The sequence below is a fragment of the Mycobacterium sp. E2238 genome, from assembly GCF_001672665.1.
In the GTDB taxonomy this organism is placed as follows: domain Bacteria; phylum Actinomycetota; class Actinomycetes; order Mycobacteriales; family Mycobacteriaceae; genus Mycobacterium.
Genome location: NZ_LZKF01000151.1, coordinates 1 through 57,671 on the forward strand (window position 1 = coordinate 1; position 57,671 = coordinate 57,671).

The window sequence follows — 57,671 nt, forward strand, 5'->3', positions numbered from 1 at the left end:
GCATGTAGCCCAAACCCCAGCCGTGATCGGCGACCCGTGGCCCGAGCACCAAGTCGGTCTCCAGGCCACCCTGGCACGAACGGGCAAGTGTCGGCCCTGGGATTGGCGACGTTCTACAACGCGCTCGCCCAGGAGAAGGTGCTCAGCCGCGAGCACATGGAGCTGGTGCGGCAGTGCCAGGGTGGCCTGGAGACCGACTTGGTGCTCGGGCCACGGGTCGCCGATCACGGCTGGGGTTTGGGCTACATGCTCAACCAGCGGTGCGTGAACGGGCCCAACCCGCGGATCTTCGGCCACGGCGGCCTCGGGGGGTCGTTCGGGTTCGTCGATCTCGAACACCGGATCGGCTACGCGTACGTGGCGAACCGGTTCGACGCCACCAAGGCCAACGCGGACCCGCGCAGCCTGGCGCTGAGCAACGAGGTCTACGCGGCGCTCGGCGTCATCTAGGTTCCGGCGAACCGCGGCCCGTCATTTCTGGCAGGTAGGGCACCAGAACACGTTTCGCCCCTCGAGCACGGCCGTGCGGATCGAATCTCCACAGACCCGGCAGGCCTCGCCGGCGCGCCGGTAGACATACGTCCGGGGCCGCCCGGCCCGGTACGACGGCGGCCCGTGGTCGTGTTCGGGCCGCACCACGATGATCTTGCCCCGGCGCAAGCCGACCTTCATCAGCGCCACCAGATCGGTCCACGCCGCGGCGAACTCCGCCTCGCCGATGTCGCGGCCGGCACGGAACGGGTCGATGTGGTGGCGGTAGAGCAGTTCGTTGCGATAGACGTTGCCGACGCCGGCGACGATGGTCTGGTCCATCAGCAGTGCACCAATGGGCCTGCGGGACTTGGTGATTCGATTCCACGCCCAGGACGGATCGGCGTCGTTGCGCAGCGGGTCGGGACCGAGCTTGGCCAGCACGTCGGAAACCTGGCCCTCGTCGATCACCTCGCAGACCGTCGGCCCGCGTAAGTCGGTTCCGTAGTCGGCGCCGACCATTCGCATCCGCACCTGCCCGACCGGTTCGGGAAGGACCGCTCCGTCGCGCGGCCATTCGGTGAAGGCGCCGTAGAGGCCCAGGTGCACGTGCACGATCGGACCGCCTTGATGGGGCCCGTAGTGGTGGAACAGGTGTTTGCCCCAGACGCTGGTGCGGCGCAACACGCGCCCGTCCACCACGGCCGCATCGACGAAGCGGCCCTGCGGGCTCGACACCGCCACCGGCGCCCCACCGAAGCGGCGCTGATGCAGCCGGGCCAGGCGGTGCAGGGTATGCCCTTCGGGCATGCGCGCCTCAGCCCTGCGCGCCGGGCACCGGCGGCGCCTGGTGAGTGCGCTCGTACTCGGCGAGGATGTCGATACGTCGTTGGTGGCGTTCGGCTTTGGACCATTGCGCACTCAGGAAGGCATCCACGATGGCCAACGCCTCGGGGACCGTGTGCATGCGACCGCCGATCCCGATCAATTGCGCGTTGTTGTGCTCGCGGGCCAGGGTCGCCGTCTCGACGCTCCACCCCAGCGCGCAGCGGGCTCCCGGCACCTTGTTGGCCGCGATCTGTTCGCCGTTGCCCGAACCGCCCAGCACGATGCCCAGGCTGCCGGGGTCGGCCACCGTGCGTGTCGCGGCCGCGATGCAGAACGCCGGGTAATCGTCCTCGGCGTCATACGCGAAGGCGCCACAATCGATCGGCTCGTGCCCGGACGCTTTGAGGTGCTCGATGATCTGCTGCTTGAGCTCGAATCCGGCGTGGTCAGAGCCGAGGTAGACGCGCATGCCCGCAATCCTTACACGGGCCGCCTATCAGTCGAATTCGGGCTTCTCGGTGCGGGTCCGCTTGAGCTCGAAGAAGTGCGGGTAGGACGCGAAGGTCACCGACGCATCCCATAGCTTGCCGGCCTCCTCGCCGCGGGGGATCTTCGAAAGCACCGGCCCGAAGAACGCCACCCCGTTGACGTGAATGGTCGGCGTGCCGACGTCGTCGCCGACGGCGTCCATGCCGGCGTGGTGGCTCTTGCGCAGGGCGTCGTCGTACGCCTCGCTGTTCGCGGCCTCCGCGAGCTCCGCGGGCAGACCGGCGTCGGCGAGCGACAACTTGATGACTTCCTCGAGGTTCTTGTTGTCCTCGTTGTGAATCCGGGTGCCCATGGCGGTGTACAGCGGGTCGAGCACGCCCTCGCCGTGGGCCTGCTCGGCGGCGATCGCCACGCGCACCGGACCCCAGGCGTGCTTCATCATTTCGCGGTATTTGTCGGGAAGGCCTTCGCGGTTCTCGTTGAGGATCGCCAGGCTCATGACGTGAAAGTGCACCTCGATGTCGCGGACCTTTTCCACCTCGAGGATCCAACGCGAAGTGATCCAGCACCACGGGCACAGCGGGTCGAACCAGAAATCGGCTTGGTCTTTCTCGGCAGCCTTCTCAGCCATAGCGCAGTCCTCTCGTCGGTCGGTACACCGTTCAGCACAACCGTAGGCGCCGCGCCCCTGTTCCCGCACCGGCCGAGATGCGCGGCGGGCACGTAAGTTGGACGCGTGGCTCTTCCTAATCTCACCCGGGACCAGGCCGTCGAACGCGCCGCCCTGATCACCGTCGACAGCTACCAGATCGACCTCGATGTCACCGATGGTTCCGGCGCACCCGGCGAACGGACGTTCCGCTCCACCACCACGGTGGTGTTCGACGCGCTTCCCGGTGCCGACTCGTACATCGACCTCGCCGCCGAGACGGTGCGCAGCGCCAGCCTCAACGGCCATGACCTGGATGTATCCGGCTACGACGAATCGACGGGCATCGCGTTGCGCGGTCTGGAGAAACGCAACGTCCTCGTGGTCGACGCGGACTGCCGCTACTCCAACACCGGCGAGGGGTTGCATCGCTTCGTCGATCCGGTCGACAACGAGACCTACCTTTACTCGCAATTCGAAACCGCCGACGCCAAGCGCATGTTCGCCTGCTTCGACCAACCCGACCTCAAGGCGACGTTCGACCTGCGGGTGACGGCACCCAAACACTGGAAGGTGGTTTCCAACGGCGCGACGGTGTCCATCGAAGACGGCGTGCACGTCTTCGCCACCACTCCGCGGATGAGCACCTACCTGGTGGCCCTCGTCGCCGGCCCGTACGCCGAGTGGAAGGACACCTACGCCGACGAACACGGCGAGATCCCGCTGGGCATCTTCTGCCGGGAATCGTTGGCGCGCCACATGGATGCCGAGCGGCTGTTCACCCAGACCAAGCAGGGATTCGCCTTCTACCACAAGAACTTTGGGCTGCCGTATGCGTTCGGCAAATACGATCAGCTGTTTGTGCCCGAATTCAACGCCGGCGCAATGGAAAACGCGGGCGCGGTGACCTTCCTGGAGGACTACGTCTTTCGCAGCAAGGTCACCCGGGCCTCTTACGAGCGGCGCGCCGAAACCGTGCTGCACGAGATGGCGCACATGTGGTTCGGTGACCTCGTCACCATGACCTGGTGGGACGACCTGTGGCTCAACGAGTCGTTCGCGACGTTCGCGTCGGTGCTGTGCCAGGCGGAGGCCACCGAATTCACCGAGGCCTGGACGACGTTCGCGACGGTCGAGAAGTCTTGGGCGTACCGCCAAGACCAGCTGCCGTCCACCCATCCGATAGCCGCGGATATCCCCGACCTGGCCGCCGTCGAGGTGAACTTCGACGGCATCACCTACGCCAAGGGCGCGTCCGTCCTCAAACAGCTCGTCGCCTACGTCGGGCTGGAGTACTTCCTGGCGGGGCTGCGCGACTACTTCCGCACCCACGCGTTCGGCAACGCCACTTTCGACGACCTGGTGGCCGCGCTGGAGAAGGCGTCCGGCCGGGACCTGTCCGACTGGGGCCGGCAGTGGTTGAAGACGACCGGGTTGAACACGCTGCGGCCGGATTTCGACGTCGACGCGGACGGCCGGTTCACCCGGTTCGCGGTGACACAGAGTGGCGCCGCCCCGGGCGCCCGTGAAACCCGAGTGCACCGGCTGGCGATCGGGATCTACGACGACGATGGCGCCGGCAAGCTGCTGCGGGTCCGGCGCGAAGAACTCGACGTCGAGGGTCCTGTCACCGAAGTGCCTGCCCTCGTTGGCGTTTCGCGTGGCCAGCTGGTGCTGGTCAACGACGACGATCTGACGTATTGCTCACTGCGACTGGACGGCGAGTCGCTGCGGACGGCGCTGCGGCGGATCGCCGACATCGCCGAGCCACTCCCGCGCTCCCTGGTGTGGTCGGCGGCGTGGGAGATGACACGCGAGGCCGAACTGCGCGCCCGCGACTTCGTGGCGCTGGTTTCGGGCGGCGTGCAGGCCGAAACGGAGGTCGGTGTGGCGCAGCGGCTGCTGCTGCAGGCGCAGACGGCGCTGGCTTCCTACGCCGAGCCGAACTGGGCGCGCGAGCACGGGTGGCCGGAGTTCGCCGATCGGCTGCTGGAGCTGGCGCGCGCCGCCAACCCCGGCTCCGATCACCAGCTCGCCTTCGTCAACACCCTGTGTTCGTCGGTGCTGTCCACCCGGCACGTCGTGGCGCTGGCGGACCTGCTCGACCACGACCCGGCCGAGTTGGGGCTGGCCGGCCTCGAGATCGACACCGACCTGCGGTGGCGCATCGTGACCGCGCTCGCCAGCGCCGGGGAAATCGACGCGGATGGGCCCGCCACGCCCTTCATCGACGCGGAGGTCCAGCGCGATCCGACCGCCGCCGGCAAGCGGAACGGCGCCCAGGCGGCGACGGCGCGGCCGCAGCCACAGGTCAAGGAGGACGCCTGGACCACGGTGATCGAGGACGACACCCTGGCCAACATCACCGCCCGCAGCATCATCGCGGGCTTCGCCCCGGCCGGGCAGCACGACTTGCTCACGCCGTTCACCGACCGCTACTTCGAGGCGATACCGGGCGTGTGGGCGCGGCGTTCCAGCGAAGTCGCGCAAACGGTGGTGATCGGCCTGTACCCGCACTGGAACATCAGCGAGGCCGGCATCGCGGCCGCCGACAAGTTCCTGTCCGCCCCCGAGGTGCCGCCGGCGTTGCGGCGGCTGGTGCTCGAGGGCCAGGCCGGGGTGAAGCGGGCCTTGCGGGCACGCAAGTTCGACGCGACCGACTAGGCCGACGGTGACGACCCGCCGCGCCCGGCTACGCCGCTAGGCCGGGGAGATCCCCGAGCTGAGGACGCGGATCGCGCTGACCAGTCCGTCCACCAGATCGCCCCGCTCGAACGCCGACGACGCGGCGGCGACGCCCAGTGGCGCGGACGACTCGGCGCCGCGACCGCGGACCTGGGAGCCGTAGACCACCTCGATGACCTTCTGGTCGGGCGAGACCGCCAGCAGCACCGCGTTGTCCGGGGTGGGCACCTTCGCCAGGATCTCGCGAGCCCGCGCGGCGGTGTCACTGCCCAGGTCACCGAGGTAAATGGCGAACCGTGCCTTCGATGCCCGGGATCCGAACTTCAGCGCGTCGTCGATGGCGACGAGGTCCTTGATCGGGAATGGAAAATGAACCGAGAGCTCGCCGGGCTCGGTGACCCCGGAGAGCCGCCCGCTGGTGGTGATCACCCAGCCGTTGGGCAGCTCGGCGGGCTCCCTCGTCGCCACATCACCATGTGCCACTGGCGCCACCTCCAACTGAGAATTCGTGTCCGCCGTGCCCGCCGTGGGTGTGGCCGACGTCTTCGTCCGTGGCCGCCCAGAGGATCGGCGGATGCGTCCACTTCTCCGGCAGCTTGTAGGTCGCCGGGTGCGGTCCCTTGTGCGACCAGATCAGCACCGCCAGCACGGCCACCAGCAACAACGGTATCCCGATGAAGTACGCGTGAATCTCCAGCATGCTCACGACGAAAACCGTATCCCACTGGGTGTTCTCGCGGCACACCCGGACACGAGATTGGTCAGGCCGCGCCTTCGCCGAGGTAGCGCGCCCAGGCCGGGTCGAGCTCCTTGACCGTCGAGAGCAGTCGCCAGTGCTGCCCCGTCGGCGGCAGCGGCGTCCGGCGCAGCACCCAGCCGAGTTCGGTGAGCAACTTGTCGCCCTTGCGGTGGTTGCACGTCGAGCAGCAGGCGACGCAGTTCTCCCAGGAGTGGTCGCCGCCGCGGCTGCGCGGCACCACGTGGTCGACGGTGTCGGCCTTGGCCCCGCAATAGGCGCAGGAGAATCGGTCCCGGTGCATCAGCGCCGCCCGGGTCATCGGGACGCGGGCCCGGTACGGGACGCGGACATAGGTCCGCAGCTGAATCACCGAGGGCACCATGATCGAGCTGGTGGCCGAGTGGATCACCGGTCCGGCCGGGTCGTGGTGGACCACGTCGGCCTTCCCGCAGATGACCATCACGATGGCCCGCCGCATCGGCAGCGCGGTCAGCGGCTCGTAGGTCGAATTCAGCAGCAGCACCCGCCGGCGACTCCACAGGGACGCAGTGTCTTGGCGGGTGGGGGGATGGGTGTCGACGCTATGCAGGCATGACGCGGTCGGGGGCCCGGTTAACCCTGCCGCGGCACCGGAACTGCGGTGGCTGCGGCGTCTCTTGCCCTGCGCCATAGATCCTCCGCGGATAGTCCACCATGATTCGCCGCCAATCGCACCCCTATTGCAGGTGAACGGCATGTCGTCCGGGTGAACAGCGGCTGTGCCCTCGGCCCGGCGCGGGCCGCCGCCGCCGCGATGGACCACAATGGAGGCGATGGATTCCGAGCCACAGTCCTTCTATGACGCCGTCGGCGGTGCCGAAACCTTTCACGCGATCGTGTCCCGCTTTTATGCCCAGGTCGCCGAGGACGAAATCCTGCGCCAGCTGTACCCCGAAGACGACTTGGCGGGCGCCGAGGAACGGTTGCGCATGTTCCTCGAGCAGTACTGGGGCGGCCCGCGCACCTACTCCGACCGGCGGGGTCATCCCCGGCTGCGGATGCGCCACGTCCCGTTCCGCATCACCCCCATCGAGCGCGACGCCTGGCTGCGCTGCATGCACATCGCCGTCGCCTCGATCGACTCGGAGACCCTCGACGACGAGCACCGGCGTCAGTTGCTCGATTACCTTGAGATGGCCGCCCACTCGCTGGTCAATGCGGCGTTGTGATGTCGGCCCACGAAACTGAGCGGGGTGGGATGAGCTCCTCCAAGCCGTGGTGGTCAAACGCGGTCTTCTATCAGGTGTATCCGCGGTCGTTCGCCGACAGCAACGGCGACGGCGTCGGCGATCTGGACGGCCTGACGGCCCGGCTGGACCACCTGGAACGGCTCGGCGTCGACGCGATCTGGCTCAACCCGGTCACCGTCTCGCCGATGGCCGACCACGGCTACGACGTGGCGGATCCCCGGGACATCGACCCGCTGTTCGGCGGGATGGCGGCGTTCGAGCGGCTGGTGGCCGCCGCACACGAACGGGGCATCAAGATCACCATGGACGTGGTGCCCAACCACAGCAGTTCGGCGCACCCCTGGTTCCAGGCCGCGCTGGCGGCCGGTCCGGGCACGGAGGCACGGGAGCGCTATTTCTTCCGCGACGGGCGCGGCGCGCACGGCGAGCTGCCGCCGAACAACTGGAAGTCGGTGTTCGGTGGGCCCGCCTGGACCAGGGTGGTCGAACCGGACGGCAATCCCGGCCAGTGGTACCTGCACCTCTTCGACGCCGAACAGCCGGACCTGAACTGGGAGCAACCGGACATCTTCGACGACTTCGAGAAGACGCTGCGGTTCTGGCTGGAACGCGGCGTCGACGGATTCCGCATCGACGTGGCCCACGGCATGGCGAAACCGCCGGGCCTGCCCGACGCGCGGGGCGACAGCAGGGTGTTGCACCACAACGACGACGACCCGCGCTTCAATCACCCGAGCGTGCACGAGATCCACCGGGGCATCCGCTCGGTCGTGGACGACTATCCCGGGGCGGTGACCGTCGGCGAGGTGTGGGTGACCGACAACATGCGGTGGGCGGAGTATCTTCGGCCCGACGAACTTCACCTCGGCTTCAATTTCCGGTTGGCGCAGATCGACTTCGACGCTACCGAGATTCACGACGCGATCGAGAACTCGTTGGCGGCCACGGCAATTGAGAACGCCACCCCCACGTGGACATTGTCCAACCACGACGTGGGCCGCGAGGTCACCCGCTACGGCGACGGTGAGATCGGGTTGCGCAGGGCGCGGGCGATGGCGATGGTGATGCTCGCGTTACCGGGGGCGGTGTTCGTCTACAACGGCGAGGAACTCGGGCTGCCGGACGTGGAGCTGCCCGACGAGGTGCTGCAGGACCCGACGTGGGAACGCTCGGGGCATACCGAGCGAGGCCGGGACAAGTGCCGGGTCCCGATCCCGTGGTCGGGCGACGCTCCCCCGTTCGGGTTCTCCTCATCGCCCGCCACGTGGCTACCGATGCCGCACGACTGGGCGGCACTGACCGTCGAGAGGCAGCTCGCGGACCCCGAGTCGACCTTCGCGTTTTTCCAGCGCGTCATCAAGGTGCGCAAGGAGCGCCCCGAATTCGACGGCGAGGACATCGATTGGTTGGACGCGCCACGTCATGCGCTGATCTTCCGGCGCCGCGGCGGCGGGGCGGTGTGCGTGGTGAACGCCGGCCGCTGGCCGATCCCCCTGCCGCCCGGAGAGCTGATCGTCGCCAGCGTCCCGCTGGTCGACGGCAAACTCGCGCCCGACGCCGCAGCCTGGCTGGCCTGACCGGCAGGCCCCAAAGGCGGGCCGGAGCAGTCGGTTTCGCGTTGCGGTTTTCACACTGCCCGAGTGTCGCCTAGGGCGAAGATACCCTATGGGGGTACTGTCGTGCGATGACCGAGATCGAACCGGCTTTGGGCCCTAGGCCGATGCCGGGCGGGCCCACCGGAGAAAGGCGGGTTGGTGGATAACACGTTGCGATGGGTGGTGACGGCAATGTTCGCCGTCAGCTTTGCTGCCTACGCGTATTTCCTTGTCGCTCAACGCCGCTGCTGGACGGGCATGGTCAGCCAGCTGCTACACCTGGCGATGTCGGCCGTGATGATCTTGATGGCCTGGGGCGTGGGAATGAATCTGCCGACCGTCGCGGCGGCCATGTGCTTCCTGCTGGGCGGGGCCTGGTTTGCCGGCATTGCCGGCCATGCGCCCCGGGCCGCCGATGGTCGGCTGACGAACTATTACTACGCCGCGATGATGGTGGCGATGGCGTGGATGTACGGGGCGATGAACGGCAGCCTGCCGGGTCGGTCCGGCCATTCCGCCGGCGCGATGGACATGACCGCGCACGAGGTCGCGTCGGGGCAGCAGCAGCACGCCGGACACCACATGCCCGAGGCCGCCCCGGACTGGGTCACGGTCGTGAACTGGACCGCGGCCCTCGGGTTCGCCGCGGTGGCGATCTATTGGGCGTACCGCTGGATGGCGCGGCGCTGGACGAACCTGATGCCGCGCGCCGTTCGGCTCACCCACGCGCAAATCGTGACTCAAGCGGTCACCGCCGCGGGCACGGCGCTGATGTTCGCTGACATCGTGTGAGCGGATTCCACGGTCGGCTGGTCCCGTTCGGCCAACCTCGCGACTCAGCGTTTGGCTCGTCGCTCCTCTATACCTAGTACATGGCGACCTACGCGTGGACAGTGATCGGAGCCGGACCCGCCGGAATTGCCGCGGTCGGAAGGCTGCTCGATCAGGGCGTACCGCCTGACAAGATCGCCTGGGTCGATCCGGCCTTCGCCGCTGGAGACCTGGGCGGTAAGTGGCGGTCGGTGTCCAGCAACACCATTGCCGGGACGTTCATGAGTTTCCTGAATGGCTCTGGGGCCTTTCGGTTCTCCCAAGCCCCGCCATTGCCCCTGGCCGAGGTGGACCCCGAGGAGACGTGCGCCCTTGCCCTGGTCGCAGACCCATTGGTATGGGTCACCGCGCAACTGCGCGAACGGGTGCACACGTTCGAGACGACGGCCACCACCCTGTCCCTGCAGCGACGGCGCTGGCGGATCGAAACGCAGGATCCGGAACTGACCTCGGACAACGTGATCCTCGCGATCGGCGCGGCCCCCAAGAGGCTGGACTATCCCCTCGACGAGATTCCGGTCGAGGTCGCCCTCGATGCCGACAAGCTCGCCCAGGTGCCGCTGCAGGGCGCGACGGTTGGCGTCTTCGGCTCGTCGCACTCGTCGATGATCGCGTTACCGCACCTGCTGCGGCTCCCGGTCGGCAGGGTGATCAATTTCTACCGCAGCCCGCTCAAATATGCTGTCTACCTGGATGATTGGATCCTATTCGATGACACCGGCCTAAAAGGCCGTGCCGCCGAGTGGGCGCGCGAGAACATCGACGGGGTGTATCCGGAGCGGTTGGAGAGGTGCTGGGTTTCGAGCCCGGAATTCGAAGAGAAGCTCGCCGAGTGCGACCGTGTCGTCTACACGGTCGGTTTCGAGCCGCGGAAGCTGCCCGAGACGCCCCAGTGGGGCCCGCTGCAATACAACCGGGTGAACGGAATCCTTGCCCCCGGCCTGTTCGGGCTGGGCATCGCCTTCCCGGAGTACGCCGAAGATCCGTACGGCTTCGGGCAATACCGCGTAGGCCTCAAGAAGTTCATGGACTACCTGGACTCGGTGCTTCCGTTGTGGATGGTCTACAGCACGTGACGACTCATCCCAATGCCGGGGTTCGACTCAAGATGATTCGGAACGGGACGCGAGTCAGCGCAGCAGCAGCGCAGGGTCGCCGCGGCGTCGGTACACAGAGCCGAACCGGGCGTCGATGCGCAACCAGGTCGGCAGGATCCGCACCCTGATCATTTCGTCGGCGCCGACGGCATCCGGTGACTGCGGCAGGAAACCCATTGCGGTCAAGGCGAACACACACCGCATGGGCAGCCCCACACTCGCGTCGGATGAGCTCACCTGGATGACCTCCTGGTCGAGCAGCGATACGGGGGGGCCGTGTGAACTGCCGTGCTCCTTGGCAAGTCGTGCGCCGCGCTGCGCCAGGTCGAGCATCACCCGCGCGGGTATGTCCTCGAGATGGGTGAAGCCGGCGTCCGGCGGCAACGCCCCCCGCCACGCGGAGTCCATCGCGAAGCCCGGATCGACGTAACCCGAGTCCCCCATCGCGGCCAGGCCGCGCGCCAGCGCGTCCGCGCCCACCGACAGATCCTCGGGCCGCACTTCGCCAGCGACCACCCGGCTGGCCAGGACGTCGAAACCCGTTGCCACCCAAGCTGTCAGCTGCCCGGCCGATCGAGTGCGAAGGCGAATGACCGCCGCGTCGTCGAGTCGCAGCGCGTAATCCACGAAGGCACTCAGGTCCCTGCGCTGGGCGGCCCGGTCCGGTGGCCCCAGCCAGAGCCCGCGGTCAGCTAACGAATCCACCGTTGCAGGTACTCCCGATGGTGTGGAGAGAGCCGCACCAGGCGCTCCTCCTCGATATGAACGGCGGCCAGTTGCGATTCGGCGATGACGGCCGGCTTGGACTCGGGATCGGCGTTGACCGAGCGCACTTCGTAGCCCAGCGTGAAGTCGACAGCCCGCAGCCGCTTGGTCCACATCGTCACCTGCAGCGGCGAATCGACCAGCTTCAGCTGACCTTTGTAGGTCACCTTGACTTCGGCGATCAGCAACCCGATGGTCAAGATGTCGACCTCGAACGCTTCGCGCAGGAACTGGACCCGCGCTTCTTCCAGAATCGTGACCATGGTGGCGTGGTTGACGTGCTGATACATGTCGATGTCCGACCAGCGGACCGGTACGGGGGCTACGAAGCCGACGCTCAACTCGAGGATCCTCTTCCACTGGTGCGGGTCATGCGCCGAATCTGGCGCGCCGCCACCGACAGCGTCGCGAGATCCTTTTCTCCACTTTCCTGAATTTCGATGAGGGTGCGGCGGGCCCGCTCCACCCGCGATGCGGACAGGTGTTCCCACTCGGCGATCTTCTCCTCGCCGCTTTCGTTCGGCTCCCCCACGGCGAGCACATCGAAGCACAACGAACGCAGCGAGGCGTAGATGTCGTCGCGAATCGCCAAGCGCGCCAGGGAATGCCAGCGGTCGTTGCGGGGCAGTTCGGATACCGCCGTCAGCAATCCGTCGGTGCCCAGCCGGTCCATCAGGGCGAAGTAGGTGTCGGCGACCTCGGCGGCGTCGATGTCGTTGATGTCGCCGATGTCGATGATGTCCAGCAGGCTGAAGCGGTACAGCCCGGCGGCGATCATGTACGCCAGGTCGTCGGGCGCACCCTGCGAAGAGAATTCGGCGGCCTCCTTCTCCACGATCGCCTTGTCGTCGCCGCGCAGCCACTCCGACATCCGGGGGGTCAGGTCTTTGACCTTCGCGGCGAACCGGTTGATCTCGGCACCGACGGCGAGCGGCTGCGGACGGTAGTTGAGCAGCCAGCGGCCGGCGCGGTCGATCAGCCGTCGGGTGTCCAGTGTGAGCCGATCGGACAGCGCGACCGGCAGATTCGCCGCGCGGATCCGCCGCCAAATCTCCCCCACGCCGAAGATGGCGTCGGTAGCGACGTAAGTCCGCACCGCATCGACGGGCCCGACCCCGACATCCTCGGTGATCCGGAACGCGTAGCTGATGCCGGCGGTGTCGACCAGGTCGTTGATCAGCATGGTGGTGACGATCTCCCGGCGCAGCTGGTGGGTGCGGATCTCCGGGCCGAACCGCTCCCGCAACGGCGTCGGAAAGTATTGCGGCAACCGGGATGCGAACACATCCTGCTCGGTCAGTTCGGTGTTCAGCATCTCCTCTTTGAGCCCGAGTTTGACGTGCGCCATCAAGGTGCACAGCTCGGGTGACGTCAAGCCGATGCCCGCCTCACATCGCCGGTCGATCTCCTTCTCCGACGGGAGGGCTTCCAATTCGCGGTTGAGCCCCCGCTCGTCGACGAGGTATTGAATCTGCCTGCCGTGCACCGGCAGCAGGCTGGCCGCGTTGGCGCGGCTCGTGCCGATCAAGTCGTTCTGATCCTCGTTGTCGGTGAGCACCAGTCGCGCGACCTCGTCGGTCATCGACTCCAGCAACTCTTTTCGCTCCTCGGGGTCGACCCTGCCGGCGGTGACCAGCGAGTCGATCAGGATCTTGATGTTCACCTCGTGGTCCGAACAGTCCACGCCGGCGGAGTTGTCCATCGCGTCGGTGTTGATGCGCCCGCCCGACAGATCGAATTCGACCCGGCCCAGGGCTGTCACCCCCAGGTTTCCGCCCTCGCCGATCACCTTGGCGCGCACCTGACTTGCGTTGACCCGGACGGGATCGTTGGCGCGATCGCCGACGTCGGCGTCGGACTCGGACTCGGCCTTGATGTAGGTGCCGATGCCGCCGTTGAACAACAGATCGACCGGCGCCTGCAAAATCGCCTTGATCAGGTTGGGCGGGGTCATCTCCGTGATCTCGCTGTCGATGCCCAGCGCGTCGCGCACCTGCGGGCTAACGGGGATGGATTTGTGCTCGCGGCTGTACACCCCGCCGCCCTCGCTGATCAACGACTTGTCGTAGTCCTCCCAGCTGGACCGCGGCAGGTCGAACATCCGCCGGCGTTCCTCCCACGACGCCGCGGGGGCGGGGTCGGGGTCGAGGAAGACGTGCCGGTGATCGAAGGCGGCGATCAACCTGATGTGCTTGGACAGCAGCATGCCGTTGCCGAATACGTCGCCGCTCATATCGCCGATGCCCACCACCGTGAAGTCCTCGGCCTGGGTGTCGACGCCCATCTCCCGAAAGTGTCGCTTGACGGCCTCCCAAGCGCCCCGGGCCGTGATGCCCATCGCCTTGTGGTCGTAGCCCACCGATCCGCCGGACGCGAAGGCGTCACCCAACCAGAAGCCGTAGGACTTCGCGACGTCGTTGGCGATGTCGGAGAAGGTGGCGGTGCCCTTGTCCGCGGCCACCACCAGGTAGGCGTCGTCACCGTCGCGTCGTATCACCTCCGGCGGCGGGCTGACCTTTCTCGTTGCGTGATCGACGTTGTCGGTGACGTCGAGCAAGCCGGAGATGAACAGCTGATAGCAGGCGACGCCCTCGGCGCGGGTGGCATCGCGGTCCTCCGCCTGATCGCCGGTCGCCAACGGCGGCCGCTTGACGACGAAGCCGCCCTTGGCGCCGACTGGCACGATGACTGCATTCTTCACCGCCTGCGCCTTTACCAGGCCGAGGATCTCGGTGCGGAAATCGTCGCGACGGTCCGACCAGCGCAGCCCGCCGCGCGCCACCGGCCCGAACCGCAGGTGCACACCCTCGACGCGGGGCGAATAGACGAAGATCTCGTACTTGGGCCGCGGGAGCGGCAGTTCGTCGATCAGCTGCGCATTGAGCTTGAGCGCCAGAACGTTTCGGGCGCGGGCCGAACCCTCGCGCGTCACAAAGTAATTGGTGCGCAGCGTCGCCTGAACCAGCGATGCGAACGCCCGCAGGATGCGGTCGGTGTCCAGGCTCATCAGCGCGTCGATGTCGGCGGCTACCGCGGCCGCCGCCGCTTGTGCGTCACGGTTGGTGGATGCGCCCGACGGCCGGGGATCGAAGAGCGCCTCGAACAGGGCGACCAGCGATCGCGCGGTGGACGGGTGCTCGTTCAGTACCGACTCGATGTAGGACTGGCTGTACGGAAAGCCCGCCTGCCGTAGGTACTTCGCGTATGCACGGAGCAGCACGACCTGCTGCCAGGTCAGCCGGGCGCGCATCACCAGCTCGTTGAACCGGTCGATCTCGACGCGGCCTTGCCAGATCGCGGTGACCGCGTCGGCGAACCGCTGGGCGGTCGCGTCGCGGTCCGCCGTGGTCGTCGCCGGCGCGATCGTGGGGTGCGTGGAGATCTTGAACTGATAGATCCACACCGGCAGCCCGTCCGGGCGGGTGACGGTGAACGGTCGCTCCTCGAGCACCACCACACCCATGCTCTGCAACATGGGCAGGAGCTGGCTCAGCGAGGCGGTGCGTCCGCCCAGAAACCAGGTCAGCTGCGCGGCCCCGTCCTCACCGCGCTCGGAGAACACCAGCTTGACCGAATTATCCTGCAGCCCTTCGATGATGCCGATGTGCTCGATGGCATCGGCCGGGGTGACCGCTTGCTTGTAGACCTCGGAGAAAGCGGTGCCATAGTGCTCGGCGTCGGCCTGTTCGACGGAGCCTTCCGCGGCCGCCCCGATCAACCGGTCGCTCCAGGTGCGCGCGGCTTCGCTCAGCAACCCCTGGATGCGGACCCGGTTGTCTTCGGAAACATCCACAGGCGCCGCATCTTCCGGCAACCGGACCATGAAATGCATCAGGGCCCAAGGTGATTCGCTGACACGCGCGGTGAATTCAAGCCGCGTGCCACCGAACTCGCGGACCAGTATGTCCTCGATTTGCAGCCGCACCTGGGTGGTGTAACGGTCGCGGGGCAGATAGACCAGGCACGAGACGAAGTATTGGAGCCGATCGGCGCGCAGGAACAACAACGCCCGCCGTTGGGATCCCAGATCCACCACCGCTTTGGCCATCGTCAAGAGCCGTTCGGCGCTCAACGTGAACAGCTCCGAGCGCGGAACGGTTTGAATGACGTCGAGCAGCAGCTGGCCGGGGTGGATTGGGTCGCTGTCGGCCAGGGCCAGCGCGTCGCGCACCCGGGTCGAGATCGTCGGGATTTCCAGAACATCCGCGTTCATGGCCGCGACCGTGAAGAGCCCGACGAAGCGATGCTCGACAACGCCGCCGTCGTCGCCGATATTTTCCCGGACCGCGACGGCGTACGGGTAGGCGCCGTAACGCAGGTAGCTGCCGACGACCGATTGAGCCAACACCAGCAATTTGTCGTCATCCGTCAGCCGTGGGCGGGAGCCGGTGCGGGCGCGCAGGACGCCCAGCCCGGGCGACCCGTCGCCGGAGACGAGACGGTCATGCACGCGGCACCGCTGGTAGCCGAGCAGCAGGAAGTTCCCGTTGCCCAGCCAGCGCAGCAGCGCCGCGACGTCGGCGCGGTCGGGGGCCGAGAAGTGGCCGTGGGCGTTGGTTTCCACTTCCGCGGCCAGGCCGCTCAGGGCGGCGATCAATTCACCCGCGTCACTGGCGACCTGTTGCACGTCGGACAGCACCTTGGGCAACAGCCGTTCGACTTCGGCGAGGCCCTTGCTGTCGACCGAGGGCAGCAGTTGCACGTGTATCCATGCCTCGCCCACGTATGGCGGGGCCCCGGGCGGTTTCGATTCGACGCTGACCAGGTCGCCGGCGGGGTCGCGGTGCACCTCGAACACCGGGGTCATGATGGCCGCGTAGGGCACACCGAGGCGGTGCAGCAGCACAGTGACGGAATCCAACAACATGCCGCCGTGGTCGGTGACGACTTGCAGGGCGGGCCCGAAGCCGGCCGGGTCGTCCGAGGGGTAGACCGCGACCCGGCTTTGGCCGGCGGGACGGTGCTGACCGAGCCGATAGTGCGCGCCGAGCATGGCGGGGGTCACGATGGCGGTCGGGACCGTCAGGTCGATAGGGCCGGATTCCGCTCCGGGTTCATCGCCATGCGGGCCGCGATAGCTCTCGATATAGGCCTTCGCGATCCAGTCGGGAATGTCCTGCTGCTGGGTGAAGGCGGTCCACGGCTTGAGGGTCTGCTTGGGCCCGGGATCGATCGTCATGCCGATGGCTCCCAACTGGTGACGAACGCCGCTGTGTTCAACCGCCCACTCTCCCCCCGCAAGCGGGGTGCACCCGCCGCGGCCGTCTGGGCCGCATCGTCGGGGTGCTGCGCAGCTGACACTAGTCGCGCGTGAGCTTCCGGTGGGTCACTCTGTGCGGCCGGGCCGCGTCAACACCGAGCCGTTCGACCTTGTTCTCCTCGTACGCGCCGAAGTTGCCCTCGAACCAGAACCACTTTGCCTCGTTGTCCTCGTCGCCCTCCCAGGCCAGGATGTGCGTGCAGGTGCGGTCCAGGAACCAGCGATCGTGCGAAATGACCACCGCGCAGCCCGGGAATTTCTCCAGCGCATTCTCCAGCGAACCCAGCGTCTCGACGTCGAGGTCGTTGGTGGGCTCGTCGAGGAGAAGCAGATTGCCGCCTTCCTTGAGCGTGAGCGCCAGGTTCAGCCGGTTCCGCTCGCCACCGGACAGCACGCCGGCCGGCTTCTGCTGGTCGGGACCCTTGAACCCGAACGCCGAGACATAGGCGCGCGACGGGATCTCGTTCTGGCCGACCTCGATGTAGTCGAGGCCATCCGAAACGACTTCCCACACGGTCTTCTTGGGATCGATGCCGGCGCGGGACTGGTCCACATAGCTGAGCTTGACCGTTTCTCCGACCTTGACCGTCCCGCTGTCTGGCTGTTCCAGCCCGACGATGGTCTTGAACAGCGTCGTCTTGCCCACCCCGTTGGGGCCGATCACGCCGACGATGCCGTTGCGGGGCAGCGTGAAGGACAGGTCCTTGATCAGGGTCCGCCCGTCGTAGCCCTTGTCGAGGTGGTCGACCTCGACGACCACGTTGCCCAGTCGCGGCCCGACGGGAATCTGGATTTCCTCGAAGTCCAGCTTGCGCGTCTTCTCCGCCTCGGCGGCCATCTCCTCGTAGCGCTGCAGACGGGCCTTGTTCTTCGCTTGTCGCGCCTTGGCCCCCTGCCGCACCCAGGCCAGCTCCTCGGTCAGCCGCTTGTGCAGCTTGGCGTCCTTGCGGCCCTGCACCGCCAACCGCTCGGCCTTCTTCTCCAGATATGTCGAGTAGTTGCCTTCGTAGGGATACGCACGGCCCCGGTCGAGCTCGAGAATCCACTCGGCGACGTTGTCCAGGAAGTACCGGTCGTGGGTCACCGCCAACACCGCACCCGGATAGGCGGCCAGGTGTTGTTCGAGCCACTGCACGCTTTCGGCGTCCAGGTGGTTGGTCGGCTCGTCGAGCAGCAGCAGGTCGGGCTTGGACAACAGCAGCTTGCACAGCGCCACGCGGCGCCGCTCACCGCCGGACAGATTCGTCACCGGCTCGTCCGGCGGCGGGCAGCGCAGGGCGTCCATGGCCTGCTCGAGCTGCGAGTCGAGGTCCCAGGCGTCGGCGTGGTCGAGGTCCTCCTGCAGCCGGCCCATTTCCTCCATCAACTCGTCGGAGTAGTCGGTGGCCATCAATTCGGCGACCTCGTTGAAGCGGTCCAGCTTGACCTTGATCTCGCCGAGCCCCTCTTCGACGTTGCCGCGCACCGTCTTCTCTTCGTTCAGCGGCGGCTCCTGCTGCAGGATGCCGACGGTGGCCCCGGTGGCCAGGAAGGCCTCGCCGTTGTTCGGCTTGTCCAGCCCGGCCATGATCCGCAAGACGCTCGACTTGCCGGCGCCGTTGGGGCCAACGACGCCGATCTTGGCGCCCGGGTAGAAGCTCAACGTGACGTCGTCCAGGATCACCTTGTCGCCGTGCGCCTTGCGGACCTTTTTCATCGTGTAGATGAACTCAGCCATGCCGCTGTCGTGCCTTTCTGGTCTGCAGAGTGATCTCGCGGACCATCCTAGGCACCGGCCGGCAACTGCCGGCCCGCCCCCAAGCCGACCGTCAAGCCGGAACGGAGAGCCGGGCGCGGTCTGCGGCGGTGTCTCCGGAGTCGGCCGGGTCGTCGCCGGCCTTCAGGTCCTCGTCACCACCAACGTCGGCGGCGGTCGCCGAAGTTCCATTGGCGGGCGCCTGCTCCGGATTGGGACCGGTGTAGCCCGGCTTCTCGATGCGCACAATCGCGCGGGATACGTCGGGTCCGACGGAGGTCGCACGCATCTCCAGCGACGAGCGGCGGTTGCCGTCGCGGTCGTCGTACTCGCTGGTGTAGACGTGGCCCACCACGATCACCGGTGCACCCTTGCCCAACGCGGCACCCACCCCCGTGACCAACTTGCCCCAGCAGTTGACGTTGATGAACAGCGAGTTGCCCGGCTCCCAGCCGCCGTCGGCCGTGCGCCGCCGGGAATTGCTGGCGACGCGAAACTTGATGACCTCCTGGGAGCCGACCTGTCGACGTTCGGGGTTGTTGACGATGTGCCCGACAACGGTAAGCGGGGTTTCGAACATTGCAATGATCCCTTCTCGGTGTGCTGTTTGGGCGGTGAACGCGGCACCGCCCGTCCTGGCCGCCATTGAGCCCGGTGCCACCGACGGCCCGGCGGGCGAAGGGTCCCGGATCCGGCGGTGCCTCGACGGCCTGTGGAAGGAATCGCGACTGTGGATCAGTCCGCCGGCTGGTGCGGACGGTTCGGTGTGTCGCGCCGCGCCAGCTCGGCCAGCATCGCGTTGTAAGCGACCAGCTCGGCGTCGTCATCGCGGTCTGCGGCGCGGTCCAACCGCCGGGCGGTGCGGTCGTCGCTGCGCGCCCACTGCACCAGCAGCGCCAGCATCACGATCACCAGCGGCAACTCCCCCGCCGCCCAGGCGATGCCGCCACCCAACCGCTGGTCACCGAGCAGGTCGGTGTGCCAGGTCAAGCCGAGCGAACGGTAGTAGTCGGCGCCCAGCACCCTGCGCGTGCCCATCAGCACCACCCCGAAGAACGCGTGCAGCGGCAGCGACGCGAACACCACACCCACCTTGGCCAGCGGCGGGATCGGGCGCGGCGTGGGGTCGACCCCGATGACGATCCAGTAGAAGAGGTAGCCGCTGAGCAGGAAGTGCAGGTTCATCGCCAGGTGCCCCGCGTGACTGCCCACGGCGATGTCGAACAGGTTCGACAGGTACAGCCCGTAAAAGCCGGCGACGAAGAGCACGGTGGCCACGACCGGGTTGGTGAGGAACCGCGACAGCCGGCTGTGCAGCGCGGCGAGCAACCATTCCCGCAAGCCGGGCGGGTCGTCCCGGCCCGCCGCGGGCAACGCCCGCAGGGCCAGGCTCACCGGGGCGCCCAGCACCAGCAGGATCGGCACCAGCATCGACAGGCCCATGTGGGCGACCATGTGCACGCTGAACATCGCCGGCATGTAGCGACCGACCCCCGACGAGGTGACGAACAGCAACGTCAGGCAGCCGAGCAGCCAGGCCACGGTCCGGCCTGGCGGCCAGGCGTCGCCTCGCCGACGCAGGCGGACCACGGCGGCCACATAGAGGGCGGCGAAGACGATGGCGGCGCTGCCGAAGATCAGGTCGAAGCGCCAGTCGAACAGGATCCGGGCCGGGGTGGGCGGACCGTTGAAGTCGTAGCCGATCTCGGCCTCGGGAATCGAGGGCAGCCGGCTCGGCGGTGGTGGCGGCGGGGTGCGGCCCAGGCCGACGGCGATGCCGAAGGTGAGGCCGAAGACCGCGGCCTCGGCGAGCGCCAGCCGCAGCAGGGCGCGGCGCGCCTCGGGCCGAGGCGGTTCCGCCTGCAAACCGGCGACCGACGAGCGCCGCTGGCGCCAGCCGATTACCCCCAGCACGCATAACGCGGCGAACTTGCCGACCACCAATCGGCCGTAATCGGTGGTCAGCAGGTCACCCAGCGGGACGCGCACCGCGGCGTTCACCAGACCGCTGAGCGCCATCGCGACCCAGCACCACAGCGCGATTGCGGAGAACCGCCGCGCCGCCAGGGCGACGTGCCCGCCGCCGCGCAGCCCGTAGGCGGTCAACGCCAGGAGTCCGCCGGCCCACAGGCCGGCGGCCACGAGGTGGATCAGCAGGCTGTTGGTCGCCAGGTCGTGCGAACCGCCCGCCGACGAATGGCCGGTCAGCCCGAGCGGGATGAGCGTCAGCAGCGATCCGGCGAACAGTAGCGGCGTCCACGACCAGCGCAGCACCGAGAGGCTGGCCAGCATCACCAGCGCGGCCAGCGCCGCGGTCCAGCGCCACGCGGAGGCGGTGGTGACCAGGCCGGCGATCGACCAGATCCGCACCGGGTTCAAAAGCGCGACCAGCGGGCGGCCCGATACGTCGGAAACGGTCAGCGGAACCAGCAGCGCCGCACACGCCGCCCAGACGCCCGACGCGACGGTCCCCAGGCGCAGCGCCCGGTACCCGTCGGCGTCCAGGACGCCGCTGCGTTGCGGCGGCACCAGGAACGCCGCGAACAGGAACGAACCCACGGCCAGCACCGCGGCGATCTCCCCCGCCGCCCGGACGAACGGGAGCCCCAGCGTGGTTGCCGGGCCCGGGTTCGGCAAACCCGTGGCGGTCAGCGCATCGGCCAGCGACAGCGCCCCGATACCGGCCGCCGTGCAGCCCGCCAGCAGCGCGACACCGATCAGCAGCGGCCACACCCGCGCGCGGGGTGGCGTCAGCGACCGATCGACCGTCATACAGCCAGGGTATGAGCCCCTACCGGGAACTACCGAGCCAGGCGCTCCCGACGCGCTTTGACCTCGCGGGCGACGAACTGGTCGCGCGCTATCCGCCCGACATAATTCGAATCCCGCAGGATGTCCCGCAGTTCGCCCCGAAACGCGGCCCGACGCTCGGCGAGGTCCGGCGCGGGCGCGATCAGATCCTGGTCGACGACGACCTGATAGGCCGTGGCGAACAACAGCGTCGACACCGATTCGCTGCTGCGGACCCGGGTTTGCGCCACGTATTGGCGGCCCACGCCGAGCGCCGACTCGGTCAGCTTCTTCTGGCCGACGTCGGCCGGCGCATCCCGCAACACGTCGGCGACGATCTCGTAGGCCTCGAAGAACACCCGCAGCATCGCGTCCGCCATCAGCGGACGCTTGGCGAACAGCAGCGCGTCGATCTCCTCCCCCCCGGCGCTGACGTGGTCTTCCCAATCGTCATGCCAGGCCATCTCTTCGGCGATGTTGTCCCGAAACGCCGCCGAGTCCGCGAAGTAGAAGTCGAACTTGAGCAGGTCGCGCAACCGCATGGCCTGGTCCCAGAAGGCACGCATGCGGTCGCCCTCGGCGTGCCGGGCATGCGCCAGCGCCAATTCGACGATCGAGGTCTCCAGGAAGGCATGGATCAGCGAGTTGCGGTAGAACGCTGCCGCGTGCTGCTCGTCGGGGGCGATGTGCCACACCGGTTCCCGGCCACCGTCGACCCGGGTGATCGGGTGCCCGTTGGACAATGCGTCGACCGCCGCCCGCACACCGTCGCGCGAGCGCAGCCGCAGCGCGCTCGTCGACATCGGGTTCTGTTTGCGTTCCAGGTAATCGAGCGAGTCCTGCAGCGTGTGGTGCAACTGATCGAGCGTCAACGCCGCGCCGCGAGTGGTGAGCAGCAGCGCGCACACCAGGCCGGTCGCCGTCACCGGCGTCGCCTGCAATATCCGCCACGCGACCTCGAACGACATCTTCTGCAGCGCAAGCCGTTTGGCGTCTTGGTCGTGTGACAGCGCGCCGTGCGCCGGGCCAAGGTATTGGCGCATCGAAACGGCTTCCGGGAAGCGGACGTAGATCTTGCCGTAGTTGCGTTCGCCCTGCGCCCTGATGAAGTTGTACAGCCAGCCAACGCCTTCGGGCGTCTTCTCCCCGCCGCGGGCGTAGGCCGCGTACTCGGCGGTCTCGTGCAACTGGTCGAAACTGATGGACACCGGCTGCAGCAGGATGTCTTCACTGCGGCCGTCCAGGTAGGCGTCGGCGACGTAGGCCAGCAAGCCGAGTTTTGGTGGCAACATCTTGCCGGTGCGCGAGCGGGTGCCCTCGATGGACCAACTCAAGTTGAACCGCTTTTCGACGATGTACCCGACGTATTCGCGCAAAACGTATTTGTAGAGCGGGTTTTCACCGATGTTGCGGCGGATGAAGATGACGCCGGACCGGCGCAGCAGTGGGCCCATCGCGCCGAACGACAGGTTGATGCCGGCGAACACATGCACCGGCGGCAGCCGGTTCTCCTGCATCGCCACCGGCACCACCGCGCCGTCGATGTAGGAGCGATGCGAGAAGAGCAGCACCGCCGGGTGGGCCTCCAGGGCGGCGCGCATCGCCGCGACCTGATATCCGTCGTAGTCGATCTCCGGATCGAACCCGCGGCTGAGCATCCTGCCGAGGACGGAAACCAGGTCGACGGACACCCGGCTCCAGCCGGTGGAGAGCTCGTCGAGCATCTCGCCCGCTTCGTCGACGGTCGCGCCGGGGATCTTCTTCAGCCCGGCACGAAACCGGCTGGACTCCAGGATCTCCGGCTTCACCAGGCGCGGAGACTTGTACTGCGGACCCAGGATTCGATACTCGAAGCGTTCCAGCGCCAGCAGCGCGCGTCGGATGACGAATCGGGCGAAGTCGCTTTCGTTCTCACCGACGGTGATGTTGCGCCATTGCTCTCGCAGTTCGGAGACTTTCGCGGGTTCGCCGGCCACCACCCGCGCCCGCTGGGGAGCGTTGCGCATGATGTGCAGTTGCTGACGTTCGTTGGGGTGGTAGGGATCTCGCCCGGGCAGCAGGCCGGCCAGCTTGGCGATTCTGCCGCGGTCCGGTGGCGGCAGCCAGAACACCCGCACCGGCACGATGGAGCGACCGTCGGCCTCGAGCTGTTCGATCAGCGCGGTCAGCTTGTCGGGAGGCGCGGTGGGCGGCGGCAGCTCCAGCACGTCGAATCTCGCCCCGGGCATGGCGGCGCGCTGTTGGGCCATCCAGGCCGTCACCAGGTCCCGCTCGACGGGCGAGGCCATGGACGCCAACACCAGCGAGTCTTGGCCGGTGAGGACCGCGGTGGTATCCGCGGCCGTTTCGGTCACGGCCGCCCTTCGGGCGCGGATTCCGGCGGCTCCGCGCTGGAGGTGGGCCCGTGCGCCTCACCGTCTTTGAGGGCGGCCTGCGACCCGTGGGGATTCGCCTTGGCGGGCTTGGCTTTCGACGCGGCCTTCTTCGCCGGTGCCTTCGAAACGGCCTTAGCCGCAGTCTTTTTCGCGGGCGCCTTGGCCTTTGTCGCCGCCTTCTTCTCGGCATACAGGTCTACCTGGGGCAGCTCGTCGACCGGCCAGCTGGCCAGCGTGTCCAGATACAGCTGACGGACCTCGGCGATGCGCTCCGGCAGGTTCTCGACGGTCCAATCCTGCACCGAGATCGGCGGAAAGACGGCGACATCCACGGTACCGGGATTGACGACGGTCGAATTGCGGGCGGCGACGAGTTCCGCGTTACGGATCACGATCGGGACGATCGGGATCCCGGCCGCCATCGCCAGGCGGAACGGCCCCTTCTTGAAGGGCCCGACTTCGGTGGTGTCGACGCGGGTGCCTTCCGGCGCGATCACGATGGACAGTCCCCTGCGCGCCCGGTCTTCGATCTCGTGCATCGTCTCCACCGCGGCGACCGGGTCGTCGCGGTCGATGAACACGCCGTCGAGCAGCCTGCCGAGCGTGCCCATGATCGGGTCTTTCTTCAGCTCCTTCTTCCCCACGCCGATCCAGTTGTCGCGCACCAGCGCTCCGGCGATGACCGGGTCAACTTGGTTGCGGTGATTGAAGATAAACACCGCCGGCCGCTGCGCGGTCAGGTTCTCCTGACCGATGACGTTGAGCTGCACCCCGGCGATGGCCAGCGACAGCTGGGAGAAGGTCGAGGTGAAGAAGTTGACCCCGCGCCGCCGGTTGCGGGTCAACACGCCGATGCCCACGGCGCCCGCGGCGACGGGGAACATCGAGCCGAAGCCGGCGAGGGTGCGGATCTGCCGGCGCAGGCCCACCGGACCGCGGCTGCTGAACCGCAGGATCGGCCAGCCGCGGCGTTTCGCCACGGCGGCCATCTTCCCCTCGGGATTGGTTGGGCGGGGGTTGCCGACCAGGTACATGAGGGCGACGTCCTCGTCCCCGTCGGCGTAGAAGTAGCTGTCCTTCAGATCGATGCCGTTCTCGGCGGCAAACCGTTGCACCGCAGCGGCTTTGCCGGGCCCCCACAGGATCGGCTTCTGCACACCGCCGGTGAGTATCCCGTCTTCGGTGGTTTCGAACTTGTTGGTGAGCATGTTCGAGATGCCCAGGAACCGCGCCACCGGGTTGACCTGAATGGTCAGCGCCGACGAGCTGAGCACCACGGTGTGCCCGCGAGCCACGTGCGCCCGGACCAGCTCGCGCATCTCCGGGTAGATCCGCGACTCGATCCGCTGCACGAACAGCCGCTCGCCGATCTCTTCCAGGTCGTCCAGCAGGCGGCCGGCCAACGCGGCGGCGGCCTTGCCGATGAGGTCCTCGAACTCGATGCGCCCGAGCGTGTGGCTCAGCCCGGCCTGGACCATGCCGAGTAGCTCACCGACCCCCATGTCACGGCGCAGCAGCCGCTCCTGGGTGAGAATCACCGCCGTGAAGCCGGCCACCAGCGTCCCGTCGAGGTCGAAGAACGCCCCGATCTTCGGACCCGGTGGGCTGGCCATGATTTCGGCGACCGAGCCCGGCAACCGCATGTCCGTCCCGGGCGTCCCGCGCTCGTCGCCCTGGTCTCTGGTGGCGCTCATGAACCCGACGCCGTCCGTGCCGAAGTCGCCGGTTCGGTGAACGAGGCCGGCACCGCGTGGGGTGCCCCCTCACCGGCCAGCGCCAGAATTTCGTCGAAGCCTTCCAACAGGCATTGAGCGAACAGTGGCTCGTTGCGCACCGAGGCCCTGTCGTAGCGCACGGTGATGGTGCACCACCCGCCCCGAGAGATCAGCACCACCATCATCGCTACCCCCGGTAGTGGACCGATCCCATACTGCCGCAACACCTTTGCACCGGCGATGTAGGTGTCTCCCGGGTACACCGGGACGTTGCTGGCCTGCACGTCGGAGCCGATCACCGAGCCGGTGATGCCTTCGAGCACCGCGGTCGGCAGGACGCTGAGCAGTGGCGCGACGGAACCGATGATGTTCATCGCGGGCTCGTCGCGGCGCTGCGTCATCTGCGCACGGATCTTCTTCATCCGCGAAACCGGGTCGACGGTGCCCACCGGCGCGGCCAGGTTGACCCCGGTGAACCTGTTGCCGCCGGCCGTGTCGGCCTCGGCCCGCAGGCTAACCGGGACCGCCATCGGCAGCGTGCTGATCGGCACACCGAGCGCCTCGTGATAGCGCCGCAGGGCTCCGCACAGGCCGGCGAGGTAGGCGTCGTTGATCGATCCCCCGCCCGCCTTGGCCGCCCGGTGCAGGTCGGAGAGCGGGATGTCGATCGCCTCGGTGCGGGTCGCCAGGCTGCGCCGCCGCAGCAGCGGCGACGGCTCGGCCGACCGGTTGAGCACCCGCATCCCCGACATGGCATAGCCCACGATCCCGGACACGGTGGAACCCGGCTCCAGGACCGCCCGTCCGGCCGCCGACACCGCCCCCGACACCGCGCTCACGACACCGCCGACCACGGCGGTGGGCAAGTGGTTAATGCCTTGCCGCATCAGGTCATTGGGGGTCAGATCCTGCGGGATGGGCAGCGGGGGCGTCGGCTTGGCAGGCGGGTCGCGCTCCAGGTCATAGATTTCCGCAAACATCTGCACACCGCCGACGCCGTCGGTGACCGCGTGGCTGACGTGCAACAGCGTGGCGGCTTTCCCGTCGGCCAGACCCTCCACCAGGGTGGCCGTCCACAGCGGACGGGAGATGTCCATGGGCGACTGCAGGATCACCTCGGCGAGGTTGAACACGTCGCGCAGTGTCCCGGGCTCGGCCACCCGCATCCGGCGCACGTGGAATTCGAGGTTGAAATCGGGGTCCACCACCCAGCGCGGCGACGCGGTCGGCAGGGTCGGCACGACAACCTTCTGACGCAACCGCAACACCCGTCGGGATGCGTTCTCGAATCGGGTCAGGAACTTGTCCCAGTCCGGTGTGGTGTCGAGAAGTTCCAGCGCCATGATGCCCGACCGAGTCCGGGGATTCGCTTCACCACGATGCATCAGATAGTCGACCGGTCCGAGTTGGTCGGACAATTTCACGACCCCATCGGACTCAGTCATGGTCCTCCGCCCGACGCGCCAGCCCTGTCACCGTCGATCAAGCCTCCTGCCTCGGCCCCGCCATCCCCATAGCCAACACAACGCTAGTCGGGTTGCCGCGCTGGTGAAAGGAGTGGTCGGGCGCCGGTGACGTGGGGCCCGGGCTCAGCTGGCCGGTATGGCCGCCAGCTGGTCCAAGTCCAGCAGGGAGCTGACGCGCCGGCCGTAGATGACACCCAAGAAATCGGCGACGGCGTCCGCGGCCAGCCGCGAGCGGACCGTCGAGAGGATGTCGAACGCGTGGTGGGCATTGGCGAGCTCCGCGTGGGCCACCGTGGCGCCGGCGGCGCGCAACGCCGCGCAGAAACCCCGGGCCTGGCCACTGGGGACCAACTCGTCCTTCTCGCCGTGCAACACGAAGAAGGGCGGCGCGTCGCCGTGAACGTAGTTGACCGGTGACGCCGCCCTGAACCGCTCGGGGTCGTCGGTGTAGCGGGCCTTCATCACGAACTGCTCCAGGAACGGCAGCATCAAGTCGTGCATGTTCTCGAAGTCGGTGAAGTCGTACACGCCGTAATAGGGCGCGACGGCCTGAACCGTCGTGTCGGCGCCTTCGAATCCGGGTTGGAACGCCGGGTCGTTCGGGGTAAGCGCGGCCAGCGAGGCCAGGTGTCCGCCGGCCGAGCCGCCGGTGATCGCGATGAAGTCGGGATCACCCCCGTAGTCGGCGATGTTTTGGCGGACCCACGCGATCGCCCTCTTCACGTCGATGAGGTGCGCGGGAAACGTCGAACGCGGGCTCTTGCAGTAGTTGATCGAGACGCAGATCCAGCCGAGTTCGGCCATGCGGCTCATCAGCGTGTAGGCCTGCACTCGTTTGTCGCCGACGGTCCACGCCCCGCCCGGGACCTGGATCAGCACCGGCGCCCGCCGCCCCGGCGCCAGGTCATGGCGGCGCCAGATGTCGAGCAGGTTGTCGCGACCAGCCGGACCGTAGGGGATGTTCGACGTCTGCGCCGCGTACCGGCGATGCGGCCCGGGCCTGTTCAACACGCCGCTGCGCGGCGCGCAGACTGGCTTGATGCCGGCCGGGTGGCATACCTGCTCGCGGAAGTCCGGACCGAACGACTCCTCGAGCGCGCCGGTCAGCGCCCTATCCGCCCGCTGGGCCGCCCAGGATGTGCCGACGCGGCCGATGGACGGGTGCGCGACCCGCGACAACGCGTGCCCGGTCACGACGTGCGGTGGAAACTCCGTGGAAAGCCAGCCCACGAGGCAGCCCAGCGCGAACGGCGAACCGCGCAGCAACAGCGTGCCGGCCCGATAGGCATCCATCGCATCGGCCGCCAGGCGTGCTGCCTGGGTACCAGCCCATGAGCACCGCGAAGTCAGGTGCATGGTCACGCTCATAGCAACGCCACCCCTCGACGATCTGCACACGCCTCGTTGCGGTAAACGGCCGATTACCGGCCGGTGTTGTACGTGTGTCGAGGGTCCCAACCATAGCCGATAACCGTGGCGCGGGAACGCTTTTCGCGCGCGTCGCGGCGGCGAGTCGTATCCCGACACGCCGTTGGAATAGACTGACCTGCACATTGCCTCCGTAGCTCAGGTGGATAGAGCAAGGGCCTTCTAATCCCTAGGTCGCACGTTCGAGTCGTGCCGGGGGCACCCGCAGCGTGTATTACCTCGGCTGGTGCCTGACGCCTACTTCGGCGGATACCTGACCTCGCACCCGCCGACTACTTGACCATCGTGAACTGGCAGACGTTGGTGTAGCCGTCGCGGAACAGGTCAGAGCACCCCCGCAGGTAGTGCATGTAGATGTCGTAGGTCTCCTGCCCCTTCAACGAGATCGCCTCGTCTTTGTGCGCCTCGAGAGCGTCCGCCCAGGTCGTCAACGTAGGGACGTAGTTCTTCCCGATGAAGTGATGGCGCTCGATGTTGAATCCCGCCTCCGTCGCATACCGGTCGATCTGGTGCACCTGGGGCAGCCTCCCGCCCGGGAAGATTTCCTTGAGGATGAAGCTGATGAACCGCAGCAGGGTCATCGTCGTCTTCAAGCCGAGCGCGTTGACCTCCTCGGTGGTGGGCACCACGATCGAATGCAGCAGCATCCGGCCGTCGTCGGGCAGCAGGTCGTAAAACTTCTTGAAGAAGACGGCGTAACGCTCGTATCCGGCATCGCCCGCTCCGTCGGCGAAATGCTCGAACGCGCCCAGCGACACGATCCGGTCAATCGGTTCGTCGGGGAATTCCTCCCAGCCCTGGATCCGCACCTCCATGCGGCGGGGACTGTCGATCTCTTTGAACTTCTCCACGTCGTGTACGTACTGGTTCTCGCTCAGCGTCAGACCGATGACGTTGACGTCGTACTCGGCCACCGCGTGCCGCATCGTCGAACCCCAGCCGCAGCCGATGTCGAGCAGCGTCATGCCGGGCTCGAGGTTCAGCTTGTCCAGCGACAGCTTGCGCTTGGCGTACTGCGCCTCCTCCAGCGTCTTGGTCAGATTCTGCGGGTCGGGATGTTCGTCAAAGTAGGCGCAGCTGTAGGTCATCGACGGGTCAAGCCAGAGCTTGAAGAACTCGTTCGATTTGTCGTAGTGCGACCGGACCTTCTCGACCGGCGGCTTCAGGTGTGCGCTTCCCGCGTTCCCTTGAGCGGACATCTACAACGCCCCTAACTTCCCTGCGGATACCGATGACCAAGGTTTTCCGGTGGTCAAAGTGATCCTTACCCACAAAAGTCTAGGTAAAAGCGCCTTGCACCGAGGTCGCAGGTGCGGGGCACTAACCGCCGATGCCTGTCAGTTCCCCTGCCACCGCATCGAATGCCCGCAGTGTGTCCAACATGTGCGGCTCGTGGGAGTGCGGCTGGGTGGACACCTTGGCGGCCACCACCTCCGCGGCGCGGTTGATATAAATCATCTGACCGCACATGCCCAGGGACAGCACAACATTGTTGCCCGGATAGGGGAACCACATCTGGTTTCGGTACATCCCGCCGGGCAGATCGGTGTCGCGATCGGGGCTGGCTGCGAACGCCTGACGCGAGTCGGGACCGCCGTCAAGGGTGTCGGCGATCCACGCCGTCGGCACCACTTGCTCCCCGGTCAGCGAGACGCCGTCACGCAAGAACAGCGACCCGAACCGGAGCATGTCGGTGAGACATGCGCTGACGCCGCCGTCGCAAAACCCGGTCCCGACCGGGTCGACGGCAATGGTGGCGTCGCTTTGGGCTCCGATCCGACTCCACAGCAGTTCCGACATCAATGTGGGCATCCGCTGGCCGGCGGCGACCTCGCAGATCCAGCCCAGGACGTCCGTTTCACACGAGCGATATTCGAACGGACCGCCGTGAGCCGACTTCCGCCGCAGGGTCAGCAGAAAGTCATGGAGTGTGGCGGGGACGTCTGGGCCGCTCTTGGGCGCCCACCCCATCGCCTGGTCGAGACAGTGGATCTCGGCGACCGGGTCATCGTAGTTCTCGGAGAAGGCGATGCCCGACCTCATATCCAGCAGGTGCCGCACCGTCGCGCCGGCGTAGCCGCAGTTCCCCAGGGCGGGAACGTATTTCGTAACCGGCGCGTCCAACTCGATGGCACCGGATCCGTGCAACGCGCCGACGACGGCCGCCACCAGCGACTTGCTCACCGAGAACAGCAGGTGCCGGGTCCCGGCCTCCATGCCGTCCCGGTACTCCTCGGCCACCATCGAGCCGCGGTGTGCGACGGCCCACCCGTCGGTCACGGTGGCCGCCATTACCGCGCCGACGGTGGTCTCCGTCCCGTTGGTGTTGGTCACCGAAATTTCGGCCAGGGGAGCACGGGCGTCCGGCAGACGCGCGACAGGCCCCGTCCCCCGGGGGATTACCGCGGTCGGCACCATGTCTTCGACGTGCTGGAAAGACCACCGCGCATAAGGCGGCGACAGCCAGTTGTGCAGTGAGATGCCGGCCGGGCGGCTCACGCGCGCGCGACGAGTCGCGAGACGATCGGCGCCGCGGGCGTCAGGGGCGTCGAGGTGAACTTGGCCTTCATGCCCTTGACCCAGCGCTGGCAGCGCTCGCTCAGCTGATAATCGTCCGTCTGCAGGTGTGAGCGGGTGACGAGCACGCCGAGTTGGGCGCCCTCGGACCGTAAGTCGCCGGGCGCGGCGACCCTCATGTAAAAGGCCTCGGACCCGTCGAGCAGCGTGGCCCAGTCGTTGGCGGTCCGCGAGAAAGAGACCCGACCGTCGTCATCGATGCGCCATACCCCGGTGCGTGGCGTCGCGGTGAAGATCTCGATATCCGGCGACGTCTCGGTGAGGATCACCTGGCCCCAGACCTCGTCCTCGCCGTAGCCCCGCTCCCAGCGCGCGTTGATCTCGTCGATGTCGAGCTCGTATTCGACGTCCATGTACTCGAGCAGGTGAAAGAGAAACAGCGGCATGTCGGCGTAGGCCTCGGTGGTCAGGTTCGTCATCGGGCTCGCGCCGGACAGGCGCGGATTCACTTCGCCAAGGTAGAGCTCGTCGGAGTCGAGGTCATGCAGAAGGTCTACCTCGAAGTAGCCGAGGTAACCCTCGCGGCGCATGACGTCGCCCAGCTTTGTCACCATCTCTCGCGCGGCGTGGGTCTGGGCGGGTGGCAGCACCTCGTGCCAGATGTCGTTGCCACACCAGCTGCCCCGGCTCGGTGTCAGCTCCGAATAACCGACGAGACTTGTCATCGCGGGGCCGACCACCGTGCCGTGGCGGGTTACGGCACCCTCGAGGCACACCTCGACATTGCGGATCCGTTTCATAACCTTGAGGTCCTGCCCGACCAGGTTGCCCGCGTTCTCGTCCCAGTCGCGTTGACCGTGCACAAAGAACGTCCCGCTGCCGGCGTTGCCGTAGGCGATCGAGATGACGAGGTCATCTCCCAAGCCGGCGTCTTGGGCGAGCCTCAGTAGCTCGTCATACGAGCCGGCCCGCCCGATCGTGTTGGGCACACTCGGCACCCCCGCCTCATCAGCCAGGCGTGTCATGACGATCTTGGAGCCGAGGCGCTCACGCAGCTCGATCGGCGGGTGCATGACCTCCAGACCCGCCGACCGCGCGAGGGCCTGGATTTCCGCGTTCATCATCACAAAGCAGCACTTGCCACCCGGACCTTTACCCGCGATGAATTCGAGCGTCTCGGGATCGGACAGCAGGTGGCTGCACACCTCGTCCATCGAGTCGAAATCACGGCGGTCGCGCCGCCGGGGCACGAACACGCGCGAGTGCGTGCCCTCGAAAGAGTCAAAGTAGGTCAGGTAGAAGAAGTTTCGTATCCAACGGTCAACACCTAGCAGGTTGAACGGGGTCGGCGAGATGAAGTACAGCGGCACCTTGTTGGTGTGGAAGAACGCGCGTATGTCCGAGAGGCCGTTGAGCACGCGACCCGGCTCGGGCCCGCCCATATTCACGCAGCCCGCGCCGGGGACAGGGGCGCCGCACTCAGCGCGTCGGCAATGCAATCACATCCGTTCATCCCATAAGTGTGGACCCGCCTGGGCCGCGGCACTCGCTTAACGGAGTTCCTTCATGAACTCTTTCGCCAAAGGTCCAGCGGAGGCGGGATTCTGGCCGGTGAACAGATTGCGATCTTTCACCGTATAGGGCTTCCAGACCTCGCCGCGGGTGAAGTCGACGCCCAGCTTCACCAGTTCGTCCTCGGCGGTCCAAGGCGCCTTCTCCCGCAGGCCGACGGCGTCCTCTTCGTCGTTGGTGTAAGCCGTGACCTTGTAGCCGGCGAATGGCGATGCCCCGTTTCGCCGGGTCGCCAACATCGCAACCGGCGCGTGACAGACGATGGCCAGCGGCTTGCCGGACGCGAGTGCCGCGGTCAGCAGCCGGCCGGAGTCCGCGTCCTGCCACAGGTCCTCCATCGGCCCGTGCCCGCCCGGGTAGTAGACCGCGTCAAAGTCCTCGAGGCGGGCGTCGGCCAACTCGATCGGCCGGCGCAATTCGTCTGCGGAGCGCAGGATCTCCTCCAGTTCCCGGGCAATCTCTTCACTGCCTGCCATCGACGGACGCAGGCTCATCACATCCACATGCGGCACAACACCTTTCGGGGTGGCCACCGTGACCTCATGACCGGCGTTGGTGAGCTCCCGGTACGGGGCGGCGAACTCCTCGGCCCAATAACCCGTCGGATGCCTCGTGCCATCCGTGAGCGTCCAGTAACTTGCGCCGGTCACGACGAACAGAACCTTTGCCATCGCGCTTCCCCTCGTTAGCCCCGCAATGCATTGATGCAAGCGTCGCCCATCTCATCGTTGGCGTGCAACCGCGAACCGCGACTACGACGCCGGTCCGAGCTGCCAGACCAGGTCACGCGCGCTGGCGGTCGGTCGCGTCCATCGCGATCGACGGGCCTGTTCGCGGAGATCAGACCAAAACCGAGCGTGTTTATAACGGCGATTACGGCAGAGACAATCGCCAGGCACGTACGGTCGCTGCGCCGCCAGACACAACGGCGTAAATGGCTCTTAACAAGCGCCGCGATGCCACTGTCGCCAAAAGTTTGCCAAATAGACGGGTAGGGAACGACAATTGGCGTGTCGTGCGAGCAGATGACGCTGACGGGGGATTATGACTTAGGGCGTCTCTATTCGAGGGGTGGTCGATGTGACGTCGGACGACTGGCAACCGGTAGTGCGAGTTGGAGAACCCAAGTTCGTAGCCGGGCTGGGGAACAGGATCAAAGTTGAGGTCAAGACACGGGGGTGGCTAAGCCGAGACTGGCGCGGCTACTTCGGTTCTCAGGTTTCGCAGCAACGGCTCGATGCCCGGTACTCCTCCTATCCCTGTTGGGACGAGATCCAGCGCATCGAGGGCACATGCGCCGCGGATGAAGCGGAGCGCTACATCGAAATGATCGATGCGGCAATCCACTATGCGAACACGAGGTTGCGCTATGACGCGTTGCCAACCGCGGTGCTCCAAGGGACGCAGCGGGATCAACGAGCATGCGCCGTCAGGCGGCGCCAAGCGGCCCTCGATCAGCTCGCGAAGAAGTTGGCAAGACCCGAATGCGGGTGAACGAATAGGCAAGGCTCTGGCTCGATGCATGTTGCGTCTCGCGGCTTCGGGTCAGGCGCGGTGGCGCAATTACGGCCCTGAATCACATCCCCGTCATTAACGACGTGCCGTCTCGGGGCACCCTTTAGAGCGTCGTCTCGCGCACCCAAAGACAAACGCATTCGTCTTTCACAACCATTTTTTGGAAATGCCCGTACGCGACCTCCAATAGCGCTCGCGTCCTGAGGGTGAGCAAATCCCCTGCCGGTCAAGACGGAATGCGAAGGCATTTAAAGGGTTGCCGCCGGTGCCGATTGGGCGAAACCCGCAGCGACCGCGCTTCCACCGGTTGCCATCCTCGAACAGGTCGCGCAGTACCCTAACCCTGCCCCGGAGTCGCAGCCGACGGCACAACATCGTGCGTCGCCCGGACCCGCCAAACCCAAGCCGCGGAGGTGCCCGATGGCCCAATCCGACCTCGTCTTGTTCACCGTCGAGAATCGCGTCGCACTCATCACCGTCAACGACCCCGACCGGCGCAACGCGGTGACGGCCGAGATGTCGGCGCACCTGCGCGCCGCCGTGGAGCGGGCCGAGGCCGATCCTGGCGTGCACGCCCTGGTGGTCACCGGCGCCGGCAAGGCCTTCTGCGCCGGCGCGGACCTCAGTGCGCTCGGCGCAGCGGGCGGCGACAAAGCCGAGGCGGGCCTGCAGCAGCTCTACGACGGCTTCATGGCCGTCGGCAGTTGCCGGCTGCCCACCATCGCCGCGGTCAACGGCGCGGCCGTCGGCGCGGGTCTGAATCTCGCACTGGCGGCCGACGTGCGCATCGCCGGTCCGGCGGCACTGTTCGACGCCCGATTCCAGAAGCTCGGGCTGCATCCCGGCGGCGGTGCGACCTGGATGCTGCAGCGGTCGGTGGGCCCGCAGGTTGCCCGCGCCGCCCTGCTCTTCGGCATGCGTTTCGACGCTGAGGCCGCCGTGCACCACGGCCTGGCGCTTTCCGTCGCCGACGATCCGGTCGCCGCCGCGCTCGAGCTCGCCGCAGGGCCCGCGGCCGCACCGCGCGAGGTCGTGCTGGCGACGAAGGCCACCATGCGCGCCACCGTCAGCCCGGGATCGCTCGACCACGAGCAACACGTCTTCGCCATGCGCACGGAGCTCGGCCCTCAGGCCTACTCCATCCAGTCGCCGGAATTTGCCCAGCGACTGGCTGCGGCACGGCGGCGGTAGTGCCATCATGGGCTAGCAGGTTGGGATCGGTAGCAGAGCGAACGCTGTGTGCTTGCTGCGACGACGCCAACCGACATGGCGCATGGACGAAGGACACATCGCGTGAACATCACCCTCACCCGCATCGCCGCCGGGGCGCTGCTCTCCAGCGGACTCGCCACGGCCGGATTCGCGCTGGTCGCCGGCACCGCCCACGCCCAGCCAGCCCCCGCGCCGCGGGTTTACTGGTGCCCCAATCAGCCGTGGGACCCGGCATGGGGCGAGAACAAGTACTGGAACCAGTGCTGGGACACCGAGAACCCGCCGAATCACCCGCCCCCGCCGCCTTTCCACCAGCCCAATTTCAACTGCGGCCTGTTCTGGTGCCCCGTACCGCCGCACCCCTGAGCGGTTAAAGGTCGAGCAGCGCGGTCGCGGGTGACTCGACCAGGTCCCTCAGCTCGGTGACGAACCGGGCCGCCTGAGCGCCGTCGGCGACGCGGTGGTCGAACACGCACGTCAGGGTCATCGTCGGGCGCACCAAGACCTGATCACCGATGGCGACCGGGCGCGGCTTGATCGACCCCATCCCCAGGATGGCCGCTTCCGGATGGTTGATCACCGGCACGCCGTCGTCGGCGCCCAGTGCCCCGAAGTTCGAAACGGTGAAGGTGGAGCCACGCAACTCCCCCGGCGCGAGCGTGCCTTCCCGCGCGCCGGCGATCAATTCGCCCGCCCGAGTGGCCAATTCACGGGTGGTCATGTTGTGCGCGTCGGTGATCACGGGGACCAGGAGCCCGCGCGTGGTGGCCACTCCGAATCCCAGGTGCACTCGATGATCGACGCGGATCTGCGGGCCCTCGGGCGAGTCGACCCACGTCGAGTTGAGTATTTCGTTGTGACGCAGCGCAATTACCAGCATTCGCATTGTCAGGACGAACGGCGTGATCCTCTGCTTTGCCGACGCCAGGTCGGACAGGCTCAACAACTCGGTGCAGTCAACCGCGACGCTGACTTTGGCGGCCGGGATCTCCCGGTGCGACGCCGTCATCTTGTCGGCCATCCGGGCGTGCACGCCGCGGACCGGTCGAACGTCGGCCCCGTTCTGGTCAGCCGCCGCTAGCACGTCCGCACGGGTGATGATGGCGTCGGGATCGCGCTGCAGCGAGCGCAGGTCGACCATCAGCTCCTTGGCCAATTTGCGGGTGGGCGGGGCGGCGCGCGGTCGGCCGCTCCGCCGGCTGACGTCGATGCCGGCGTCCGCGCCGTAGCCGACCAACGTGGGTACCTGCCCGGAGGCCGCTGGGGTGTCGCCGTTGAGCGGTGCGGTGTCGATGCGGACCAGCACCGCGCCCACCGGGAGCACATCGCCTTCGCCGCCGTGGGTTTCGACGATGCGCCCCGCGTACGGGCTGGGCAGTTCCACCTCCGCCTTGGCGGTCTCGACGGAGCACAGCACCTGGTTGAGCCCGACGTCGTCGCCCGCGGCGACGTTCCAGTGCGTCACCGTCACTTCCTGTAATCCCTCACCGAGGTCGGGAACCCGGAACGACTTGACCCGCTCGTCGGCGCTCATGGCTGCCCCAACGCGCGCTCGACGCAGTCCAGCAGCCGATCGGGCCCCGGTAACCACAATCGCTCGAGCCGCGCCGGCGGGTATGGAGTGTCAAAGCCGCAGGCGCGCAATACCGGCGCCTCCAGTTCGTAGAACATCTCCTCTTGGATCCGGGCGGCCAACCCGGCGCCGTATCCCAGGCTGCGCGGCCCCTCGTGCATCACCACACAGCGTCCGGTCCGGTGAATCGACGCCGCCACCGTATCGAAGTCCAGCGGAACCAGTGACCTCAGGTCGATGACCTCCAGCTCCCAACCACGTTGCCGCTGAGCCTCTTCCGCGGCGCCGACCGCGGTGCTGACCAAGCTGCCGTATGTCACGACGGTGACGTCGGAGCCCGGCCGGCGCACCGCGGCCCGTCCGATCGGCGGTTCGGGCCGCTCGGTGTCGACGGTGCCACGGACCTGATAGCGGCGCTTCGGCTCGAGATACATCACCGGGTCGGGACACGAGATCGCATGGCGAAGCAGCCAGTAGGCGTCGGCCGGGTTGGAGGGGACCACCACCTTCAGCCCCGCGGTATGCGCCCAATATGATTCGGTGGAGTCCGAATGGTGTTCGGCGGCACCGATTCCGCCGAAGGACGGGATCCGCACCGTCACCGGCATGTTGATCTCGCCGCGAGTGCGGGTGCGGTACTTCGCCAGATGACTGACCACCTGATCGAAGGCCGGGTAGGAAAAGCCGTCGAACTGAATTTCCGGCACCGGCACGAAACCGCGGAGCGCCAGTCCCACCGCAATCCCGATGATGGCGGATTCTGCCAGTGGCGTGTCGAAACAGCGCTGCTCGCCGAACGTTTGGGCCAGCCCTTCGGTGACCCGGAACACCCCGCCCTCGACCGAGACGTCTTCGCCGAACACCAGCACCCGGTCGTCGGCGGCCATCGCGTCATGCAGAGCACGGTTGAGCGCCTGCACCATGGTCAGGGACTGCGCGCCGACGTTCTCCGTTGCGGCGGTTCGGGTGGCGTCGGGACTCGCCGGGCGATCAGCAAGCTGAGTCATTGGGGCCCCCATCGCTTCGGTCGAGTTCGGCCCGCAGCGCTTGGCGTTGGGCGTGCAGCCCGGGCGTGATCTCGGCGTATACCGTGGTGAACACCTCGTCGATGTCGAAATCGGCTGCGCCGAACACGGCATCGCGCAGTTCGGCGCGCATCCGCTTGGAGCGGGCGGCGACGCGGTCCTCCAGGCGGTTCGACCACAGGCCCTGGTTCTGCAGGTAGGTGCGGTAGCGCGGGATCGGGTCGAGCGCCGACCAGCGGTCCACCTCCTCCTGGGTCCGGTAGCGGCTGGGATCATCCGATGTGGTGTGCGGTCCGAGCCGATAGGTGACCGCCTCGATCAGGGTCGGGCCGCCGCCGGCCCGGGCGCGGGCGGCTGCCTCGGCCATCACCGCGTAGCAGGCCAGCACGTCATTGCCGTCCACCCGGATTCCGGGCATGCCGTACCCGATTGCCTTGTGCGCGATGGATGGTGCCGCGGTCTGTTTGTGGATCGGCACCGAGATCGCCCATTGGTTGTTCTGCACGAAGAACACGCAGGGTGTGGCGAACACGGCCGCGAAGTTCAGTGCCTCATGTACGTCGCCCACGCTGGTAGCGCCGTCGCCGAGGAAGGCCACCGTCACCGAATCCTCGCCGAGGCGTTGCGCGGCCATAGCCGCCCCGACGGCGTGCAGGGTCTGGGTGCCGATCGGAATCGAGGTCGGGGCGCAGCACTTCTTGGTGAATTCCAGTCCGCCATGCCAGGTTCCGCGCCACACCGCGCCGACGTGGCCGGGCGGGATGCCACGCACTAGATAGACGCCGAGCTCCCGGTATTGCGGGAACAGCCAGTCTGTTTTGCGCAGACAGGCCGCCGCGCCCACCTGGGCGGCCTCCTGGCCGCGGCACGACGCGAACAACGCCAACTCTCCCTGGCGCTTCAGGTTGACGAACTCGGTGTCCAGTTCGCGGGTGACCACCATCATTTCGTAGAGCCAGCACAGTGTCTCCGCGCGAAGGTCACGGACATAGCGGCGTTCGGGCGTGGGAGTCCCATCCGCGGCGACGAGTTGCACCGGCTCGAGGTCGACGCTCATCGGCAGTTGAGGCACCGTCGCCATACCGTCTCCCTACCTCGGTGCCGCAGGGCCACAGCCTCAGCCGGGACCTAGCGCGAGCCGAAGTCGATCGCCAGCTACACGAAAGGCTCCGCTCGCCGCGACACTGGCGTACTCACCATTATGCGCTCGAAAGAGAACAGACCGCGGTGATCGCGAACGTGTCGCGCCGAGCGGCGCAACGGGTCGAACGGAAGCCGGCCGGTGCTTGCGACCAATGGAAGACTGCGATTTCGATAGCGCGGGTGATGCCGCTTTCGGGAGATTCACCCGGTGGCGGACTGCTCCGCCCGGCGCACCAGCATCTCCGCATGCTTGAGCACCGGCGAGTCCACCATCTGTCCCTCGAACGCGAAGACGCCGCGCTCGGACCGCGCCGCCTCCAATACCCTTCGCGCCCAGTCGACTTTCTCGGCGCTGGGGCGGTAGGCGTCGCGCACGACCGGGACCTGGGTCGGGTGGATGCAGACCGTCCCGTGGAAACCCACCGCGACGGCGTCGTCGGCTTCCGCCCGTAATCCGTCGATGTCGCGGATGTCCAAATGCACCGCGTCGAGCGCGACCCGGCCGAAGGTGGACGCCGCGAGCAGGACCGTGGACCGGACGTGGCGGGCGAAGTCGCGGTAGGTGCCGTCGGCCAAGCGGCTGGAGCTGCCGCCGAGGGCCGCGACGAGATCCTCGGCGCCCCACATCAGCGCGACGGTCCCCTCCGCGGCGGCGATCTCGGTGCTGAACACCGCCCCACGAGGAGTCTCGATCAGCGCGATGACGTCACGCGGCGCCAGCGCGGAGACCTGCGCGGCCGACTCCGTCTTGGAGAGCATCACCGCCGTGTAGGGGGTCTCGGCCAGCGCTTCCAGGTCGCGGCCGTGCTCTTCGGTGCCGGCCGCGTTGACGCGCACCACGGTGCGTTCGGGATTCAGCGGGGTCTCCCGCAGCGCCTTGCGCGCGGCGGGTTTGTCCGCCTCGGCCACGCCGTCCTCGAGGTCGAGGATCACCACGTCGGCCGCGGCGGCGGCCTTCGCGAACCGCTCGGGGCGGTCCGCAGGGCAGAACAGCCAGGCCGGGCCGGCGGCTTGCAGGTTCACTCGGGCTCCTCGTCGCTGGGGCGTTTCTGGACCAGAGTTGTGCGAACGGCCCGTGCCACTACGTCGCCGTGCTGGTTGCGCCCGGTGTGCTCGAGGGTGACGATCCCTTCGCCGGGCCGGCTCTTCGACTCGCGCTTGGCGGTGCACACGGTCTCCGCGTAGAGCGTGTCCCCGTGGAAGACCGGCTTGGGGAACGAGACCTCGGAGAATCCGAGGTTGGCCACGATAGTGCCCAGCGTCAGCTGCGAGACGGACAACCCCACGAGGGTGGACAGGGTGAACATCGAATTCACCAGCCGCTCGCCCCGAAAGCCGGGCTGCTCGGCGGCCCACGCCGCATCCAGGTGCAACGACTGGGTGTTCATGGTCAGCGTGGTGAACAAGACGTTGTCGGCCTCGGTGATGGTACGGCCGGGCCGGTGTAGGTACGTCGTGCCGATCTCAAATTCCTCGAACCACAGGCCGCGCTGGATGATTGATTTGCCTCCGCTCACGACAGCCCCAGCGATCGCGCGATGAGCATCAGTTGCACCTCCGTGGTCCCCTCACCGATTTCGAGGATCTTGCTGTCGCGATAGTGACGCGCCACGGGATACTCGTTCATGAAGCCGTACCCGCCGTGGATCTGGGTGGCGTCGCGCGCGTTGTCCATGGCCGCTTCCGACGAGATCATCTTCGCGATGGCCGCCTCCTTCTTGAATGACTTGCCGGCCAACATCTTTGCGGCCGCGTCGTAATACGCCGTGCGGGCGACGTGAGCGCGTGCCTCCATCCGCGCGATCTTGAAGCTGATCGCCTGGTAGGACCCGATCGGCTGGCCGAACGACTGGCGTTCCTTGGCGTACTTGACGCTCTCGTCGACACAGCCCTGGGCGGCACCGGTCGCCAGCGCGGCGATCGCGATGCGGCCCTCGTCCAGGATGGACAGGAAGTTCGCGTAGCCGGTGCCGCGGGGGCCCAGCAGGTTCTCCTCCGGCACGCGGGCGTCGGCGAAGCTCAACGGGTGGGTGTCCGAGGCGTTCCAACCGACCTTGCTGTAGACCGGTTCGACGGTGAATCCCGCTGTGCCGCTGGGCACGACGATCGTCGAGATCTCCTTCTTCCCGTCTGCGACGGTGCCGGTGACCGCGGTGACGGTGACCAGCTTCGTGATGTCGGTACCGGAGTTGGTGATGAACTGCTTGCTGCCGTTGATCACCCACTCGCCGCCGTCGAGCCGGGCCGTGGTCCGGGTGGCGCCCGCATCGGAGCCGGCGCCCGGCTCGGTCAGCCCGAAGGCGGCCAGCGCCCGGCCGGCCGTCAGGTCCGGCAGCCAGTTGGCTTTCTGTTCCTCGGAGCCGAAGCGGTAGATCGGCATTGCGCCCAGGCTGACGCCGGCCTCCAGCGTGATCGCCACCGACTGGTCGACCTTGCCGAGTTCCTCGAGTGCCAGCGACAGCGCGAAGTAGTCACCGCCCATACCGCCGTACTCTTCCGGGAACGGCAGGCCGAACAAACCCATCTCGCCCATCTTGGCGACGACCTCGTACGGGAAGCTGTGCTCTTCATCGTGTTTGGCCGATACGGGGGCGACCACGGTGCGCGCGAACTCGGCCACCGTGCCACGAAGATCTTGGTATTCCTTGGGTAGCGTTCCCGCGGTGATCGATGTAGTCATGTTTCGTCCTTACTCGAATCGGCTGCTGCTTCGGGCTCTTCGGGAACCAGCCGGGCCAGCACCTGGTCAACGGTGACCTGATCGCCGACGGACACCAAGAGCTCCACTCGTCCCGAAACCGGCGCGGAGAGCGAGTGTTCCATCTTCATGGCCTCCACGACCACCACCACGTCGCCCTCGGCTACGTCGGCGCCCGAAGCGGCCTGGACCGCGATCACACTGCCGGGCATCGGGCTGAGGATCTCGGCCTGTTGCGTACCGGCCGCGCGGTGGATCTTGTGCTCCTCGGCTTCGCGCAGGTGCCACGCTCCCCGCTCGTCGGCAATCCAGAGGTGACGGTCCGCCTCCGCCCATCGGTATTCGCGGCGCACCCCGGCCAACGTGACGTCCAGCCTCGCACCGTCCACTTGCGCGCTCGCCGTGAAGATCTCACCCGCACCACCGACCTGCACCCGGGCGTCGCTCGGTGGTCCCCATACCGACACGGTCTCACTGCGCAGCGGCGTCTGCATTTCGGTGCGGACGGGGGCCGGCGCGCCTCCGACCCGCCATCCGGTCGGCGCCGCCCACGGGTTGCCCGCGGCACGACGGTCCAGCGCCCACTGGCGAAAGAGGCCGCCGGCGGCGAGTACGTCGTCGGGCGCCGGCAGCGGCGCGAAGTCCGCCACCCGCTCGTCCAGCAGCGCCGTGTCCAGGTCACCAGCTCGCACTCGCTCGTCGGCGAGCAGGAACCGGAGGAACTCGATGTTGGTCTGCACACCCAGGATTGCGGTCCGCGCCAGTGCCCCGTCGAGTCTCGCCAGCGCCTCGTCGCGGTCCTCCCCGTGGGCGATCACCTTGCTCAGCATCGGGTCGTAGTCACTGCCGACCAGCGTGCCCGCCAGCAGCGACGAGTCCACCCGCACGCCGGCGCCCGAGGGTTCGGCAACGTGCAGGACCCGACCGCCGGTGGGCAGGAATCCCCGCGCGGGATCCTCGGCGTACACCCGGGCCTCGATCGCGTGGCCCCGCAGTTCGATGTCGTCCTGCGCAAACCCCAGCTTCTCGCCCGCGGCCACCCGGAGTTGCCACTCCACCAGATCCAGGCCGGTAACCGCTTCGGTGACCGGGTGCTCCACCTGAAGCCGGGTGTTCATCTCCATGAAGAAGAACTCGTCCGGCCGGTCGGCGGACACGATGAACTCCACCGTCCCCGCGCCGACGTAATCGACACTGCGGGCGGTGTTGCAGGCCGCCGCCCCGATGCGGGCGCGGGTCTGCGGGTCGAGCAACGGCGAGGGCGCCTCCTCGATCACCTTCTGGTGGCGCCGTTGCAGGCTGCACTCGCGCTCGCCGAGGTGCACCACATTGCCGTGGGTGTCGGCGAGCACCTGCACTTCGATATGCCTGGGGCGCAAGACGAATCGCTCGAGGAACAAGGTGTCGTCGCCGAAGGACGACGCCGCCTCCCGCCGGGCGCCCCGCAGGGCATCGCGCAGCCGGCTCGGGTCGTCCACCAGCCGCATGCCCTTGCCGCCACCGCCCGCCGACGGCTTGATCAGCACTGGATATCCGACTTCTTCGGCGGCCGCGACCAATTCGTCGTCGCTCAGCCCGGGCTTGGCCACACCGGGGACCACCGGCACGTCGAAGGCGGCGACCGCGTTCTTGGCGGTGATCTTGTCGCCCATCACCTGGATCGCCCGTGCCGGCGGGCCGAGGAACACCACGCCGGCACGCTCGCAGGCGGCGGCGAATTCGGCGTTCTCCGAGAGGAATCCGTAGCCGGGATGGATCGCCTGAGCCCCGGTGCGTTCCGCCGCATCGAGCACCTTGCCGATGTCGAGGTAGCTCTCGCGGGCGGCGGCGGGACCCAGTCGGACGGCCGTGTCGGCCTCCAGGACATGACGGGCGTTCGCGTCGGGGTCGCTGTACACCGCCACCGACCGGATACCCAGCCGGCGCAGGGTCCGCATCACCCGGACCGCGATCTCGCCGCGGTTGGCCACCAATACGGTTTCAAACATCGTCATCACATCCGGAAGACGCCGTAGGAGACCGGCTCCAACGGGGCGTGGGCACATACCGAAAGCGCAAGCCCAACAACCGTTCTGGTGTCAGCGGGGTCGATGATGCCGTCGTCCCAGAGGCGCGCAGTCGAATAGTACGGGTTGCCCTGGTCCTCGTATTGTGCACGGATGGGCGCTTTGAACGCTTCTTCCTCGTCCGGCGGCCACGGTTTGCCCGAAGCCGCGAGTTGCTCACCGCGCACCGTGGCCAGCACCGAGGCGGCCTGCTCGCCACCCATGACCGAGATGCGCGCATTGGGCCACATCCACAGGAAGCGCGGGGAGTACGCCCGTCCGCACATCGAATAGTTGCCCGCCCCATACGATCCGCCGATCACGACGGTCAGCTTGGGCACCCGTGCACAGGCCACCGCGGTCACCATCTTGGCGCCGTGCTTGGCGATGCCGCCTGCCTCGTAGTCGCGGCCGACCATGAACCCGGCGATGTTCTGCAGAAACAGCAGCGGGATCTTGCGCTTGTCGCACAGCTCGATGAAATGGGCTCCCTTCAAAGCGGATTCGCTGAACAGCACGCCGTTGTTGGCGACGATGCCGACGGGATGCCCGTGAATGCGCGCGAAGGCGGTCACCAGTGTCTTGCCGTAGTTGGCCTTGAATTCGCTGAATTCGCTGCCGTCGACCAGCCGCAGGATGACCTCGTGCACGTCGTACGGCACGCGCGGATCCGGCGGCACGACGTCGTAGAGCCCGGTTTGTGTGTGCTTGGGCTCGACCGACGGCAGCACGTCCCATTGGCTGGGCTCGCGCGGACCGAACGTGGCCACGATTGCGCGCACGATCCGCAGCGCGTGCTCGTCGTCGTCGGCAAGGTGGTCGGTGACCCCGGAGACCCGCGAGTGCAGGTCGCCGCCGCCGAGGTCTTCGGCCGAGACGATCTCGCCGGTCGCAGCCTTCACCAGCGGCGGGCCGCCGAGAAAGATGGTCCCCTGTTCGCGGACGATCACGGCCTCGTCGCTCATGGCCGGCACATAGGCGCCGCCCGCCGTGCACGATCCGAGGACGGCGGCGACCTGTGGGATTTCTTTGGCGCTCATGGTCGCCTGGTTGTAAAAGATCCGGCCGAAGTGCTCGCGGTCGGGAAACACCTCGTCCTGGCGCGGCAGGAACGCGCCGCCTGAGTCCACCAGGTAGATGCAGGGCAAGCGATTCTGCAGTGCGACTTCCTGTGCGCGCAGGTGCTTTTTGACCGTCATCGGGTAGTAGGTGCCGCCCTTGACCGTGGCGTCGTTGGCGACGATCACACACTCGCGCCCCGACACCCGGCCGATCCCGGTGATGATCCCGGCGCCCGGAGACTCGTCGTCGTACATGCCGTTGGCGGCCAGTGGGGCGAGCTCCAAGAACGGGCTGCCCGGATCCAGCAGTCGATCCACCCGTTCGCGCGGCAGCAGCTTGCCGCGGCTGACGTGGCGCTCCCGCGCGCGCTCATTGCCGCCCAGTGCGGCGGCCGCCAGCCTGGCGTTCAACTCACCGACCAGCCGGCGGTGCTCATCGGCGAACGATGGCGCGGTCATCACGGATGAACTCACGAATGCCTCCCGGTTGTCGCCGGCACAAGCGGCGGTTCGGTCTTGTCGATCACCTCGTCGGTCGAGACGCCCGGCGCCGTCTCGACCAGGTGCAAACCGTCGTCACGGACATCGATGACGGCCAGGTCGGTGATGATACGGTCGACACAGCCCACCCCCGTCAGCGGAAGCGCGCACCGCTCAACGATTTTCGGACTGCCGTCGCGCGCGGTGTGCTCCATCATCGCGATCACCTTGCGGGCGCCGTGGACCAGGTCCATCGCACCGCCCATGCCCTTGACCATCTTCCCGGGGATCATCCAGTTGGCGAGATCACCGGTGGCCGAAACCTGCATCGCCCCAAGCACGGCGACGTCCAGGTGTCCACCGCGAATGATCCCGAACGAGGTGGAAGAACCGAAGAAGGCCGCGCCCGGCAACGTGGTGACCGTCTCCTTGCCCGCGTTGATCAGGTCCGCGTCGACGTCCTGGGGACGGGGATAGGGTCCCACCCCCAGGATGCCGTTCTCCGAATGCACGACCACGGTGACGCCGGCAGGGATGTGGTTGGGGACCAGGGTGGGCATCCCAATGCCGAGGTTGACGTATTGGCCGTCCTCCAATTCGGCGGCCACCCGCGCGGCCAAACCCTCTCGACTCCACGGCATCAGCCCCGCACCGTCACCTTCTCGATCGGCTTCGTCGGGTCGGGCACGTGCACGATCCGCTGCACGAAGACGCCGGGGGTGTGCACCGCCGCGGGGTCGATCTCTCCAGGCTCGACGAGGTGTTCCACCTCGGCGATGGTGATCGTCCCGGCCTGCGCGCAGTCCGGGTTGAAGTTGGCCGCGGATTCGCGGTAGACCAGGTTGCCGTGCCGGTCACCCTTCCAGGCGTGCACCAGCGCGAAGTCGGTGCGGATCGCCCGCTCCAGAACGTAGGTGACACCGTCGAACTCGCGGGTCTCCTTCGGCGGCGACGTCACCGCCACCGCACCGGAGGCGTCATAGCGCCACGGCAATCCGCCGTCGGCAACCGGTGTTCCGACCCCCGCCGCGGTATAGAAGGCCGGGATTCCCATCCCGCCCGCGCGCAGCCGCTCCGCCAAAGTGCCCTGCGGGGTGAGCTCCACCTCGAGTTCACCGGCGAGGAACTGGCGGGCGAACTCCTTGTTGTCACCGACGTAGGAGGCGACGGCCCGGCGGATCCGCTTGTGCACCAACAGGTGCACCAACCCGACACCGTTCCCGCCGCAGTTGTTGGACACCGTCTCCAAGTCACGCACCCCGGCGTCCACCAGCGCGGCGATCAAAGCCTCGGGGATGCCGCAGAACCCGAAGCCCCCGACCGCCAGGGACGACCCGTCGGTTATGTCGGCAACCGCCTCAGCGGCCGTCGCCACCACCTTGTCCATCGCCGCAGCAGCCTCCTTGCCGTCGGGCGGGGCGTTTTGAGTTAATCTTCATTAACTCACGGCGACAATACCATCGTCGATCCCGCTGGTCCAGCGACGACGGCATCGGCGGCCGCCGCCCGTTACCGCAGGTTAATCGCGAATAACTCGTGCTAAGTTAGTGGCGATTAACCAAACTGGACGGGGGTTCGTCATGACAACGTCCACCTCCGACGGCCAATCCGGCCCCCCAGATACCCCAAATCGGCGCAGCCAGTTGAAATCCGACCGGCGCCTGCAGCTGCTGTCGGCCGCCGAACGACTGTTCGCCGAACGCGGCTTTCTCGCCGTGCGGCTGGAAGACATCGGCGCCGCCGCCGGCGTCAGCGGCCCGGCGATCTACCGGCACTTTCCCAACAAGGAGTCGCTGCTGGTCGAGTTGCTGGTGGGCATCAGCGCCCGACTGCTCGCCGGCGCCCGCGACGTGCGGGCCCGCCACCCCGACGACCCGGCCGCGACGCTCGACGGTCTGATCGACTTTCACCTGGACTTCGTGCTGGGCGAACCGGACCTGATCCGCATCCAGGACCGCGACCTCGCGCACCTGCCCAAGGCAGCTGAGAAGCAGGTACGCAAGGCCCAGCGCCAATACGTTGAGGTCTGGGTCGGCGTGCTGCGCGAGCTCAATCCCGACCTCGCCGAGGCCGATGCGCGGCTGACCGCCCACGCGGTTTTCGGCTTGCTGAATTCGACGCCCCACAGCATGAAATCCCCCGACGCCTCGCGCGGCAAGCCCGCCCGCTTCGCGCGTTCCCGCGCGGTGATGCGCGCGATGACGGTCGCGGCCCTTGCCGCCGGGAACGAGTGCCCGTGAGTCGGCGCCCATGAGGTGATTCGCCGTCCGAGCGCCCGGCGCAGGTACTCTTGCAAACTATGAGGTGGACATGAACGATTCACGTCCCACCGAACGGTTCACTGACTCTTTGCCGGGATCGGGCCAGCAGCGCGCCTGGTACCCGCCGCCCGTCGACCCGGCGTACGCCGATCAGGCGCGCTATGCGCCGGCCTATGGCGAGCAACCGCCGCCGTGGGCGCCCGGGATGAACGACACCAACACGACCAAGCAGCTGCCCGCGTACTGGCAGCAGGAGCTTCCTCCGTCGGGCCAGCTGCAGCAGCAAGGCTCGGCTCCCCCGCCGCCCGAAGGCCCGAAGCCTCCACCGCGGTGGCTATGGGTCGTCGCCGGTGCGGCCGTGCTGCTGGTGGTCGCGTTGGTCATCGCTCTGGTGCTGGTGAACAACGCGATCAAGACCCAGACCGCCGTCCCGCCCCTGCCCGCCATGCCTGAGACGACTCCCCCGATGCCGAGCCCGTCGACACGCACGTCAACGCCGCGCCTCCCGGCCCCGGTGCCCCCCACCGGCGGACTGCCGACACCCACCGAGTCGACCGGCCCGGCCGCGATGCAGGACATCGTCTACAGCGTGGCCGGCGAGGGTCGCGCGATCAGCATCATGTACATCGACACCGGGGGCCTGATCCAAACCGAATTCAATGTCGAGCTGCCGTGGACCAAAGAGGTCAGCCTCGCCAAGTCGGCGGCGCACCCGGCCAACGTCACGATCGTCAACATCGGTCATAACGTCACCTGCTCGGTCACCGTCAACGGCGCTCAGATGAGCAAGCGCGTCGGCGTGGGCCTGACCATCTGCGACGCCCGGGGCTAAGCGCTTCACGACGGTTCGGCCGCGAGGGCACCACGTGCCGGCACCCGGACGGCCAGCATGGCCAGCAGCCCCGCGATCAGCACCAGCGAGATGCCGCCCAAACCGGCGCGCACGGCGCCGAATACGTCCACGAAGACGGAGAACAACCACGGCGCGACGAAGGCCACCGCCCGCCCGGTCATGGTGTACAGGCCGAACGCGACGCCCTCCCTGCCGTGCTTCGCCATCTGCAGCAGCAGCGCACGCGAAGACGACTGCGACGGCCCGATGAACAGGCACAGCAGTAGCCCACAAATCCAAAAGGCCACCGAGCCGGACAGCAGCATCAGGGTGAGCCCCAGGACGACGATCGCGGCCAGCGACGCCACGATGACGGGTTTCGACCCGACGCGGTGATCGACGAATCCACCCAGCACCGCGCCCACCGCCGCCACCACGCTGGCCACCACACCGAAGATCAGCACGTCGCCCTGGGAGATGCCGTACACGTTGACGCCGAGCACGGCGCCGAAGGCGAAGATCGCCGCCAGCCCATCCCGGAAAAGCGCGCTGGCGAACAGGAAGTAGACCAGGTTGCGGTCGCGCCGCCACTCGGCGACGACCTCGGTAATGAGCTTGCGATAGCCGCCGAGCATGCTCGTCGGCTCGTGCACCTCGGTCGAGTCGGGAAGCCGGTGCGCGACCAACAGCAATGGCAGAGCAAAAATCGCCAGCCATGCCGCCGCCACCAGCATTGCCTCCCGGACGTAGAGGCCGTCGTGCAGAGGCGTCCGGAACAGCCCGCGCGTCGCATTTGGCCCGGAGCCTTTCCCGGAAATGAATCCGGTGTAGACCAGGAGCAGGAGCAGGACGCTGCCGACGTAACCGGCCGCCCAGCCCAACCCGGAAATCCGGCCGGCGGTAAGCGGCGTCGAAAGTTGGCGCAGCATCGCGTTATACGGGACGCTGGCCAGATCGCCGCACGCCGCGGTCGCACCCATCAGCACCAGCCCCGCCCATAGGTAGCCGGGGCGGTCATGGATGAAGAACATCCCGCATGTCAGCGCGACGGCCAGAGCCGTCAACACGCTCAGGGCCACCCGCCTGCGATGCGGGGACTCCACCCAGACGCCGACGGCCGGGGCGAGCAGCGCGACGGTCAAACCGGCAATTGCCGCCGCACGACCCAACCAGCTCGCCGGCGTGGTGCCGCCGGATAAGCCCACCCCCACACTGCTGGTCAGATACACGGAGAAGACGAAGGTCGCAACGATCGCGTTCAGGCCGGTGGAGCCGCAGTCCCAGAGCGCCCACGCCACCACCCGCGATGGTGTGGGCGTGAGCGAACCCGACGACGGCTGGCCCATGCCCGGCACTCTATGTGTTTCGCAGCCGACCCGCCGCGCCCGGCTGCGCCGCGGCGTCTGTCTACGATTGGCTCATGCCGATCCCCGCGCCCAGCCCAGACGCGCGTGCCGTGGTGACCGGAGCTTCGCAGAACATCGGCGAAGCGCTGGCCACCGAACTGGCCGCGCGCGGACACAGCCTGATCGTCACCGCGCGACGCGAAGACCTGCTCAACGAGCTGGCCGCCCGCCTGAGCGACAAGTACCGCGTCGCGGTCGAGGTGCGGCCCGCCGACCTGGCCGACCCAGGGGAACGGGCGAAACTGTGCGACGAACTGGCCGCCCGACCCATCTCCATCCTGTGCGCCAACGCCGGCACCGCGACCTTCGGCCCGGTGGCGACGCTGGACCCGGCGACCGAAAAGGCCCAGCTGCAGCTGAATGTGCTGGGCGTGCACGACCTTACGTTGGCGGTGCTGCCCGGCATGGTCGAGCGCAAGGCCGGCGGCATTCTCATTTCCGGTTCGGCGGCAGGCAATTCGCCGATTCCCTACAACGCAACCTATGCGGCCACCAAGGCGTTCGCGAACACCTTCAGCGAATCGCTGCGCGGTGAACTGCGCCACTCGGGGGTGCACGTCACGCTGCTCGCACCGGGGCCCGTCCGCACCGACCTTCCCGACGACGCCGAACGGTCGCTGGTCGAGCGGCTGGTGCCCGACTTCCTGTGGATCTCCACCGAACACACCGCCCAGGTGTCACTGGATGCGTTGGCGCGCAACAAGATGCGGGTCGTACCGGGCCTGACGTCCAAGGCGATGTCGGTGGCGAGCGGTTACGCTCCGCGCGCGATCGTCGCGCCGATCGTGGGCAGCTTCTACAAGAAGCTGGGCGGCAGCTAGCCTTACTTCCGCCGCCGACGGCCGTTGCCGAACTTGACTCTGATGAGTTCGCGGATCCCGGTGTTCACCGCACTTTGCACTTCCCGATCGTGCCACAGCCTCTCCAGCAAGCCGGGCCCTTTGGGCTCCGCCGGCTCCGGCATCGGCGGCACCGGCTCGTTCGCCGGCACTGGCGGGTACTCGGACTGGGCCTGCGGCGGCTGCGGCGCCGGCTGGGCTTGCGGGCCGGGCTGAGGCCGCGCCGGCGGCTGAACCGTCTGGCCGTACTTCGCCTGCAGTGGACTGTCTTTCGCCGCTTGCGCGATCTCTTTGTCGCCGATCGACGCCATCAGCGACCGAGGCACCCGCATCCGCGTCCACGCGACGGGTGTCGGCGCGCCCTTCTCCGACAGCACGGTGACGACGGCCTCACCGATTCCCAGCGACGTCAACGCCGACTCCAGGTCGTACACATCGGTTTTCGGGTAGGTGCGGACGGTCTTGCTGAGCGCCTTCTGATCGTCCGGGGTGAACGCCCGCAGCGCGTGCTGGATGCGCGCGCCCAGCTGGGAGAGCACGTCGTTGGGCACGTCGGTGGGTAGCTGGGTGCAGAAGAACACCCCCACACCCTTGGAGCGGATCAGCTTGACGGTCTGTTCGACCTGATCGAGGAAGGCCTTGGAGGCATCGGCGAACAACAGGTGGGCCTCGTCGAAGAAGAAGACCAGCTTGGGCTTGTCGACGTCACCGACCTCCGGCAGCACCGCGAACAGATCGGTCAGCAGCCACATCAGGAAGGTGGAGAAAATCACAGGGCGCAACGACTGACCGCTGAACTCCAGCAACGAAATGACGCCGCGGCCCTGCCCGTCGACGCGCAGCAGATCGTTGGGGTCAAGCTTCGGCTCGCCGAAGAACGTGTCCCCGCCCTCGCCGCCGAGGTTCACCAGTGCCCGCAGGATGACGCCCGCCGTGGTCGACGACACCCCGCCGAGGTCTTTCAGGTCGGTCTTTCCCTCGTCGCTGGCCAGGTGGCTGATGACGCCCCGCAGATCGTCCAGCGTCACCAGCGGACGATTGTTCTCCCTGGCCCAGTGAAAAATCAGTCCCAGCGTCGACTCTTGAGTGGCGTTGAGCCCCAACACTTTCGACAGCAGAACCGGACCGAAGCTGGCGACGGTCGCGCGCACCGGCACGCCCACCCCGCCAGTGCCCAGCGACAGGAACTCGACGGGGAACCCGGTCGCCACCCAGTCGTCGCCGGTGTCTTTGGCCCGGGCGGCCGTCTTGTCGTTGCCCTCACCCGGCTTGGCCAGGCCCGAGAGGTCGCCCTTGACGTCGGCCATCATCACCGCAACGCCCGCCGCGCTGAGTTGTTCGGCGATCAACTGCAGCGTCTTGGTTTTTCCGGTTCCGGTCGCGCCGGCCACCAGACCGTGCCGGTTGATCGTGGAGAGCGGGATGCGGATCTGTGCCGTCGGGTCGACAGCGCCGTCGACGACGACCGTGCCCAATTCGAGTGCCTGACCGTCGACGGCATAGCCGTCGGCGATCCGGCGTGCGGGTGTCTCCGCTGATTCGGTGCTCATCGTGCTGCGCCCCCCTGTTCTCCAGTGGTTCGGCATGCGGTCCGGCAACGCTCACACTACTTCTCCGGCGGAGTTGGGGGCGACGGACGACGTGAGCGCCACTTGGGCCTAATGTGAGCGCTGTGCGAGACGAGTTGGTGTGGATCGATTGCGAGATGACCGGGCTTGACCTCGGCTCGGACAAGTTGATCGAGATCGCGGCCCTGGTCACCGACGCCGATTTGAACATTCTGGGCGATGGCGTCGACGTGGTGATCCACGCCGACGACGCGGCGCTGTCCTCGATGATCGAGGTCGTCACCGAAATGCACTCGCGTTCAGGGTTGATCGATGAGGTACGGGCGTCCACCGTCGACCTGGCGACCGCCGAGGCCATGGTGCTCGATTACGTCGGCAAGCACGTCAAGCAACCCAAGACGGCGCCGCTGGCGGGCAATTCCATCGCCACCGACCGCGCGTTCATCGCGCGCGACATGCCCGCGCTGGACGCGTTCCTGCACTACCGGATGATCGACGTGAGCTCGATCAAGGAGCTCTGCCGACGCTGGTACCCGCGGATTTACTTCGGTCAGCCGGTCAAGGGGCTCGCTCACCGTGCGCTGGCCGACATTCACGAATCGATCCGCGAGCTGAAGTTCTACCGCCGGACGGCCTTCGTCGCCCCGCCGGGGCCGTCTACCAGCGAGATCGAGGCCGTGGTCGCCGATTTGGACGGCCAAACGGGCACACCGGGACCAATCGATTCGGCCCCCGAGCCACCGAGCGGTTAGTATCGAACGTCGCCGCTCGTTTCCCCGCTATCGGTGGATCGGCTCGCGGCCATGGTGGCTGTAGTTCAGTTGGTAGAGCACCAGGTTGTGATCCTGGGTGTCGCGGGTTCGAGTCCCGTCAGCCACCCCAATCGGTCGGAAGGCGTTGTCGCTTCCCGACCGCCTGGGCGTAACCGACCCAGCGAAACGCGATTCGGCGCGCCGAGGATCCCGGACACCGGCGACGGTCCCAGGCGATGCGCGTTCGTGATCGCACGTCAGGTGTTGGCGTTGCCCGCTTTCCACTGCGGCCAGGGCACGTTCCAGTCACCCAGTCCCTCGGTGCCCGGCAGCGTCGGCCCCACGGTGTTGATGACTTCAACGATGTCGCCGCTCTTGCTGTGGTCGTAGAACCACTCCGCATTGCTGGGGCTCACGTTCAGGCAACCGTGGCTGGTGTTGGTGTGCCCCTGCGCGCCGACCGACCACGGCGCCGAGTGCACGAACACGCCGCTGTAGGACATCTGGGTGGCCCAGTCGACTTCGGTGCGATATCCGTTGGGCGAGTTGACCGGAACGCCGTACGTCGACGAATCCATGATGATGTGCTTGAACCGGCCGCCGATGATGTAGAACCCGTTGGCGGTCGGCGTGCTGTCCTTACCCATCGACGTCGGCATGGTCTTGACCACTTCGCCGTTGACGCGCACGGTCACCGTCTTGGTGGTGTCATCGGCCGTCGAAATGACCTCGTCGCCAATGGTGAAGTGGGTCTTGACGCTGTCCTCGCCGAACATCCCGTCACCCAGGTCGACCCCGTAGGTGTTGACCGCCACATCGACCGTCGTTCCCGATTTCCAGAAATGCTCTGGGCGCCAACGTACTTCACGATTGTTGAGCCAGTAGAACGCACCCTCCACGGGCGGGTTCGTGGTGATCGTGATGGCTTTCTGCGCCGCGGCGCGGTTGGCGATGTTCTCGTCGAAGCGGATCGCCACCGGCTCGCCCACGCCGACCACATCACCGTCGCCCGGGTTGACGTACGGCATGGTCAGGTGGGCGGGCGAGCTGGTCTGGAAGGTCATCTGCCGATTCGCCGCGCCACCCATGCCGAGCGCTTTGGCGCTCAGCGTGTAGCGCCGGTTGTAGCCGAGCTGCTCGGTGGTCGACCAGCGCAGCCCGTCGGGGCTGAGTTGGCCGCTGATCGACCTGCCGTTCTCGTTGACCATGGTGACCGATGCGAGGACGCCGTCCGCGACGCTTACCGTCACCGGCGAATCGACGGTGACGCCGACGGCGCCGTCGGTCACCGAGGCGGTGAGCTTCGGGACGAGCAGATCGGCGAACGGAGTGCCCTTGTCGAAGATCACCTTCTGCGGTGCCGCGGTGTTGCCACCGCCGCAGGCAACGCCGAACACAGCAACCGAAGCGATCGCGGCAGCCAGCCACGACCGTCGTTTGCGCAAAGGCGTCATCGGGCGACCTTCCATGAAATTTGATGTAGTTGGTCACCGCTGACCAGAAACAGTGCATGAATTGTAATGGGTTTTTGGGCGCGCGCGTGCCGCCCTCGGGGTGTCCACTATCCGGTGTCATGCGATCGTGACGAATCGCGCCGTCAGGCCATTTCAGGGGGCCGTCAGGCCGGCTGATCGACCGCGTCGTGGAGTTCGGCCTCGACGCGATCGCGGGTCGAGGCGGCTTCGACACGCGCGAGCTTGACGATGGCCGCCGCCATCACCAGGACGGCCGCCGCCAAGGCGATCATCCCGGCGCGGCCCGCGTCCAGCGTCTCGTCGAGCACAAGGACACCCAGCGCGGCCCCGACGACCGGCTGGGACACCTCGAGGGTGGGCATCGACGCGGTCAACGGGCCGGCCCGGAACGCCGACTGGCTCCACGCCACACCGCCCACGATGACCAGGATCGCGGCGTAGAGCTCGGGGGCCTGGATCAGTGCCCATCCGCCATCGCCGAGCCGGGCGACGACCTCCTTGGCGAGCACCGCAAAGATGCCCCACAGCGAACCGGAGACAAGGGCGAACAGGACCGCGGCAGCGGCACCGCCCCAGATGCGGCCGGCCACGACGCAGGCCACCAAGAGCGGCCCGAGCACGGCGGCCACCACGAGCCAGGTTCCAAGCGGCGCGGAAGCACGGCCCGCCTGCGGATTGCCGACAACGACGACCACGGTCACCGCGGCGGTAAGCAGGCCGGCCCACATCCACTCGGCCCCGGTCACCCTGCGGTGGAATAACCGCGCATTGATCGGCAGCGCGAGCAGCAGCGAAAGCATCAGCAGCGCCTGCACCAGCAGCACCGAACCCTGGCCCAGCGCGGCCGCCTGCAACCCGACGCTCCCGGCGAGTAGCAGCGCGCCCCACCACCATCGCCGGTTGCGTAGCAGGCTGGCGAACAGTTCGACGTGGCCGACCGACCGGTCCTCGATGCAGTGCGCCGCCCGTTGCTGCAGCACGTCGCCGACCGCGACGCACAGCGCGGAACTCAGCGCGAGCAGGGCGGCGATTTCCGTATTGGCCGTCATCGGCACTCCGTCCACGCCGGACGGGGTCGGCGCGAATACCGTTGCTTTACAACGCAATCCAATCCATTAGCCACGGTACGTCGCGGCTTTGGTGGGCCACCTCCGGATCGAGGGCCGTTGCGGCTCGGGTACGTCGTCGTCCCATCGGCGCCGCCCCACCGCGGCGGCAGCGTCTTCACCGGTCTCGGACCGCTGCCGCAGCCACTCCAGCGGTTTGGGTGCCCACCAGGTCCACTGGCCGAGCAGATGGATGGCCGCGGGCACCAGGACCATCCGCACGAGAGTGGCGTCGGCCAGCACGGCGAGTGTCAGGCCGAGACCGAGCATTCGCATGAACGACACGTGCGCGGGGATCAACGCGGCGAACGAGATCGACATCACCAGCGCCGCGGTGGTGACGACGCGACCGATGCCGGCGATGCCCAGGGCCGTGCTTTCGTCGGTGGCGGCGCGCGCCTGCGCGGCCGTCGGCGGTGTCTCCTGAATCGCTTGCGACGCCAGCCAGTATTCGTGGATCCGCGAGACGAGGAACACCTCGTAATCCATGGCCAGCCCGAAGGCGATACAGAACAGCAGCACCGGAATGTTGGCGTTCAAAGTCCCGTTGGGGGTCGTCCCCAGCGCGCCCAAATTGCCGTCCTGGAAGATCCACACCATGGCCCCGAATGCGGCCGTGAGCGACAGCAGGTTGCACACCAGCGCCTGCAGCGGCAGCACCGCGCTGCCAGTCAGCAGGAACAACAGCGTGAAGGTGATGAGGGCGATCAGACCGAACACGATGGGCAGCCGCTTGGTGATCGCGCCGACGCTGTCGCGGTTGATCTGGGCCAGCCCGGTCATCTGCACCGAGCGTCCCGCCGGGCCGGCGACCTTGTGCAGTTGGTCGAGCTGCGTGTTCGAGGCTTGCGAATAGAGGGGCGCGGTGCTGGTCACGGTGAAGAACGCGCTGCCGTTCGCGGCGCCGGCGGGCGCGGCCGGCGGGCCGGCCCGGTTCCCGGCGACGAACGTCCCCATCGGCGCGCTGACCGCTGACACGTCGGGCACGCGCGACAGCTCGGCGGCATAGCGGTCCAGGTCGGCGGGGCCCGCACCGCGGGCGTCGGGTACCACGACGGTGACCCCGGTCCCCATTCCGTTGTCGAAATCGTTGTCCAGCATGTCGGCGACCTGACGGGCCGACGCCGACGGCGGCAGCACGCGCTCGTCGGGAAAGCCCCACTTGACGCCCAGGAACGGAACCCCTAGCAGCAGCATCAGCGCAACGACGCTCAGCCCGACCGGCAGGGCGTGGCGCAACACGAACCTCGTCGACCGATACCAGAACTGCTGCTCGAGCGGCTTGTGCGCATGATCGCGGAACGACCGTTGCCCGTGCAGGACGCGATGCAGCACCCGGCGGCCGTCCAGCGAATCCAGCCGGGAGCCCAGCAGCGCGATCGCCGCCGGGGTGACCACAACGGAAGCGATCGCCACTATCGCCGCGGTGGCCACGATGGTGTACGCCGACGACTTCAAGAACGACATCGGGAACACCGCCATCACCGCCATCGACAAGCCCACGGTGGTGGCGGAGAACAGCACCGTCCGCCCCGCGGTGGCCATGGTCCGCACCAACGCCCGCTCCCGGTCGCCGCTGCGCGCCAGCTCCTCACGGAAACGACTGATGATCAGCAGGTTGTAGTCGATCGCCAGGGCAAGTCCCATCGCGATGCTCAGGTCCAGCGCATACGTCGACACATCGGTCGCGAAGGTGATCAGCCGCAACACCGACATGGTGCAGACGATGGCGAGGGCGCCCAGCACGATCGGCAGCGCCGCCGCGACCACGCCGCCCAACACCCAGACCAGCACCGCGAAGCTCAGCGGGATCGCGATCGACTCCATCAACAGCAGGTCGCGCTCGTTCTGATCGTTGATCTGCGCATACGCCACGGCCATGCCCCCGGCACGGACTGTCACACCGTCGCGGTCGTGCGCCAATTCGTCGGTGAGCCGGCTGGCGTACTTCTGGGCGTCGTTCTCCCCGCCCTTCAGGCCGGCCACCACCATCCCGGACTTCTGGTCCTTGCTGACCAGCTGGGCGGCGGCCTGCGGTGCAGACGTCCACGCCGAGGACACGTTCAGCACCCACGGCGATCGTCGCAGGTGGTCGACGATGTCGGTGCCGACCTGGCGCGCCTGATTGCTTTGGACACCTGCCGGGGCGGTCACCACGATGAGCATCTGCTGATCGGTTTGATTGAACTTGTCACGAAGCACGTTGGTCGCCTGCGCGGACTCAGAAGTCGGGTCCTGAAAGCCCCCGCCCGACAGGCTGTTGATGACCGGAATACCGAAGACCGCGGCCCCAACCAGCACCAAAGCGGCGAGCGCGAGGATGCGGCGCGGTGCGGCGATGGCGAGGCGGGTCAGTGCATGCAGCATCCTCGGTCCCTTCATCGCTAATCCCCGGCCGTACCCCCTATACCCGAACGATGCCGACTAACCCACCCGCTGCGCCG

At 67.4% G+C, this 57,671-nt stretch carries 48 protein-coding genes and 2 tRNA genes; 15 read left to right on the forward strand and 35 right to left on the reverse strand.

Annotated elements, in window-relative coordinates:
• On the forward strand, positions 1-450 hold a 450-nt coding region (locus A5711_RS12805; protein ID WP_369829933.1), incomplete at its 5' end, for a serine hydrolase.
• Positions 451-471: 21 nt separating this feature from the next.
• Here A5711_RS12805 and A5711_RS12810 read toward each other — a convergent pair.
• Genes A5711_RS12810 through A5711_RS12820 form a run of 3 tightly spaced genes read right to left on the reverse strand, consistent with a single transcriptional unit; the run spans position 472 to position 2,419 of the window.
• Complete coding sequence (locus A5711_RS12810; RefSeq protein ID WP_067946992.1) at positions 472-1,281, reverse strand: Fpg/Nei family DNA glycosylase; 810 nt, start codon at positions 1,279-1,281, stop codon at positions 472-474.
• 7 nt (positions 1,282-1,288) lie between these two features.
• On the reverse strand, positions 1,289-1,768 hold the full coding sequence (locus A5711_RS12815; protein ID WP_067946994.1) for a ribose-5-phosphate isomerase: 480 nt from the start codon (positions 1,766-1,768) through the stop codon (positions 1,289-1,291).
• A gap of 27 nt (positions 1,769-1,795) precedes the next feature.
• A complete protein-coding gene (locus A5711_RS12820; protein WP_067946996.1) occupies positions 1,796-2,419 on the reverse strand; it encodes an Rv2466c family mycothiol-dependent reductase in 624 nt (207 codons plus the stop codon).
• 105 nt (positions 2,420-2,524) lie between these two features.
• Between A5711_RS12820 and pepN the strand changes: the two genes are divergently transcribed.
• Positions 2,525-5,101, forward strand: a complete 2,577-nt coding sequence (gene pepN, locus A5711_RS12825; protein WP_067946998.1) for an aminopeptidase N — start codon at positions 2,525-2,527, stop codon at positions 5,099-5,101.
• A 36-nt stretch (positions 5,102-5,137) separates the two neighbouring features.
• On the opposite strand, the gene A5711_RS12830 is transcribed toward pepN, so the two are convergent.
• The 3 genes from A5711_RS12830 to A5711_RS12840 form a co-directional block, all read right to left on the reverse strand.
• Positions 5,138-5,605: a DUF5130 domain-containing protein gene (locus A5711_RS12830; RefSeq protein WP_067947000.1), complete on the reverse strand. Its 468-nt coding sequence runs from the start codon at positions 5,603-5,605 to the stop codon at positions 5,138-5,140.
• Positions 5,592-5,819 carry a hypothetical protein gene (locus A5711_RS12835; RefSeq protein WP_067947160.1) on the reverse strand — a complete coding sequence of 76 codons (228 nt, stop codon included), beginning with the start codon at positions 5,817-5,819 and terminating at the stop codon, positions 5,592-5,594. The genes A5711_RS12830 and A5711_RS12835 overlap by 14 nt, the downstream gene beginning before the upstream one ends.
• Positions 5,820-5,883: 64 nt before the next feature.
• Positions 5,884-6,531 carry an HNH endonuclease gene (locus A5711_RS12840; RefSeq protein WP_067947002.1) on the reverse strand — a complete coding sequence of 216 codons (648 nt, stop codon included), beginning with the start codon at positions 6,529-6,531 and terminating at the stop codon, positions 5,884-5,886.
• A gap of 142 nt (positions 6,532-6,673) precedes the next feature.
• Between A5711_RS12840 and A5711_RS12845 the strand changes: the two genes are divergently transcribed.
• The 4 genes from A5711_RS12845 (at position 6,674) to A5711_RS12860 (ending at position 10,592) form a co-directional block, all read left to right on the forward strand.
• Positions 6,674-7,069, forward strand: a complete 396-nt coding sequence (locus A5711_RS12845) for a globin (RefSeq protein WP_046184463.1) — start codon at positions 6,674-6,676, stop codon at positions 7,067-7,069.
• 29 nt (positions 7,070-7,098) lie between these two features.
• Complete coding sequence (locus tag A5711_RS12850; protein WP_082975724.1) at positions 7,099-8,667, forward strand: glycoside hydrolase family 13 protein; 1,569 nt, start codon at positions 7,099-7,101, stop codon at positions 8,665-8,667.
• A gap of 177 nt (positions 8,668-8,844) precedes the next feature.
• Complete coding sequence (locus tag A5711_RS12855) at positions 8,845-9,477, forward strand: DUF5134 domain-containing protein (protein WP_156744915.1); 633 nt, start codon at positions 8,845-8,847, stop codon at positions 9,475-9,477.
• A gap of 101 nt (positions 9,478-9,578) precedes the next feature.
• Positions 9,579-10,592, forward strand: a complete 1,014-nt coding sequence (locus A5711_RS12860; protein WP_067947161.1) for an FAD/NAD(P)-binding protein — start codon at positions 9,579-9,581, stop codon at positions 10,590-10,592.
• A gap of 54 nt (positions 10,593-10,646) precedes the next feature.
• On the opposite strand, the gene A5711_RS12865 is transcribed toward A5711_RS12860, so the two are convergent.
• The 10 genes from A5711_RS12865 to A5711_RS12910 form a co-directional block, all read right to left on the reverse strand.
• On the reverse strand, positions 10,647-11,318 hold the full coding sequence (locus tag A5711_RS12865) for a hypothetical protein (RefSeq protein ID WP_067947008.1): 672 nt from the start codon (positions 11,316-11,318) through the stop codon (positions 10,647-10,649).
• Positions 11,306-11,719, reverse strand: a complete 414-nt coding sequence (locus A5711_RS12870) for a thioesterase family protein (protein WP_067947010.1) — start codon at positions 11,717-11,719, stop codon at positions 11,306-11,308. Before A5711_RS12870 ends, A5711_RS12865 begins: the two co-directional genes overlap by 13 nt.
• Entirely contained in the window at positions 11,716-16,557 is a 4,842-nt protein-coding gene (locus A5711_RS12875; protein ID WP_067947012.1) for an NAD-glutamate dehydrogenase, read from the reverse strand. The genes A5711_RS12870 and A5711_RS12875 overlap by 4 nt, the downstream gene beginning before the upstream one ends.
• Positions 16,558-16,678: 121 nt before the next feature.
• Positions 16,679-18,355: an energy-dependent translational throttle protein EttA gene (ettA, locus tag A5711_RS12880; RefSeq protein ID WP_067947014.1), complete on the reverse strand. Its 1,677-nt coding sequence runs from the start codon at positions 18,353-18,355 to the stop codon at positions 16,679-16,681.
• A 91-nt stretch (positions 18,356-18,446) separates the two neighbouring features.
• Entirely contained in the window at positions 18,447-18,953 is a 507-nt protein-coding gene (locus A5711_RS12885) for a single-stranded DNA-binding protein (RefSeq protein WP_067947016.1), read from the reverse strand.
• Between the two features lie 155 nt (positions 18,954-19,108).
• Positions 19,109-21,145 carry a cytochrome c oxidase assembly protein gene (locus A5711_RS12890; RefSeq protein ID WP_067947018.1) on the reverse strand — a complete coding sequence of 679 codons (2,037 nt, stop codon included), beginning with the start codon at positions 21,143-21,145 and terminating at the stop codon, positions 19,109-19,111.
• 29 nt (positions 21,146-21,174) lie between these two features.
• Positions 21,175-23,517 carry a glycerol-3-phosphate 1-O-acyltransferase gene (locus A5711_RS12895; protein WP_067947019.1) on the reverse strand — a complete coding sequence of 781 codons (2,343 nt, stop codon included), beginning with the start codon at positions 23,515-23,517 and terminating at the stop codon, positions 21,175-21,177.
• A complete protein-coding gene (locus A5711_RS12900) occupies positions 23,514-25,232 on the reverse strand; it encodes an HAD-IB family hydrolase/lysophospholipid acyltransferase family protein (protein WP_067947021.1) in 1,719 nt (572 codons plus the stop codon). The genes A5711_RS12895 and A5711_RS12900 overlap by 4 nt, the downstream gene beginning before the upstream one ends.
• Positions 25,229-26,698, reverse strand: a complete 1,470-nt coding sequence (locus A5711_RS12905) for a wax ester/triacylglycerol synthase family O-acyltransferase (protein ID WP_067947024.1) — start codon at positions 26,696-26,698, stop codon at positions 25,229-25,231. Before A5711_RS12905 ends, A5711_RS12900 begins: the two co-directional genes overlap by 4 nt.
• Before the next feature lie 144 nt (positions 26,699-26,842).
• Positions 26,843-28,087, reverse strand: a complete 1,245-nt coding sequence (locus tag A5711_RS12910; protein WP_067947026.1) for an alpha/beta hydrolase — start codon at positions 28,085-28,087, stop codon at positions 26,843-26,845.
• A gap of 187 nt (positions 28,088-28,274) precedes the next feature.
• Between A5711_RS12910 and A5711_RS12915 the strand changes: the two genes are divergently transcribed.
• Positions 28,275-28,348 (forward strand) — tRNA-Arg (locus tag A5711_RS12915).
• 71 nt (positions 28,349-28,419) lie between these two features.
• Here the strand turns inward: A5711_RS12915 and A5711_RS12920 are convergent.
• The 4 genes from A5711_RS12920 to A5711_RS12935 form a co-directional block, all read right to left on the reverse strand.
• Positions 28,420-29,346 (reverse strand): cyclopropane mycolic acid synthase family methyltransferase, encoded by a 927-nt coding sequence (locus A5711_RS12920; protein WP_067947027.1) that lies wholly within the window; start codon positions 29,344-29,346, stop codon positions 28,420-28,422.
• 121 nt (positions 29,347-29,467) lie between these two features.
• A complete protein-coding gene (locus A5711_RS12925; RefSeq protein WP_067947029.1) occupies positions 29,468-30,646 on the reverse strand; it encodes a serine hydrolase domain-containing protein in 1,179 nt (392 codons plus the stop codon).
• The gene (locus tag A5711_RS12930) at positions 30,643-32,106 is read right to left on the reverse strand and encodes a biotin carboxylase (RefSeq protein WP_067947031.1); all 1,464 of its coding nucleotides are present in this window, start codon (positions 32,104-32,106) and stop codon (positions 30,643-30,645) included. Before A5711_RS12930 ends, A5711_RS12925 begins: the two co-directional genes overlap by 4 nt.
• Before the next feature lie 108 nt (positions 32,107-32,214).
• A complete protein-coding gene (locus A5711_RS12935) occupies positions 32,215-32,907 on the reverse strand; it encodes a type 1 glutamine amidotransferase domain-containing protein (protein ID WP_067947033.1) in 693 nt (230 codons plus the stop codon).
• Between the two features lie 409 nt (positions 32,908-33,316).
• Here A5711_RS12935 and A5711_RS12940 point away from each other — a divergent pair, with 409 nt between their 5' ends.
• From A5711_RS12940 to A5711_RS12950, 3 genes are all read left to right on the forward strand, one after another.
• A complete protein-coding gene (locus A5711_RS12940; protein ID WP_067947036.1) occupies positions 33,317-33,730 on the forward strand; it encodes a hypothetical protein in 414 nt (137 codons plus the stop codon).
• Positions 33,731-34,171: 441 nt separating this feature from the next.
• The gene (locus A5711_RS12945) at positions 34,172-34,942 is read left to right on the forward strand and encodes an enoyl-CoA hydratase (protein ID WP_067947037.1); all 771 of its coding nucleotides are present in this window, start codon (positions 34,172-34,174) and stop codon (positions 34,940-34,942) included.
• Between the two features lie 102 nt (positions 34,943-35,044).
• Complete coding sequence (locus tag A5711_RS12950) at positions 35,045-35,329, forward strand: hypothetical protein (RefSeq protein WP_067947039.1); 285 nt, start codon at positions 35,045-35,047, stop codon at positions 35,327-35,329.
• Positions 35,330-35,333: 4 nt separating this feature from the next.
• Here the strand turns inward: A5711_RS12950 and A5711_RS12955 are convergent, their stop codons facing one another.
• From A5711_RS12955 to A5711_RS13000, 10 genes are all read right to left on the reverse strand, one after another.
• On the reverse strand, positions 35,334-36,497 hold the full coding sequence (locus A5711_RS12955; protein WP_067947041.1) for a dihydrolipoamide acetyltransferase family protein: 1,164 nt from the start codon (positions 36,495-36,497) through the stop codon (positions 35,334-35,336).
• A complete protein-coding gene (gene bkdB / locus A5711_RS12960) occupies positions 36,494-37,543 on the reverse strand; it encodes a 3-methyl-2-oxobutanoate dehydrogenase subunit beta (protein ID WP_067947043.1) in 1,050 nt (349 codons plus the stop codon). Before bkdB ends, A5711_RS12955 begins: the two co-directional genes overlap by 4 nt.
• The gene (gene pdhA, locus A5711_RS12965) at positions 37,527-38,642 is read right to left on the reverse strand and encodes a pyruvate dehydrogenase (acetyl-transferring) E1 component subunit alpha (RefSeq protein ID WP_067947045.1); all 1,116 of its coding nucleotides are present in this window, start codon (positions 38,640-38,642) and stop codon (positions 37,527-37,529) included. Before pdhA ends, bkdB begins: the two co-directional genes overlap by 17 nt.
• Before the next feature lie 263 nt (positions 38,643-38,905).
• On the reverse strand, positions 38,906-39,727 hold the full coding sequence (locus A5711_RS12970) for a CoA ester lyase (protein WP_067947047.1): 822 nt from the start codon (positions 39,725-39,727) through the stop codon (positions 38,906-38,908).
• Positions 39,724-40,236, reverse strand: a complete 513-nt coding sequence (locus A5711_RS12975; protein WP_197520793.1) for a MaoC family dehydratase — start codon at positions 40,234-40,236, stop codon at positions 39,724-39,726. Before A5711_RS12975 ends, A5711_RS12970 begins: the two co-directional genes overlap by 4 nt.
• Positions 40,218-41,384, reverse strand: coding sequence for an acyl-CoA dehydrogenase family protein (locus tag A5711_RS12980; protein WP_067947051.1), 1,167 nt, complete (start codon positions 41,382-41,384; stop codon positions 40,218-40,220). Before A5711_RS12980 ends, A5711_RS12975 begins: the two co-directional genes overlap by 19 nt.
• The gene (locus A5711_RS12985; RefSeq protein WP_067947163.1) at positions 41,381-43,390 is read right to left on the reverse strand and encodes an acetyl/propionyl/methylcrotonyl-CoA carboxylase subunit alpha; all 2,010 of its coding nucleotides are present in this window, start codon (positions 43,388-43,390) and stop codon (positions 41,381-41,383) included. The genes A5711_RS12980 and A5711_RS12985 overlap by 4 nt, the downstream gene beginning before the upstream one ends.
• A gap of 5 nt (positions 43,391-43,395) precedes the next feature.
• Positions 43,396-44,967 carry a carboxyl transferase domain-containing protein gene (locus A5711_RS12990; protein ID WP_067947053.1) on the reverse strand — a complete coding sequence of 524 codons (1,572 nt, stop codon included), beginning with the start codon at positions 44,965-44,967 and terminating at the stop codon, positions 43,396-43,398.
• Between the two features lie 11 nt (positions 44,968-44,978).
• Complete coding sequence (locus A5711_RS12995) at positions 44,979-45,629, reverse strand: 3-oxoacid CoA-transferase subunit B (RefSeq protein WP_067947055.1); 651 nt, start codon at positions 45,627-45,629, stop codon at positions 44,979-44,981.
• Positions 45,629-46,375 carry a CoA transferase subunit A gene (locus A5711_RS13000; protein WP_067947057.1) on the reverse strand — a complete coding sequence of 249 codons (747 nt, stop codon included), beginning with the start codon at positions 46,373-46,375 and terminating at the stop codon, positions 45,629-45,631. Before A5711_RS13000 ends, A5711_RS12995 begins: the two co-directional genes overlap by 1 nt.
• A gap of 193 nt (positions 46,376-46,568) precedes the next feature.
• Here A5711_RS13000 and A5711_RS13005 point away from each other — a divergent pair, with 193 nt between their 5' ends.
• Positions 46,569-47,228 (forward strand): TetR/AcrR family transcriptional regulator, encoded by a 660-nt coding sequence (locus A5711_RS13005; RefSeq protein WP_082953238.1) that lies wholly within the window; start codon positions 46,569-46,571, stop codon positions 47,226-47,228.
• Between the two features lie 64 nt (positions 47,229-47,292).
• The gene (locus A5711_RS13010) at positions 47,293-48,081 is read left to right on the forward strand and encodes an MmpS family transport accessory protein (RefSeq protein ID WP_082953237.1); all 789 of its coding nucleotides are present in this window, start codon (positions 47,293-47,295) and stop codon (positions 48,079-48,081) included.
• A 5-nt stretch (positions 48,082-48,086) separates the two neighbouring features.
• Here A5711_RS13010 and A5711_RS13015 read toward each other — a convergent pair whose 3' ends face one another.
• Positions 48,087-49,427: an MFS transporter gene (locus A5711_RS13015; protein WP_067947061.1), complete on the reverse strand. Its 1,341-nt coding sequence runs from the start codon at positions 49,425-49,427 to the stop codon at positions 48,087-48,089.
• Positions 49,428-49,501: 74 nt separating this feature from the next.
• Here A5711_RS13015 and cmrA point away from each other — a divergent pair, with 74 nt between their 5' ends.
• The gene (gene cmrA / locus A5711_RS13020) at positions 49,502-50,308 is read left to right on the forward strand and encodes a mycolate reductase (protein ID WP_067947064.1); all 807 of its coding nucleotides are present in this window, start codon (positions 49,502-49,504) and stop codon (positions 50,306-50,308) included.
• Between the two features lie 2 nt (positions 50,309-50,310).
• Here cmrA and A5711_RS13025 read toward each other — a convergent pair whose 3' ends face one another.
• On the reverse strand, positions 50,311-51,876 hold the full coding sequence (locus tag A5711_RS13025; protein WP_067947067.1) for a helicase HerA-like domain-containing protein: 1,566 nt from the start codon (positions 51,874-51,876) through the stop codon (positions 50,311-50,313).
• A gap of 122 nt (positions 51,877-51,998) precedes the next feature.
• On the opposite strand from A5711_RS13025, the gene orn reads away from it, so the two are divergent.
• Positions 51,999-52,646, forward strand: coding sequence for an oligoribonuclease (gene orn, locus A5711_RS13030; RefSeq protein WP_067947069.1), 648 nt, complete (start codon positions 51,999-52,001; stop codon positions 52,644-52,646).
• A gap of 54 nt (positions 52,647-52,700) precedes the next feature.
• Positions 52,701-52,776 (forward strand) — tRNA-His (locus A5711_RS13035).
• A 127-nt stretch (positions 52,777-52,903) separates the two neighbouring features.
• On the opposite strand, the gene A5711_RS13040 is transcribed toward A5711_RS13035, so the two are convergent.
• The 3 genes from A5711_RS13040 to A5711_RS13050 form a co-directional block, all read right to left on the reverse strand.
• Positions 52,904-54,115: an Ig-like domain-containing protein gene (locus tag A5711_RS13040; protein ID WP_067947071.1), complete on the reverse strand. Its 1,212-nt coding sequence runs from the start codon at positions 54,113-54,115 to the stop codon at positions 52,904-52,906.
• 149 nt (positions 54,116-54,264) lie between these two features.
• Positions 54,265-55,170 (reverse strand): DMT family transporter, encoded by a 906-nt coding sequence (locus A5711_RS13045; protein WP_067947073.1) that lies wholly within the window; start codon positions 55,168-55,170, stop codon positions 54,265-54,267.
• Between the two features lie 66 nt (positions 55,171-55,236).
• Entirely contained in the window at positions 55,237-57,594 is a 2,358-nt protein-coding gene (locus tag A5711_RS13050; protein WP_067947167.1) for an MMPL family transporter, read from the reverse strand.
• Positions 57,595-57,671: the final 77 nt, after the last annotated feature.

Excerpts from the sequence above, each read along its gene's own strand:
- A5711_RS12810 (WP_067946992.1), bottom strand. The coding sequence starts at position 1,281 with ATGCCCGAAGGGCATACCCTGCACCGCCTGGCCCGGCTGCATCAGCGC.
- A5711_RS12815 (WP_067946994.1), bottom strand. The coding sequence starts at position 1,768 with ATGCGCGTCTACCTCGGCTCTGACCACGCCGGATTCGAGCTCAAGCAG.
- A5711_RS12820 (WP_067946996.1), bottom strand. The coding sequence starts at position 2,419 with ATGGCTGAGAAGGCTGCCGAGAAAGACCAAGCCGATTTCTGGTTCGAC.
- A5711_RS12840 (WP_067947002.1), bottom strand. The coding sequence starts at position 6,531 with ATGGCGCAGGGCAAGAGACGCCGCAGCCACCGCAGTTCCGGTGCCGCG.
- A5711_RS12845 (WP_046184463.1), top strand. The coding sequence starts at position 6,674 with ATGGATTCCGAGCCACAGTCCTTCTATGACGCCGTCGGCGGTGCCGAA.
- A5711_RS12850 (WP_082975724.1), top strand. The coding sequence starts at position 7,099 with ATGAGCTCCTCCAAGCCGTGGTGGTCAAACGCGGTCTTCTATCAGGTG.
- A5711_RS12875 (WP_067947012.1), bottom strand. The coding sequence starts at position 16,557 with ATGACGATCGATCCCGGGCCCAAGCAGACCCTCAAGCCGTGGACCGCC.
- ettA (WP_067947014.1), bottom strand. The coding sequence starts at position 18,355 with ATGGCTGAGTTCATCTACACGATGAAAAAGGTCCGCAAGGCGCACGGC.
- A5711_RS12885 (WP_067947016.1), bottom strand. The coding sequence starts at position 18,953 with ATGTTCGAAACCCCGCTTACCGTTGTCGGGCACATCGTCAACAACCCC.
- A5711_RS12890 (WP_067947018.1), bottom strand. The coding sequence starts at position 21,145 with ATGACGGTCGATCGGTCGCTGACGCCACCCCGCGCGCGGGTGTGGCCG.
- A5711_RS12900 (WP_067947021.1), bottom strand. The coding sequence starts at position 25,232 with ATGAGCGCCACCAGAGACCAGGGCGACGAGCGCGGGACGCCCGGGACG.
- A5711_RS12905 (WP_067947024.1), bottom strand. The coding sequence starts at position 26,698 with ATGACTGAGTCCGATGGGGTCGTGAAATTGTCCGACCAACTCGGACCG.
- A5711_RS12910 (WP_067947026.1), bottom strand. The coding sequence starts at position 28,087 with ATGAGCGTGACCATGCACCTGACTTCGCGGTGCTCATGGGCTGGTACC.
- A5711_RS12920 (WP_067947027.1), bottom strand. The coding sequence starts at position 29,346 with ATGTCCGCTCAAGGGAACGCGGGAAGCGCACACCTGAAGCCGCCGGTC.
- A5711_RS12930 (WP_067947031.1), bottom strand. The coding sequence starts at position 32,106 with ATGGGCGGGCCCGAGCCGGGTCGCGTGCTCAACGGCCTCTCGGACATA.
- A5711_RS12935 (WP_067947033.1), bottom strand. The coding sequence starts at position 32,907 with ATGGCAAAGGTTCTGTTCGTCGTGACCGGCGCAAGTTACTGGACGCTC.
- A5711_RS12945 (WP_067947037.1), top strand. The coding sequence starts at position 34,172 with ATGGCCCAATCCGACCTCGTCTTGTTCACCGTCGAGAATCGCGTCGCA.
- A5711_RS12955 (WP_067947041.1), bottom strand. The coding sequence starts at position 36,497 with ATGAGCGCCGACGAGCGGGTCAAGTCGTTCCGGGTTCCCGACCTCGGT.
- bkdB (WP_067947043.1), bottom strand. The coding sequence starts at position 37,543 with ATGACTCAGCTTGCTGATCGCCCGGCGAGTCCCGACGCCACCCGAACC.
- pdhA (WP_067947045.1), bottom strand. The coding sequence starts at position 38,642 with ATGGCGACGGTGCCTCAACTGCCGATGAGCGTCGACCTCGAGCCGGTG.
- A5711_RS12980 (WP_067947051.1), bottom strand. The coding sequence starts at position 41,384 with ATGACTACATCGATCACCGCGGGAACGCTACCCAAGGAATACCAAGAT.
- A5711_RS12985 (WP_067947163.1), bottom strand. The coding sequence starts at position 43,390 with ATGTTTGAAACCGTATTGGTGGCCAACCGCGGCGAGATCGCGGTCCGG.
- A5711_RS12990 (WP_067947053.1), bottom strand. The coding sequence starts at position 44,967 with ATGACCGCGCCATCGTTCGCCGATGAGCACCGCCGGCTGGTCGGTGAG.
- A5711_RS12995 (WP_067947055.1), bottom strand. The coding sequence starts at position 45,629 with ATGCCGTGGAGTCGAGAGGGTTTGGCCGCGCGGGTGGCCGCCGAATTG.
- A5711_RS13000 (WP_067947057.1), bottom strand. The coding sequence starts at position 46,375 with ATGGACAAGGTGGTGGCGACGGCCGCTGAGGCGGTTGCCGACATAACC.
- A5711_RS13005 (WP_082953238.1), top strand. The coding sequence starts at position 46,569 with ATGACAACGTCCACCTCCGACGGCCAATCCGGCCCCCCAGATACCCCA.
- A5711_RS13015 (WP_067947061.1), bottom strand. The coding sequence starts at position 49,427 with ATGGGCCAGCCGTCGTCGGGTTCGCTCACGCCCACACCATCGCGGGTG.
- cmrA (WP_067947064.1), top strand. The coding sequence starts at position 49,502 with ATGCCGATCCCCGCGCCCAGCCCAGACGCGCGTGCCGTGGTGACCGGA.
- A5711_RS13025 (WP_067947067.1), bottom strand. The coding sequence starts at position 51,876 with ATGAGCACCGAATCAGCGGAGACACCCGCACGCCGGATCGCCGACGGC.
- A5711_RS13040 (WP_067947071.1), bottom strand. The coding sequence starts at position 54,115 with ATGGAAGGTCGCCCGATGACGCCTTTGCGCAAACGACGGTCGTGGCTG.
- A5711_RS13045 (WP_067947073.1), bottom strand. The coding sequence starts at position 55,170 with ATGACGGCCAATACGGAAATCGCCGCCCTGCTCGCGCTGAGTTCCGCG.
- A5711_RS13050 (WP_067947167.1), bottom strand. The coding sequence starts at position 57,594 with ATGCTGCATGCACTGACCCGCCTCGCCATCGCCGCACCGCGCCGCATC.